At 35.0% G+C, this 57,671-nt stretch carries 44 protein-coding genes and 4 pseudogenes (2 of these 48 cut by a window edge); 28 read left to right on the forward strand and 20 right to left on the reverse strand.

The window, feature by feature from the left end:
- The 5 genes from OPR50_RS02695 to ubiA all read left to right on the forward strand — a co-directional run.
- Nucleotides 1-1,685, forward strand: the 3' portion of a protein-coding gene (locus OPR50_RS02695) for an efflux RND transporter permease subunit (RefSeq protein WP_265024233.1). The gene continues 1,381 nt to the left of window position 1, outside the view; only the last 1,685 of its 3,066 coding nucleotides appear in the window; its start codon lies beyond the left edge, outside the window; it ends in the stop codon at nt 1,683-1,685.
- Nucleotides 1,686-1,773: 88 nt separating this feature from the next.
- Nucleotides 1,774-3,336 (forward strand): transcription termination factor NusA, encoded by a 1,563-nt coding sequence (nusA, locus tag OPR50_RS02700; RefSeq protein ID WP_265024234.1) that lies wholly within the window; start codon nt 1,774-1,776, stop codon nt 3,334-3,336.
- Nucleotides 3,337-3,345: 9 nt separating this feature from the next.
- Nucleotides 3,346-5,670, forward strand: coding sequence for a translation initiation factor IF-2 (gene infB / locus OPR50_RS02705; RefSeq protein ID WP_265024235.1), 2,325 nt, complete (start codon nt 3,346-3,348; stop codon nt 5,668-5,670).
- Between the two features lie 9 nt (nt 5,671-5,679).
- Complete coding sequence (locus OPR50_RS02710; protein ID WP_006279769.1) at nt 5,680-6,078, forward strand: ribosome-binding factor A; 399 nt, start codon at nt 5,680-5,682, stop codon at nt 6,076-6,078.
- A 3-nt stretch (nt 6,079-6,081) separates the two neighbouring features.
- Complete coding sequence (ubiA, locus tag OPR50_RS02715; RefSeq protein WP_264339226.1) at nt 6,082-6,939, forward strand: 4-hydroxybenzoate octaprenyltransferase; 858 nt, start codon at nt 6,082-6,084, stop codon at nt 6,937-6,939.
- A 790-nt stretch (nt 6,940-7,729) separates the two neighbouring features.
- Here ubiA and OPR50_RS02720 read toward each other — a convergent pair.
- The 3 genes from OPR50_RS02720 to OPR50_RS02730 form a co-directional block, all read right to left on the reverse strand.
- Complete coding sequence (locus OPR50_RS02720; protein ID WP_265024236.1) at nt 7,730-9,208, reverse strand: UbiD family decarboxylase; 1,479 nt, start codon at nt 9,206-9,208, stop codon at nt 7,730-7,732.
- Between the two features lie 95 nt (nt 9,209-9,303).
- Entirely contained in the window at nt 9,304-10,383 is a 1,080-nt protein-coding gene (locus tag OPR50_RS02725; RefSeq protein ID WP_182319894.1) for a Fic family protein, read from the reverse strand.
- 10 nt (nt 10,384-10,393) lie between these two features.
- The gene (locus tag OPR50_RS02730) at nt 10,394-10,546 is read right to left on the reverse strand and encodes a hypothetical protein (protein ID WP_007548541.1); all 153 of its coding nucleotides are present in this window, start codon (nt 10,544-10,546) and stop codon (nt 10,394-10,396) included.
- A 324-nt stretch (nt 10,547-10,870) separates the two neighbouring features.
- Here OPR50_RS02730 and OPR50_RS02735 point away from each other — a divergent pair.
- The 5 genes and pseudogenes from OPR50_RS02735 to OPR50_RS02755 all read left to right on the forward strand — a co-directional run.
- Nucleotides 10,871-11,185: pseudogene (locus OPR50_RS02735) on the forward strand (DsbA family protein); the annotation flags it as partial.
- Between the two features lie 84 nt (nt 11,186-11,269).
- The gene (gene tnpA / locus OPR50_RS02740; protein WP_006279552.1) at nt 11,270-11,707 is read left to right on the forward strand and encodes an IS200/IS605 family transposase; all 438 of its coding nucleotides are present in this window, start codon (nt 11,270-11,272) and stop codon (nt 11,705-11,707) included.
- Nucleotides 11,708-11,771: 64 nt separating this feature from the next.
- Nucleotides 11,772-12,179, forward strand: a pseudogene (locus OPR50_RS02745) (DsbA family protein); the annotation flags it as partial.
- Nucleotides 12,180-12,252: 73 nt separating this feature from the next.
- On the forward strand, nt 12,253-13,578 hold the full coding sequence (locus tag OPR50_RS02750) for an IS4 family transposase (RefSeq protein ID WP_265023871.1): 1,326 nt from the start codon (nt 12,253-12,255) through the stop codon (nt 13,576-13,578).
- 273 nt (nt 13,579-13,851) lie between these two features.
- Nucleotides 13,852-14,448, forward strand: a complete 597-nt coding sequence (locus OPR50_RS02755) for a TIGR02217 family protein (RefSeq protein WP_264329612.1) — start codon at nt 13,852-13,854, stop codon at nt 14,446-14,448.
- A gap of 130 nt (nt 14,449-14,578) precedes the next feature.
- Here OPR50_RS02755 and OPR50_RS02760 read toward each other — a convergent pair whose 3' ends face one another.
- The 4 genes from OPR50_RS02760 to purE form a co-directional block, all read right to left on the reverse strand.
- Nucleotides 14,579-15,367, reverse strand: coding sequence for a hypothetical protein (locus OPR50_RS02760; RefSeq protein ID WP_264339224.1), 789 nt, complete (start codon nt 15,365-15,367; stop codon nt 14,579-14,581).
- Between the two features lie 244 nt (nt 15,368-15,611).
- Nucleotides 15,612-18,266 carry a 2-oxoglutarate dehydrogenase E1 component gene (locus OPR50_RS02765; RefSeq protein WP_265024238.1) on the reverse strand — a complete coding sequence of 885 codons (2,655 nt, stop codon included), beginning with the start codon at nt 18,264-18,266 and terminating at the stop codon, nt 15,612-15,614.
- Nucleotides 18,267-18,945: 679 nt separating this feature from the next.
- Entirely contained in the window at nt 18,946-20,763 is a 1,818-nt protein-coding gene (gene mutL, locus OPR50_RS02770; RefSeq protein WP_265024239.1) for a DNA mismatch repair endonuclease MutL, read from the reverse strand.
- A gap of 7 nt (nt 20,764-20,770) precedes the next feature.
- Nucleotides 20,771-21,262 (reverse strand): 5-(carboxyamino)imidazole ribonucleotide mutase, encoded by a 492-nt coding sequence (gene purE, locus OPR50_RS02775; protein ID WP_174515715.1) that lies wholly within the window; start codon nt 21,260-21,262, stop codon nt 20,771-20,773.
- A 436-nt stretch (nt 21,263-21,698) separates the two neighbouring features.
- On the opposite strand from purE, the gene OPR50_RS02780 reads away from it, so the two are divergent.
- The 9 genes from OPR50_RS02780 to OPR50_RS02820 all read left to right on the forward strand — a co-directional run bounded on the left by OPR50_RS02780 (nt 21,699) and on the right by OPR50_RS02820 (nt 27,492).
- Nucleotides 21,699-21,995, forward strand: a complete 297-nt coding sequence (locus OPR50_RS02780) for a helix-turn-helix domain-containing protein (RefSeq protein WP_010081926.1) — start codon at nt 21,699-21,701, stop codon at nt 21,993-21,995.
- A gap of 60 nt (nt 21,996-22,055) precedes the next feature.
- Nucleotides 22,056-22,463, forward strand: a complete 408-nt coding sequence (gene rpoZ, locus OPR50_RS02785; protein ID WP_007548528.1) for a DNA-directed RNA polymerase subunit omega — start codon at nt 22,056-22,058, stop codon at nt 22,461-22,463.
- Between the two features lie 28 nt (nt 22,464-22,491).
- On the forward strand, nt 22,492-22,737 hold the full coding sequence (locus OPR50_RS02790; RefSeq protein WP_007548527.1) for a monovalent cation/H+ antiporter complex subunit F: 246 nt from the start codon (nt 22,492-22,494) through the stop codon (nt 22,735-22,737).
- A gap of 6 nt (nt 22,738-22,743) precedes the next feature.
- The gene (gene mnhG, locus OPR50_RS02795) at nt 22,744-23,031 is read left to right on the forward strand and encodes a monovalent cation/H(+) antiporter subunit G (RefSeq protein WP_155969497.1); all 288 of its coding nucleotides are present in this window, start codon (nt 22,744-22,746) and stop codon (nt 23,029-23,031) included.
- A 1-nt stretch (nt 23,032) separates the two neighbouring features.
- Nucleotides 23,033-23,560, forward strand: coding sequence for a DUF4040 domain-containing protein (locus OPR50_RS02800; RefSeq protein ID WP_015589497.1), 528 nt, complete (start codon nt 23,033-23,035; stop codon nt 23,558-23,560).
- Nucleotides 23,553-23,972 carry a Na(+)/H(+) antiporter subunit B gene (locus OPR50_RS02805; protein ID WP_006279705.1) on the forward strand — a complete coding sequence of 140 codons (420 nt, stop codon included), beginning with the start codon at nt 23,553-23,555 and terminating at the stop codon, nt 23,970-23,972. Before OPR50_RS02800 ends, OPR50_RS02805 begins: the two co-directional genes overlap by 8 nt.
- A complete protein-coding gene (locus OPR50_RS02810; protein ID WP_006279706.1) occupies nt 23,969-24,280 on the forward strand; it encodes a cation:proton antiporter subunit C in 312 nt (103 codons plus the stop codon). Before OPR50_RS02805 ends, OPR50_RS02810 begins: the two co-directional genes overlap by 4 nt.
- Nucleotides 24,281-24,418: 138 nt before the next feature.
- Nucleotides 24,419-26,371, forward strand: a complete 1,953-nt coding sequence (gene rpoD / locus OPR50_RS02815; RefSeq protein ID WP_264339220.1) for an RNA polymerase sigma factor RpoD — start codon at nt 24,419-24,421, stop codon at nt 26,369-26,371.
- A gap of 140 nt (nt 26,372-26,511) precedes the next feature.
- Entirely contained in the window at nt 26,512-27,492 is a 981-nt protein-coding gene (locus OPR50_RS02820) for an SGNH/GDSL hydrolase family protein (protein WP_010082050.1), read from the forward strand.
- Between the two features lie 180 nt (nt 27,493-27,672).
- Here the strand turns inward: OPR50_RS02820 and OPR50_RS08750 are convergent.
- The 4 genes and pseudogenes from OPR50_RS08750 to OPR50_RS02845 form a co-directional block, all read right to left on the reverse strand.
- A pseudogene (locus tag OPR50_RS08750) lies at nt 27,673-28,261 on the reverse strand (IS110 family transposase); the annotation flags it as partial.
- A 376-nt stretch (nt 28,262-28,637) separates the two neighbouring features.
- The gene (gene carB, locus OPR50_RS02835) at nt 28,638-32,093 is read right to left on the reverse strand and encodes a carbamoyl-phosphate synthase large subunit (protein WP_264339218.1); all 3,456 of its coding nucleotides are present in this window, start codon (nt 32,091-32,093) and stop codon (nt 28,638-28,640) included.
- A gap of 780 nt (nt 32,094-32,873) precedes the next feature.
- A complete protein-coding gene (locus OPR50_RS02840) occupies nt 32,874-33,629 on the reverse strand; it encodes an SDR family oxidoreductase (RefSeq protein WP_012673418.1) in 756 nt (251 codons plus the stop codon).
- The gene (locus OPR50_RS02845) at nt 33,616-34,431 is read right to left on the reverse strand and encodes a YihY/virulence factor BrkB family protein (RefSeq protein ID WP_265024240.1); all 816 of its coding nucleotides are present in this window, start codon (nt 34,429-34,431) and stop codon (nt 33,616-33,618) included. Before OPR50_RS02845 ends, OPR50_RS02840 begins: the two co-directional genes overlap by 14 nt.
- A 136-nt stretch (nt 34,432-34,567) precedes the next feature.
- On the opposite strand from OPR50_RS02845, the gene OPR50_RS02850 reads away from it, so the two are divergent.
- Nucleotides 34,568-34,894 (forward strand): TrbC/VirB2 family protein, encoded by a 327-nt coding sequence (locus tag OPR50_RS02850; protein ID WP_265024241.1) that lies wholly within the window; start codon nt 34,568-34,570, stop codon nt 34,892-34,894.
- Nucleotides 34,895-35,560: 666 nt separating this feature from the next.
- Here OPR50_RS02850 and recF read toward each other — a convergent pair.
- The 3 genes from recF to OPR50_RS02865 all read right to left on the reverse strand — a co-directional run bounded on the left by recF (nt 35,561) and on the right by OPR50_RS02865 (nt 38,759).
- Entirely contained in the window at nt 35,561-36,658 is a 1,098-nt protein-coding gene (gene recF / locus OPR50_RS02855) for a DNA replication/repair protein RecF (RefSeq protein ID WP_182309709.1), read from the reverse strand.
- A gap of 16 nt (nt 36,659-36,674) precedes the next feature.
- Complete coding sequence (gene bcp, locus OPR50_RS02860) at nt 36,675-37,142, reverse strand: thioredoxin-dependent thiol peroxidase (protein ID WP_264339215.1); 468 nt, start codon at nt 37,140-37,142, stop codon at nt 36,675-36,677.
- A gap of 189 nt (nt 37,143-37,331) precedes the next feature.
- Entirely contained in the window at nt 37,332-38,759 is a 1,428-nt protein-coding gene (locus OPR50_RS02865; protein WP_264339214.1) for a sensor histidine kinase, read from the reverse strand.
- Between the two features lie 66 nt (nt 38,760-38,825).
- Between OPR50_RS02865 and OPR50_RS02870 the strand changes: the two genes are divergently transcribed.
- The 4 genes from OPR50_RS02870 to OPR50_RS02885 all read left to right on the forward strand — a co-directional run bounded on the left by OPR50_RS02870 (nt 38,826) and on the right by OPR50_RS02885 (nt 41,856).
- A complete protein-coding gene (locus OPR50_RS02870) occupies nt 38,826-40,001 on the forward strand; it encodes an aspartate aminotransferase family protein (protein WP_264339213.1) in 1,176 nt (391 codons plus the stop codon).
- A 15-nt stretch (nt 40,002-40,016) separates the two neighbouring features.
- A complete protein-coding gene (gene rimM / locus OPR50_RS02875; RefSeq protein ID WP_182309759.1) occupies nt 40,017-40,523 on the forward strand; it encodes a ribosome maturation factor RimM in 507 nt (168 codons plus the stop codon).
- Between the two features lie 62 nt (nt 40,524-40,585).
- Nucleotides 40,586-41,152 carry an elongation factor P gene (efp, locus tag OPR50_RS02880; RefSeq protein WP_012673415.1) on the forward strand — a complete coding sequence of 189 codons (567 nt, stop codon included), beginning with the start codon at nt 40,586-40,588 and terminating at the stop codon, nt 41,150-41,152.
- A gap of 8 nt (nt 41,153-41,160) precedes the next feature.
- Entirely contained in the window at nt 41,161-41,856 is a 696-nt protein-coding gene (locus tag OPR50_RS02885) for an inositol monophosphatase family protein (protein WP_265024242.1), read from the forward strand.
- Between the two features lie 118 nt (nt 41,857-41,974).
- On the opposite strand, the gene hemA is transcribed toward OPR50_RS02885, so the two are convergent.
- The 5 genes and pseudogenes from hemA to OPR50_RS02910 all read right to left on the reverse strand — a co-directional run.
- Entirely contained in the window at nt 41,975-43,183 is a 1,209-nt protein-coding gene (gene hemA / locus OPR50_RS02890) for a 5-aminolevulinate synthase (protein WP_264339582.1), read from the reverse strand.
- Nucleotides 43,184-43,254: 71 nt separating this feature from the next.
- Nucleotides 43,255-47,001: a host RNA manipulator TomO gene (locus tag OPR50_RS02895; protein WP_265024243.1), complete on the reverse strand. Its 3,747-nt coding sequence runs from the start codon at nt 46,999-47,001 to the stop codon at nt 43,255-43,257.
- A gap of 43 nt (nt 47,002-47,044) precedes the next feature.
- Nucleotides 47,045-48,940, reverse strand: a complete 1,896-nt coding sequence (gene htpG / locus OPR50_RS02900) for a molecular chaperone HtpG (protein ID WP_182309722.1) — start codon at nt 48,938-48,940, stop codon at nt 47,045-47,047.
- Nucleotides 48,941-49,050: 110 nt separating this feature from the next.
- A complete protein-coding gene (locus tag OPR50_RS02905) occupies nt 49,051-49,806 on the reverse strand; it encodes a recombinase zinc beta ribbon domain-containing protein (RefSeq protein ID WP_264339581.1) in 756 nt (251 codons plus the stop codon).
- 24 nt (nt 49,807-49,830) lie between these two features.
- Nucleotides 49,831-50,328: pseudogene (locus OPR50_RS02910) on the reverse strand (helix-turn-helix domain-containing protein); the annotation flags it as partial.
- A gap of 113 nt (nt 50,329-50,441) precedes the next feature.
- Between OPR50_RS02910 and OPR50_RS02915 the strand changes: the two are divergent.
- Both OPR50_RS02915 and OPR50_RS02920 read left to right on the forward strand, forming a co-directional pair.
- On the forward strand, nt 50,442-51,338 hold the full coding sequence (locus tag OPR50_RS02915; protein WP_265024244.1) for an Rpn family recombination-promoting nuclease/putative transposase: 897 nt from the start codon (nt 50,442-50,444) through the stop codon (nt 51,336-51,338).
- A gap of 20 nt (nt 51,339-51,358) precedes the next feature.
- Nucleotides 51,359-51,898 (forward strand): pyrimidine dimer DNA glycosylase/endonuclease V, encoded by a 540-nt coding sequence (locus OPR50_RS02920; protein WP_182309724.1) that lies wholly within the window; start codon nt 51,359-51,361, stop codon nt 51,896-51,898.
- Nucleotides 51,899-52,585: 687 nt separating this feature from the next.
- Here OPR50_RS02920 and OPR50_RS02925 read toward each other — a convergent pair.
- Nucleotides 52,586-54,874 carry a TomO hydrophobic C-terminal domain-containing protein gene (locus OPR50_RS02925; protein ID WP_265024245.1) on the reverse strand — a complete coding sequence of 763 codons (2,289 nt, stop codon included), beginning with the start codon at nt 54,872-54,874 and terminating at the stop codon, nt 52,586-52,588.
- Nucleotides 54,875-55,250: 376 nt separating this feature from the next.
- Between OPR50_RS02925 and OPR50_RS02930 the strand changes: the two genes are divergently transcribed.
- Together OPR50_RS02930 and OPR50_RS02935 are read left to right on the forward strand one after the other, a co-directional pair.
- Nucleotides 55,251-56,762, forward strand: coding sequence for a cytoplasmic incompatibility factor CifA (locus OPR50_RS02930; protein WP_265024246.1), 1,512 nt, complete (start codon nt 55,251-55,253; stop codon nt 56,760-56,762).
- A 62-nt stretch (nt 56,763-56,824) separates the two neighbouring features.
- Nucleotides 56,825-57,671 carry the 5' portion of a periplasmic heavy metal sensor gene (locus tag OPR50_RS02935; RefSeq protein ID WP_265024247.1) on the forward strand. Its footprint extends 206 nt past the window's final position, so only the first 847 of its 1,053 coding nucleotides appear in the window; it begins with the start codon at nt 56,825-56,827; its stop codon lies off the right edge, out of view.

Raw genomic sequence — 57,671 nt, forward strand, 5'->3', positions numbered from 1 at the left:
CTTTGACTGGATCGCTCATTATGGCTTTGGTTTTTATACCAACACTTGGTGCAATATTTGGTAAGCCTTCGATAACTTCAAAAAAAGAAATAAAAAAAATGAGTGCTATAGAAAGTGGTGAAATAAAAAATGCTGGGCCTATAATAAGAGCTTACGTACGCATGCTAGAGAAGGTTTTGGATCATCCTAAAAAATTCGTATGTGCTACTGTATTCGTTTTGTTTTCATTTAGTGTGCTGTACTTTACTTTTGCTCCTGGAGTAAAGTTTTTTCCGAAAGTGGATTCAGATAATATTTTAATCAGTGTTAAAGCAAAAGAAAGCTTATCAGCCAAAGAACGAGATCTGATACTCAAAGAAGTGGAAGAACGCATTTTGAGCATTGAAAAAGAAATTCATGTTTCTTATGCTAGATCAGGAGCATTTTCAGACAACGTTATCGCCAGAATACAACTAGAACTTATGGATTGGCGCTTCAGGCGCAAAGCTAAGCACATACTAAATGATATAAGGAGCAGTGTGCAAGACATGAAAGGAATAATAATTAATGTTCAAGAGGAAAAGCCAGGACCGTCGGCTGACAAGCCAATACAAATTAACCTCAGCGGGAGTGTATCCAGTTTGAATTTAGCAGCAGAGAAAATTCTAGAAATTATGAACCAACCTTCATCCGGGTTTATAAATATTCAAGATAGCAGATCAGCACCTGAAATAGAGTGGAATATGAGTGTTGATAAGAATAAGGCTACAAGCTCTGAAGTAAGTGTTGCAACCATTGGCGATTTTATAAAGATGGTTACAAATGGAGTGTTGATTGGAAAATATAGACCAAATAACACGGATGAAGAAATCGATATTGTACTCCGTTTCCCTGGAAAGGATCGCAACATGAAGACTATAGACAATCTTTTTATCAATACAGTTAATGGCCCGTATCCTATGAGCAATATAGTAAAATATGCTCCCGAAAAAAAGGTAAACAAACTAAACAGGATTGATGGATTACGCATAGTGACAATCTCTGCTGACGTTGATACTGGCTATCTTGTTGATGAAAGAGTAAAGTTCATTCAGAATTCTATTGCCCAGGATTGGGACAAGGGAGTAAAAATTGATTTTAAAGGCGACAAAGAAGATCAACAAAAATCAGGAGCATTTTTGTTAAAGGCTTTTATATTAGCGATTACACTAATGATATTGGTATTAGTGACACAGTTTAATAATGTATACCATACATTTATCGTAATGACAGCAGTGTTTTTATCCACAACATGTGTGTTTTTTGTTTTCTTTCTTATCCAACAAGTTTTCGTAGTTGTTATGTGTGGAGTGGGGATAATTGCTTTGGCGGGAATTATAGTGAATAATAACATACTATTACTTGATGCCTTTCATCACCAAATTAAGGTACACAAAAATGACATCAAGCGATGTGTAATAAACGCTGCAATTTCTCGCGTTAGGCCAATATTGCTTACCGTTGCAACCACAGTTCTTGGTTTAATACCGATGATTACCAGGTTAAATATCAATTTTTTTACGCTACAAATCACATATGATGCTCCATCAAGCCAGTGGTGGGTTGACATTTCAACAACCATAGCAAGTGGAATATTGGCTGCAACGGTTTTAACTTTATTCTTTACTCCTGCGTTGCTTGTTATACAAAGACATGAAAAAACTTGACTTAAATTAGCAATCATTTAACATTTAAGATAGTGTTCTTTGCCCGTTGGAGCTATAATTATAACTAATTACATTGGATTTATTTATTATGATTGCTAATCGTAAAAGCAGTGTTAAGCAGAAAAGTAACAAGAATAACATAGTTGGAAGCCTTGATGTAATAAAAACAGCAGGAGAGCTTTCACTTCAAAAAGGTTTAGATTTTGATGTTGTAATAAAGGCACTAGAAAGTGCTATAGAAGCAGTGGCTCATCAAAAATATGGTAGCAAAAGTAAAATTGTAGTTGATATAGATAGAAACACAGGCAAAGTTACTTCATATAGAAAACTAAAAGTTATTGATGATGAATCAAATGAAAAAGAGAATACCGAGTGTGAATCAATTACGCTTACACAAGCTAAATTAATAAAAGGAGATGCAAAAGTTGGAGATACTGTTAGTGAATTACTCTCTCTTAACACTGATCTTGCTTCAGCAAGAATTGCCCAGCAAAAGATTGCTCAAATAATTAAAGATGAAGAGTCAAAAAAGCAATATGAGGAATTTAAAGATAAGGTGGGAGAAATAAGGTATGGTATTGTTAAACAAGTAGAATATTCAGATCTTATTATAGACATAAATGGCACTAGGGCATATCTTCCATTGCGAAATTTAACTGGTGGTGAATCATTTCGTGAAGGTGATAAGGTTAAAGCTTACATACAGACTGTTAAGCGCTCTGATGATGGACGTCAAATTATTCTTTCTAGGACTCATGAAGGCTTTTTGGAGGCATTATTAAATCAAGAAATACCAGAAATTGCTGACGGATTAGTGACAATTAAAGGTATAGCTAGAGATGCTGGTTCAAGGTCTAAGGTTGCCGTTTTCTCTCCCGACAAGAACATTGATCCAGTAGGTGCTTGTGTTGGAGTTAAGGGAGATAGAATAAAAACTATTATACACGAATTAAATGGTGAAAAAATTGACGTTATAAATTACTCCTCAGATTTGGGTCAATTTGTTATTAAAGCCATTACTCCTGCAGAAGTATCGAAGGTTATTATTGATGAAAATGAAAATTGCATAGAGTTAATAGTTGCTGAAGATCAATTGAGTTTAGCGATAGGAAAAAAGGGCCAGAATGTAAGATTAGCTTCAGAGCTTGTTGGATGGAAAATTGAGATATTAAGCACTCACCAAGAATCAGAAAGGCGAAGTAAAGAACTTAGTCAATGTTCAGCTTTATTTGCTGAAGCTTTAAACTTAGAAGAGATTATGGGTCAGCTATTGGTAACAGAAGGTTTTTCAAGTGTAGAAGACATATCTAGCGCTTCAATTAAAGAGCTTGCTTCAATAGAGGGCTTTAATGAAGATATTGCAAACGAACTTCACAATAGAGCAAATAAGTACCTGAAAGCAGAAAATGATAGAAAAATAGAAGAGCTAAAAAGTTTAGGTATGGAGGATGATGTAATCAATTTAACTTTATCAATAGACAATAAAATTGCTCTTAGTAAGCATGATATTAAGACTTTAGAGGACATAGCAGATTTATCAAGTTATGAGTTTTGCAGCATACTCTCTTCCTCATCCGATAGCAAAGAAGATCTAAAAGATACAGTAGATTCAATAATCATAGAAGCACGTAAAAAGCTTGGATTAATATAATAAAATAATATGAATAATGAAGATATCAGTGATAAAAAATTAACGCTCCAAGGTTTAAGCAAGCTTAAATTAGACCTCAATTTAAACTCTTCAGCTAGCCCAAGTACTGGAGCTACAGTAGTAAAAAAAAGAAGAAAAAAATCTCATGATGCAGAAGAACATAATTTATTTGAAGAGAGTAAATTAGGTTCTTTAACAGAGAAAGAACAAATTTTTCGCATTAATGCTGTGCAGAATGCTGCTTTGCTGAAAGAAAGAAATCAGAGAGAGGAAAAAGAGAAAACAGCAAAAGAAGACAGCAATAAAGAGATTGACGAGAAAAATGAAGCGGACGCTTTATCTAAGGAAATAAATAAGCAAGTTTTAAGTAATACCCACTTAGTTGAACCAAAAGAAGATAGTATTGACCATGAGGACAACGATAAAAAGTCTTTTAAAGTCAACAAAGATATATATTCTAAGCATTCTAAACTGGTAATTGCACAGGCAATAGATGAAAAAACTGAACAACCCCCTGTATTTAAGCAAAGGTTTGGTATAAGAGGTAGAAAGTCAAAGTTTACTAAGGGTAAAAATATATCAAGAGAAGTTATTATACCAGACAAAATAACTATCAGGGAGTTATCTATTCGCATGGCAGAAGATAGCAAGAGTGTGCTAAAAATGTTCAAAGAAGAAGTCGGTGAGAGTTATAGAGTAGATGATCTGGTGGATCCAGATATAGCATGTGAAATAGTGGAAAAATTTAATCATACGGCTAAACGAGTGAGCGATACCAACAGAGAAAAAGATTTATTTTTTATAGAAGGCAGAGAAAGCCTGCCTAAAAAACCTAAACCACCAATCGTCACTTTTATGGGACACGTCGATCATGGTAAAACCTCATTGCTCGATGCATTTCGTGAATCTAATGTTGCAGAAAGAGAGTCAGGTGGCATAACTCAACACATAGGTGCTTATCAAATAACGACAAAAGATAAGCAAAAAATTACCTTTATTGATACACCAGGACATGAAGCGTTCACTGCGATGCGTGCACGTGGTGCCAATATTACTAATATAGTTGTAATAGTAGTTGCAGCTGACGATGGAATCATGAAACAAACAGTTGAAGCAATAAATCATGCAAAAGCAGCAAATGTTTCTATTATAGTTGCTATTAATAAAATTGATAAATCTGAGCCTGGTGATGTGGAGAAAGTAATGAGTAGCTTACCTCAATATGATCTCATTCCTGAAGAGCTTGGTGGTGATGTTATGATTGTGCCAGTATCAGCAAAAAAGAAAACTAATTTAGATAAACTAGAAGAGACGATTTTGTTAATCGCTGAATTAATGAAGCTAGAAGCAATAGAAGATTGTCGAGCACTTGGATGGGTAATAGAATCCAAAATAGATAAAGCGAAAGGAATATCAGCCACATTGATAGTTGAGGAAGGAACGTTAAAGGTTGGTGATATATTGGTAGTTGGTACAACATACAGTAAAGTACGTAGTATGGTTAATCACCTTGGTCAAAGAGAAAAAGCAGCACTACCCTCTGCTCCAATTGAAATTACTGGTCTAAATGGTGTGCCAAATGCTGGAGATAAATTTGTTGTTATAAATTCTGAAAAGCAGGCACGTGAAATTATTGAACATAGGTTAGAGTTAATCAAGAAAAAAGAAGAAAATTTAGATGAGGATGATTTAGATATATTCAGCCGTAATAACAGTGAAATAGAAGAACTATCTGTAGTTTTAAAGTGCGATGTAACTGGTTCTATTGAAGCAATATCAAGTTCAATTGATAAACTCGGTAAAGATCAAGTGAAATTAAATATCCTACACAAAGCAGTAGGAGGGATAACAGATTCAGATGTGCTGCTTGCAGAAGCATCAAGTGCAGTAATTTTAGCTTTTAATGTAAAAGTGGACTCAAAAATAAGGGACTTGGCAAAACAAAAAGGTATAGAAATACATACTTATAACATAATATACGAGCTCATTGACGACATGAGAATGTATTTAACTAAAATGTTAAAGCCTGTTACACGAGAGGTTCGTGTTGGTTCTGCATCTGTAAGGCAAATATTTAATGTATCTAAAGCTGGTAATATCATTGGATGTTATGTAAGTGATGGAGTCATAAAAAAAGATTCTTTAATTAAGGTAGTGCGCAATAGTAAATTGGTGCATGAAGGAAAGTTAAAAGCACTACGTAGATTTAAAGATGATGTTAAAGAAGTAGGTGTAAACTTTGAATGCGGACTATCACTAGAGGGTAATGTCGATATTAAAGTTGGAGATATTTTGGAAGCTTATCAATTAGTGCAAGAAGAAAGGGTGTTATAGTAGCTGGATATGAAAAAGGAAATTAGAAACCTAAAGATAGCATCGGTATTGCATAGAGCAATATCAAGAGTTCTAATGGAAGGTAAGGTGTTCAATAAAAATGTAGCGGTATCTGACGTAAAATTAAGTAAAGATTTGAAAAAAGCAGATGTATATATTGTGTTATCTTCATTGAATATTCAAGTAGCTGACTACTTAGATCCAGAAAAAAGACGCACTGGAGATCCTTCTGAGAATAATTGTGATATTAATACTGTTGTTAATGAAATGAACCAATCTGCATGGTCAATACGTAAATCTATATTGTGTTATGTTGATTTGCGATTTATACCTGAACTAGTTTTCAAGCCTGACTTAGCGTTCGATAATTTTGTTAATGTAAGCAAAATATTACATAATCACACTTAATTAATGCATTTCAATCGTTACTTTTCATTAATGAGGTTGCACAGTTTAACGGGTTTGTGGCTTGTGCTATTTCCCAGTTTGAGCGGTATTCTTTTAGCCTCAACTTCTCTATCGTATCAGGTTCTTTTTCTCCTTGTTTTGTTTACTATAGGTGCATTTTTAATGAGACCCGCAGGGTGCATAATCAATGATATCTTCGATAGAAAAATAGATGCGCACGTTGAACGAACAAAATATAGGCCACTTGCAAGTGGTGCATTAAACATAAAGCAGGCTTTAGCTTTACTTTCACTGCTACTGTTTATTGCCCTGGTAATCTTATTATTAACTAATAAAACTACACTCATACTTGGAATAATCTCAATGTGTATGATAGCTACTTACCCTTTATTAAAGCGGTATGTTTGGTGGCCACAATTGTTCTTAGGGTTTACCTTCAATATGGGATCGCTCATGGGCTCAGCAGCAATAACAAACCAGATCAGTATAGAATCCTTGCTGTTTTATATAGGATGCGTCTTTTGGACACTTAGCTATGACACCATATACGCCCATCAAGATAAAAAAGATGATGAAAAACTCGGGATGAAATCTACCGCATTATATTTTGGTGATACAACAAAATCTTGGTTGAAAAGATTTTATTTAATATCTCTTATGACGTGGCTATATGCTGGTATCTTATCATCATTAAATAACATTTTTTATATTGCTCTACTTGCTGTAGGGTTCATATTTCACCGCCAATACAAAAATTTCAATCCTGACGATCCCAGTCAATGCATGTCCATATTTAAAAATAATTCCTACGTAGGGTTGCTGCTCTTTTTCGGCATTCTTTTAGATAGAATTATCACCTAGGTCTCAAGAGTTTCGGCTCTAATGAAATCAATAGACTCAGGTAGCCCGCAGAAACAAAAAAACTTGCTTGACAAACTCCGCCAGCCCTCTTATCATGAAACTGAAGCTATTGTATTTGCTTTCGCCAATCTGCAGATTAAAAGGTAAGGATTACTTAATGTATCGGCGTCTTATGTTCAATTTTTTGCAGTATATAGATACTGTATGTCTTTACAAAACTTCATCTACATCTAGATTTTTATCTAAATAAGCTGAACGCGCTTATAAAGCGTTACAAGACATCAAAAAATGCCAATACTCGACAGAGATAGTAAAAGACTAGCTAACTCGGGGATTCTTTGTCTTTTTTTCTGCTTAGTAAATTTCTTAAACATTTGCAGCGTAAGTTAGTTGCAATTAAAAGCGGCTGAATCTCGCTTGTCAAGCGTTTAAAACATAAAAAACGCCAATATTTTAAAGCGGATAATAACCCCAGGGCTTCTTTTGCCTTTTTTTTCATTTGGTAAATTTCTTAATATTTACAGCTAAACAACAACCGTCATCCCTAAGTATCCCGCTGCTTGTTAGCGGCTGAGATACCGCGAATGAATCGCGGTATGACGGTTCGCGGCAGGATGACGATAAGCTCGTCATCCCACTACTTGTTAGCGGCTAAGAGATACCGCGGCGGTATAGCTATAGGATGACAAAAAAAAGGGCACTGTGACGGACTTAAATCACAATTATCAGTTAATGCCAATCGCGGCATTATAAAAAACGCCAAACTTTTTTCTGCTTTTATGCAAGAAGTCTAGTCCATATATTCCTCCCACTTCTCCGCGACTTTCCTTACTATTTCCTCACTCATCTCAATTTTCTTTCCCCACTCTCGTTTGGTTTCAGGCGGGATTTTATTTGTCGCATCAAATCCCATTTTACCTCCAAGTCCACTTTCAGGGGAAGCAAAGTCTAAATAATCAATAGGTACACTTTCTATCATGATTGTATCACGCACAGGGTCCATCCTCGTTGACATTGCCCACATTACTTCCTTCCAATCACGTACATTTATATCATTATCAACAACGATAATAAACTTCGTGTATAAAAACTGCTTTAGAAAAGAAAGTATGCCCATAACAATTCTTTTTGCCTGCCCTGGATAGGATTTTTTTATCGACACTATCGCTATTCTATATGAGCAACCTTCCGGTGGCAGATAAAAGTCCACTATCTCTGGAAATTGATTGATAAGAATGGGCACAAAAATTTCATTGAGTGCTTCACCAAGAATCGATGGTTCATCAGGTGGCTTGCCAGTGAAAGTGCTAAGATATATCGGGTTTTTACGCATAGTAATTGCAGTAATATTAAATTCAGGAAATTGCTCAACAGAATTATAGTAGCCGGTGTGATCTCCGTATGGCCCTTCGTCTTGATATCTATCCAAACTCACATAGCCTTCCAGAACGATTTCCGCGTGAGCTGGTACTTGAAGTGGAATAGTCTTACAATTTACCAGCTCAAGCGGCTTCTTTCGCAGTAGTCCAGCAAATTGGTATTCTGACAATGTTTCTGGCACTGGAGTTACCGCAGCAATAATCGTTGCAGGATCACTACCGATCACAGCAGCAGCAGGAAATTTCATATTTCTGCCTTCTTCCTTCCAACGCTTATGGTGAGTTGCGCCACCCCTGTGTGCAAGCCAACGCATTAGTGTTGTTTTTTTATCTATAACCTGCATACGATATATTCCAAGATTAAAATTATCTTGCTTTTCTTTCGTGGGTCCTTTCGTTACCACAATTGGCCAGGTGATAAGTGGTGCAGGTTCATTTGGCCAGCATGTTTGAATGGGCAGTAGACTTAGGTCCACTTCATCTCCGGTTAGCACTACCTCTTGACATGGAGCCTTGCTCACGACTTTACTTCGCATCGATAACACGACTTTCAACAAAGGAAACATTTTTATAGCATCCTTAAAGTTTTTTGGCGGCTCAGGTGATTGCAAAAATGCTAAAAGTTTACCAAGATCTCTTAGTTCATCAGGGTTTATGTTCAACCCCAATGCAATCCTCTTAATAGTACCAAATAAATTCACCAAAACTGGAATCGAATTTTTGCCATTTTCTGTGATAACATTTTCAAAAATGATCACTGGCCCTTTGCTTGACAAAACTCTGCGATGAATTTCTGTCATTTCAAGAACTGTTGAAACTTCCTCCTTAATCCTAATCAGATCTTTTTTTTCTTCTAAGGCTTTGATGAAGTCACGTAAGTTGTTGTACATATTCCAGTTTTTAAAATTTTAAGTTTACATTTAGTTTTCAAGCACTTTATTGAAATTTGACCTATGCACTACTTTCCTGCCTAGCGAGCTTTCAGTTAATTTGAGATCAAATCCTCATATTGCTTACTAAGTTTGTATTTCCTTCCTCTATTGGAAAAATCTACAATCTTGATAAACCCCATTTCCACCCACTTTTTACAAAGTTGCGCACTGGTACGAGGCTTAAAATTAAATAGTTCGCCAACCTGACTAGCTGTAATAGCGGAAAACTCCTGGAAGAGCTCAAGAGCTTTGCGTTGTTTAGGATCAAGCTTACGTATAAGATCAGTCTGATCAGCGTGGTATTCTTCTTTATTTATACGTTGTAAAACGTTCTCAAATGAATTTGCCATACCTTCTACGAAATACTCCACCCACTTAGTAATATCTGCTTCAGCTCGTCCCATGTAATAGTTGTGCGATGGACCTATACTGATTGCTTCATAATACGCTCCTAGATTCTTAGCATAATATTCTTCCAATGAATAAAGTCCTTTTAGGTCATACCCACCAAGGTGTAAAATTAATGTAGTCAACAATCTTGCAGTACGACCATTACCGTCATAGTAAGGGTGAATTGTTACAAATTGATAATGCGCAATACCTGCAATAATTGGGCAAGGCACTTGCTCACTGTTACGAATCCAATCAATCATACTGCTCATGAGCTTTGGTACATCCTTTGCTTCAGGTGGCATATAAATTATTGCACGTGTAAGACTATCGCGGATAACATTTTGACCATCACGATAAGGTGTTGATTTTATTTTAGATTTTCCACTTGCTATTACTAGAGCATGTAGTGTTTGAACAGCTTTCTCAGTAATGGGTATTCTCCTTGCTGCCCATTGTTCAACTTGAGTTAAAGCTGCATAATATCCTTTAACCTCATTTTCATCTCTCCTATATTTTGGAAAGTGGCTTTTACCACTTAAAACCTCTTCAATCTGTTTAGGTTCAAGTCGATTTCCTTCAATCATAGTAGAATAGTGTGTGGTATAAAGCCGTGCAGTTTCACGAAGAGACAAAAGCATTGATACAGTGAGCGGCAAATGTAACACTTTTTCTTTTGCTGCTTCAATCCTTATAAGACAACTAGCAATTTTAGAAGTAATCGTATAATTCGGCATCGGCATAATATCTGCATTACATTACTTCTATATTATGCTGATAAAATGCAGATAATACAACATTTACACGACGCCGACCATAAACAGCAATAAATTCGGCTGATTGAGAAAGAAGTTTGTCTTGTAGAATAGCTATTTCTTTTTCTCTGCCAATTATTGGTTCACTCATATGTTTATTCCGCGGAAAATTATACACAGCGGAATAAAATTATCAACTTTGTTTTACCGCCGTATTTACAGCGTGGCGGTAAAAGATAGAGCATCTCATAATTGGCTATTCTGGGGGTAGTTTGGTCACCTACATTATCAAGTCTTCTGATGAACTTTGTGACAATATACCTAATCATTGTACGTAAAGTTTGTATTCGAGGCAAAACTGACTATAAAATACACTTGATATAAATGTTTTTATATATTAACATTAGATGCTTCTTTTAATATACAGATAAATGTGTACTAAAAGTTTTATGTTGTAGGTTTTTAAATAAATTGTATGTCTAGAATATCGTTTTTATTAATTTTAATAATAGCAATAGCAAGCTTGCCGATAATAAACAATTGGCTTTCAAATCGCAGCCAAATGCTAAGCGATGATTATATAGGTGAGAAATTAGATAATTATATAAGCAGAAATTTTGATAAGATCGTAAAAACTCTCAAAGAGGAGTCGATTAAAAGTAGTTACGCTGCTCGAGATAATGTAACCAAAAGTAAAATTTCACAATACAAGGATCAAATATTTGACCTTACTTATCCTTACTCCGGAAATGAAAATAGTAGTGTTATAGCTGTAGGCTTCCTTGACTTTCCATAAGATGGTACAAGCCTCCACCTTCTAGGTGGAGAAACTTTAGTTTGTCAATGTCATAACTGTACTTTATAAAGTATAGTTATGACGGAATATGACAAAGGAAAACACACTGTATTTTATCATAGGTACCATATAGTCTGGATTACAAAATATCGGTACAGAGTATTAACTAAGGCTATGAAGGAGAGAATACGAACAATCATAGCAGAAGTATCTGAAGAAATGGGGATTAAGATAGAAAACGGAGTAATATCATCAGATCATTTACATTTATTCGTAGTAATACCTCCTCATATAGCTGTGAGTGATTTTGTTCAAAGAGCCAAAGGCAGGTCTTCACGCAAAGTTCAACAAGAATTTCCAGAGCTAAATAAAATGTACTGGGGAAAGCGTTTTTGGGGAAGAGGATACTTTAGTGCTACCAGCGGACATATCACAGATGAAGTCATTAATGAGTACATCAATAAACATACAGATGCACATCAGCCTCATTCTATATCTAGTATAAGATTGGAGTAGCTTTAGCTTCTCACCGCGCTTCCAGCGCTATATCCAACCTTTCGGCTCTCAGCCGATAGTGGTTGAGTATTCTTGTGGACATTGCAAAGCTATAAAGAATGATATAAAGCAGTTAATTAACGACGGCAAAATTAAGTATATCTTTAGGGATGCTCCAATACTTGGTAACGCTTCTTTAAAGGCAGCAAAAAGTGCTTTAGCTGTCTATTTTCTCGATAAAGAAAAATATTTCGATTTTCACCATGCTGCTTTAAGTCACAAAGGAGAATTTTCAGACGAAAGCATATTGGATATAGTGAAAAACATAGGGATTGATGAGGACGATTTTAATGATTCCATAAAAGATAACGCGGACAAAATTGAGCAAATGATAAACAACAGTAGGCTTCTAGTAAGAGATTTGGGAGTAGGTGGTACACCTTTTTTAATAATTGGAGATAGCCTGTTTGTAGGAGCATACGCGTCAAGTTAAGGAAATAAAGGTATGAAAGAGATAGAATAATAAGGTATAAGTTCTCCCAGATATACTTTTAGTGAGAGAACCAATGAATAAAATAACTTGCTTATCAAAAAAGCTCAAAGAAATTTTTAATGAAAAAGCAGAGAAAATCTCAATTACAACAAGGTTTATAAAAAGAAAGAGAAAGCTAAAAGGTTCATCATTCGTAAAAGCCATGGTCTTGGGTAATATAGGAGTTGATAATTGTAGCGTAGAAACAATGTGTCAATTACTAAACGAGGACTCGATAGATATAACAAAACAAGGTTTGGATTTTAGATTTACTGAAGAAGCAGTGGAATTTATGAAAAGGATGTATAATGAATCTGTGATTCTCTTTAAAAATATCTTGCAAGTTGATTGCAAAATCTTACAGCAATTTAATAGTGTTAAATTATTGGACAGTAGCTATATTACTCTACCTAACAGTATGGAAGAGATGTATAAAGGTTATGGTACTAGCTACAGTGGCTATGAAAGCAATACTAAGTCTGGAATAAAGTTACAATTAGTTTTCGACTACATGAATCAGATAATAGACCAACTTAATTTAACGGAGGGGGTAAGATCAGACCAGGGATATAGGAAACATTTAAGTAATATATTAAGCAATGATTTGCTAATATCTGATCTCGGTTATTTTGTGCCAAGTTCTTTTAAACAAATCAATGAAATAGGAGCTTATTTCATAAGTCGTTATAAATCCGATACCAACATATATGATGTAGAAACAAATCAAAAAATGGAGTTATTAGAATGTTTAGAGGATAAGTTATTTTTAGAAAACGAGGTATTGTTAGGAAAAGAAGCAAAAATTAGAGTAAGAATTATATGTCAGAAACTAACTGAAGAACAGTCTATGGCCAGAAGAAGGAAAGCTAATAGATTAGCAAGATCGCAGGGATATACATCCTCTAAAAGAAATCAAAAATTGTTGAACTGGTCAATATTTATAACTAATGTTCCAGAAAATAAAATTAGTGCTGAGCAAGTATTAACGATTTACAGAGTAAGGTGGCAAATTGAGTTATTATTTAAATTGTATAAAAGCCATATCAGGCTTGATAAGCTAAAAGGAAAGCCATGCAGAGTATTATGTGAACTATATGCTAAATTGTGCGCAATTCTTATATTTCACGGCATAGTTGGTTGCACAGAAGTGAAAAAGAATACAGAACTTAGCTTAACAAAGGCATTTATTGAGCTAAAAAGGCGGGTTAGAGAGTTATTTTTAGTATTAACCAAAATTAATAGTTTAAAAGCATTTCTTAAAAAACTCACTATAACTTGGTCGCGATTTTCATTAAAAGACAAACGTAGAAGGGCTAGAGTATCCACTTTAACCTCTCTAAATTTGCTCACAATCTCTTAACTTGACGCGTATGGTTTGTAGGAGCAACTGATTTGAATGTATTACGCAAAAAAGTAGATGAATTAAGTCACAAGCAAGGCTAGTTACAGTTTGCCATAAAATTTTATTTTTTTGCTTGACAACTCAAATGAACCTGAGTATAGTAACTGTGGGTGTGACAGCAGTTTAACTCAGTAGTCTCATCCACTTTCCATAGCGTCATTTACTATGTGAAACGCTTTCAAATTACAACATTTTCTTCAACCAAACTATTTTACTTTCACAGGAGGGTATATGTCATTCACAGAAATTAGATTTCCAGAAAATATATCTTATGGTTCCACTGGAGGACCGGAATTTTCCACTGACGTTGTAACAACTCACAATGGTTGTGAACAGCGCAACATCAATTGGTCTCATGCACGCACTAGATACAACATAGCTTACGGGGTCAGATCAAACGAGCAGCTACTAGAACTAATAACATTTTTTCATGCACGAAAAGGTAAAGCAATAGGGTTTCGTTTTAAGGATTGGTCGGATTTTATAGCCATTAATCAAGAGATTGGTATAGGAGATAACAAAAAAACGACTTTTCAGCTAATCAAAACTTATGTAAGTGGGGAAGATAAGCATATACGTATGATCAAAAAGCCAGTACATGGGACAGTAAAGATTTATTTAAATGGTAAAGAAGAGAGTGAATATTCAGTAAATTATTCAACTGGAGAAATAACATTTATGAAGCCACCAGTAAAAGATGTGATAATCACTGCGAGCTTTGAATTTGATGTGCCCGTGCGCTTTGATACAGATTACTTAAACGCTTCTATTGATGACTATGGAAGCAATAGCTGGAATAATATCCCCTTAGTGGAAGTGAAATTTTAGTTATAAGCGAGCATAGATCCACATCATAGTAGGGCTACTAGTCACCATCAATTGAAAAAATTAAGCACCACTGAGGCTCTATATTTAAATGAGCCTTAGTATATGCAATTATTTTAAACTTTATCACCAGCTATATACTACAATGTTGCTGAGCTTTGCTAACATTTACACTTGAAGCTTGGGGAGATTCTAACTCAGTGCTTTTTTCTTCCTGCAAAATAGAAAGCTTCAACAATTCCTTTAGAGTTAATTTTTCAAGTGTTGTATCATCTTTGTTTAAGATGTAGTCTAGCATGTTGTTTTTCTGTAAGCGATTAACAAAATATCTATCTTCCTCATTAAGAACCTCTATCTTGTTAATACAAGATAATACTAAATCCGAATTCTTTGTTGCTAAAATTCCATTCAAAAAGATATCTAATTTTGTTTTATCTTCAGTTAAGTCTTCAGCTAACCTATTTCTGATATTCTCATTGTCAAACACAATGTACTCGAGGTACGAGGAAGGCTCAATAAGTATAAAGTCCTCTAAAGGCACTAGTTCTGGATAGGTGCCAGCGTAATCAAGTATGCCACACTCAGTAATACACCCTCCTTTTCTTATAACACAGCAATTGAGACGACCATGATACATTGATAACAAAGAAAAAAGACGTATTATACTTGTACCTCTATCTTTCATTTCCTCGAAAAGCTTCCTATCATTTATTAATTTGTGCAAAATGTAATCCATAGCAGGACCTGGTTTGCGGAAATGAAACATATTATTCTCTTCAAAAATGGCCTCAGCTAATTCGATAGATTCTTTATCCTCATCTACAAAAGCTTTTTCATTTCTATTTAACTGTATGATCTCAGCTTTGCTATCTCTGCGTAGACCAGTTCTCCTTATTAACATCTCAAATATTTTTGTATTCATATATATCCTATATTAATTAAAGTAAATATTAATAATGTTTACTTTTTAAATAAAAATAAATGAAAATTTTAATAAAAATTAAATTTTTTTTAATAGAATAAAAATCTTTTATATTTGCTTGAGTACCAAAAGGGTTTGATTGGTGTGATACGTTTTCTATCGCGCCTGGCTGCAGTGCCCAGCGTCAAGATCTGATGAACAATGTTCGCTTGCCAGCTTTCGCTTCAATATTTGCACAATTGTGCTAGATCCCCTGCATAACCTGCTTTAAAATCTCCTCCTGCTGCTGAGTGTGAACACTAACATAACCACATGCAGGAGATGCAGCAGCAGGTCTTGCGATACACTTAGGTCTTTTTGCTTGGATATCGAGATTAGATAACACTTCTTCTATCAATGGGTTGACAAAAAACCATCCTCCCATATTTTTTGGTTCTTCTTGACACCATATAATTTCAGCGTTTTTGTACTTTTCAAGTTCATTACTTAGTTTATCTGCAGGAAAAGGATAGAATTGCTCCAAACGTATTACTGCTATATCGTTTATTTTTTGTGCTTCACATATGTCGTAATAAACTTTACCACTGCATATTACAACTTTACGTATTTTATCATTCGAAACTAAACCTGTTCTACATTCTGGAATTACTGTGAGGAATTTTCCTTCAAAATCAGATAGGTTAGATACTGCTCTTTTGTGGCGCAGTAGCGATTTAGGTGTAAACACTACCAGAGGCTTACGAAAGTCTCTATGCATTTGTCTGCGTAAGACATGGAAGTAATTCGCCGGAGTGGAACAATTAACTACCTGCATATTATCCTCTGCGCAGAGTTGCAAAAATCTCTCTATACGTGCGGAGCTATGCTCAGGTCCCTGTCCTTCATAACCATGAGGCAGCAATAAAACTAGACCGCTTGATCGCAACCACTTTGTTTCTGCAGATGCGATAAACTGGTCGATCATAATTTGCGCACCGTTTGCAAAATCACCAAATTGTCCTTCCCAGAGCACCAGTGAATACGGAGAATCAAGACTATATCCATATTCAAAGCCCATTACAGCATACTCAGATAGTGCGCTATCTATGACCTCAAAGTGAGCTTGCTTTTCATTTATATTGTTTAGCGGAATAAATGCTTCTTCTGTTACCTGATCAACAAGCCTTGAATGACGGTGCGAGAAAGTTCCACGACCAGAGTCTTGTCCTGATAAACGCACTCCTATTCTTTCTGTGAGCAGTGATGCAAACGCAAGACTTTCGGCAGTTGCCCAGTCTATATTACTACCAAAATTTATGCTGTCTATTCTGCCATCGAGTATTTTTCTAACCTTATTGTTAATGTTAAAGTTACTTGGGATATTGCTATTTATACGCACACCTAATTTTTTCAGCTCATCTGGCGGAACACCAGAATCCGTGTAGTATTCGCTCAAATCGTTCAGCTTTGCTCTTCTTAATTTTGACCACACTCCACCGAACCAGTCAGCTTTTTTTGGAGTGTAAGCCGCTGATTCAGCAAGACTTTTATCTAATTTTGCCCTGAATTCACTGCGCAATTTATTTACTTCATCGCCATCTAATACTTTCTCTGCAGTCAATTTTTCTTCATACAATGTTCCAGGAGTTTTATGCTTTGATATCGCCTTATACATAAGTGGCTGAGTGAAATTCGGTTCATCACCTTCATTATGGCCATATTTGCGGTAGCACATTATGTCAATTACTACGTCCTTTTTAAATTTCTGCCTATATTGCATCGCCAGACTTGTAGCAAAACTCACAGCTTCCGGGTTATCTCCATTGACGTGAAACACTGGAGCTTCTATTGATTTTGCTATATCAGTGCAATAAAAAGAGGATCGTGCGCAACATGGGTTAGCAGTAAAACCAACTTGGTTATTAATGACAATGTGCACAATGCCATCCACTTTATAGCCTTCAATATTGCTTAAGGTTAAAGTTTCAGCAACCACTCCTTGACCGATGAAAGCCGCATCACCATGAATTGATATGCCAAGCACAGATCTTATATTCTGTTTTGCTCTTATTCTTCCAGCCAAAACCGGATTTACCGCTTCAAGGTGAGATGGATTAGGGCATAAACTTAAATGTATTTTTTTGCCACCTGAAAGTGCTCGATCATAAGAGTAACCAAGGTGATATTTAACATCACCGGACACCTCAAGACCACTTGGGTATGCAAGATTGCCTTGAAATTCAGACAGCATTGCCGCATATTCTTTCCCCATCACTTTGGTTAGAACATTGAGTCGTCCGCGGTGAGCCATGCCAAGGACTATTTCTTCAATACCAAAAACCGTAGAATCACTAATGATTTTTTCAATTGCAACGATAGCTGACTCTCCACCTTCGATAGAGAAACGCTTATACCCAGGAAATTTCATATGGAGAAATTGTTCGAACATCTCAGATTCGATCAAGTGCCTCAGTATTTCTTTTTTGTCTTGTGAGCTCAGCGTATAGGTTTGATTTTCGATCTTTTCCTGCAGCCACATTTTCTCTTCATAAGAGGAGATATGCATAAATTCAAAGCCAATATTCTTGCAGTAAATATCTCTATAGATTCTAGTATCATCCGTAGGAGATAGATTCGAATATTTCTGATAATCTATTTCTTTATTTCCACTTGGCGATAATGGATCAAGGTCTGCAAAAAGATGACCATAAGATCTGAAGAAATTTGCCAAATCAGAAGCCGAATCATCCACCTTAGTTGCATGTTGTGCACCGCAAGTCTCTGCTTTATTAACTTCTAAATTGCTTGAAAAAACTCTGTGCCAATCCTTCCCGATTGATTTATCGCCCTGCAGATAACGGCTATACATTTCTTCCACAAATTCTGCATTATCACCATAAAGGCAGCTTAAACTCGACATAATTACTATAAAAAGTATCAAATACTTATAAGTATAACTTAAGTTTTTTAAAAAAGAACTTTTTTAGTTTCTATACTTCATACCGCGATTCATTCGCGGTATCTCTTAACATAGATCCCGCTAACACGTAGCGGGATGACGGTTGTCGTTTAGCTATAAACATTAAGAAATTTACTAAGCGAAAAAAAAGGCAAAAGAAGCCCCGTGGTGGTTGGCTATTTACCATGTACTAAAATATCGGCGTTTTTTTTATTCTAAAACGCTTGATTAAGAGCGATTTAGCTGCTTTTAACTTGCAACTAACCTACACCGCAAGTGTTTAAGAAATTTACCAAGCAGGAAAAAAGGCAAAGAAGCCCTAGGGTAGCTAGTATTCAAATTCTCCCTTGTCAATTTGACGTTTTTTGCTGTCTTAAACGCTTTGTAAGCGCGTTTCGGCTTATATAGGTAAAAACCCAGAAATTTTTAAAGACATGCGATGCACGTAGTGCGAAAAATTAAACATGAGACGCCAAATACCCTAAGTTTTTTGTCATTAACCTGCACAGATTGCGAAGATAAATAAATAGCTTCACTTTCATGATAAGGGGGCTGACGGAGTTTGTCAAGGAAGTTTTTTCGTTTCTATGAGCTACTTGGATGACGAGAAAGGAGCACTTACATATTTATGGCAACCTCATTACCTACGCTCAAAAAGTTTTTCAATATCACTGAGTTTCATTTCTATATAAGTTGGTCTTCCGTGGTTGCATTGCCCGGAATATGGGGTTTTTTCCATTTGTCTAAGCAGCACATTCATTTCTTCTAATCTCATTTTTCTACCCGCTCTAATTGATCCATAACAAGCGATAGTGGCCAATATTTTGTTCACTTTATCTTCTACTGGCAATGTATCTTCTATTTCCGTTAATCTATCAATTATGTTAATTAGCATCTCTTTCACATCTATTGCTCCCAAAATTGCAGGGATTTCTTTTACTATCACTTTATTTTCTGGTTTGATCTCAATATCAAAACCCATTTCAAATAACTTATCTTTATAGACTTCAATCATCTCCATTCCGGCTTGATTTTTGATTTCAACCGTTTCAGGAAGAAGTAGTTTTTGTCTTTTTACACTTGATTTTTGTTTTAAGCATTCATATACTAGCCTTTCGTGGGCTGCATGCTGGTCGACTATAATCAATTTGTCTCTTACCTCGGCAATAATGTAAGTATTATAGACCTGACAGCGTGCAAACCCGAGCGGGTGGCTCTCTATCAAATCAACTTGCTCTAACACCTTTTTTTCTAGAACCATAGCCTCCGCTTGTGCTGGAAATTTCTGTATGCCGGTATAATCAAACGATTTTGACTGTTCTGATAAGCCTTTTGCTTTTTCATTTGGAGAAGCAAATTCTTTTATTAGTTGATTTTCAAAAGGACTTGGCCTTCTTTCATTTTGAACATTAGGTTTATCAAAAGGATCTGGCAATGTTGAATCCATTTTCTGGTCATGCGCTGGAAAGGTGCCTATCCTTCTTGACAATGCTTTAATTAATCCTCTTGTCATTATCTCATATATGAGCTTCTTATTCTGAAACCTTACTTCTGACTTATTTGGATGCACGTTTACATCTACTTGATCATAAGGTATCTCTAAATGTAACGCTGCAAAAGGATACCTATCGCTTGGAATAAAATCATGATATGCATACCTAACTGCGCCAATAAGTAAATTATCTTTAATTGGCCTTCCATTAACAAACGTATAGATCTGAGTGGACTTACCACGATTGACGGTCGGCTTACAGATGTGTCCCGTAAGTTTAATGTCGTCTTCTTCTTCATTGACCTCCAAAGAATTGCCCTGAAATTCTTCTTCTAGTTCACACAATCTATGAAATAACGAAGTCTGCTTAGCGTATTTTAAGAGCTTTTTATTACCTGAAGTGAGAGTAAACCCTATATGATAGTTAATCATTGCTAGGTTGTTTACAATATCAACAATGCTTTGAGTTTCTGCTCTTTCGGTTTTTAGAAATTTTAGTCTATTTGGGGTAGCGAAAAACAAATCTCGTACTTCAATATGTGTCCCTTGTGATAAAGAGTAAGGAGTTTGCTCCCCTATTTTCTCTCCACCCTCATAACTTATAGACCATGCTTCACTTGCTTCTCTTGCCTTAGACGATAATTTTATCCTACTTACTGCTGCTATTGAAGGCAGAGCTTCTCCTCTAAAGCCAAGATGCTTGATTTCTATCAACTCATTGTCGCTCAATTTTGAAGTAGCATGGCGCATAAACGCAAGTTCTAAATCGTTTTTTTCTACTCCGTTACCATCATCTGTCACAATAATAAGGTTACGCCCACCACTTTCTATTTTAATCTCTATTTCTAAACTTCCAGCATCTATTGCATTTTCCACTAATTCCTTTACTACACTTGCTGGCCTTTCTATCACCTCCCCCGCTGCTATACGGTTTATGGTTTTTGTGTCTAAAAGAATTATTGCCATAGATTTATTATGAAACTGGTTTTTCTTTTACTTCTTTGGTCTGTTTCTCTCTCCACTTTTTTAACCTACCTGCAATTTCACTGTTGGAAATTGACAATATAGATACGGCAGTAATGGCAGCATTATATGCTCCATTTTCTCCTATAGACATGGTTGCAACTGGAACACCCTTTGGCATTTGAACTATAGAGAGTAGACTGTCCAGCCCATTTAATTGTTTACTATGCACAGGAACACCGATAACTGGTAAACAAGTTAGTGACGCAACCATACCAGGTAAATGAGCTGCACCTCCTGCACCAGCTATAATAACCTTAAAACCTTCTTCTTGTGCAGATTTAGCAAAATTGAAGAGCCTTTCTGGCGTTCTATGTGCAGATATTATGAATATGTCATGTGAAGCTTCTAATGCTTTTAACATATCAACGGTATGGACCATAGTGGTGTAATCTGACTCACTTCCCATAATAACAGCAATATCTTTTTTTATTTTTGTCATATTCAACACAATTTTACTTACTAACTAAATAATGTTCCAGCTAAAAAGCAACAAATATTTAAATTATATTATAAATATAATATATAGAATTCTCGTTAAAATAGAAATTTTAAAAATTTAAATAAATATTTATATTAAGATATAGAGATATAAACTTCTTATGTAAGATAAATTTATAAAATAATTATTTTTGTATTTCAAGCTTTGTAATCTTAGCTTGTTCTTTCTATAAATGGTTTTTTCAGATAGACTGATGGTAAAATGGTAATTTAAAATTACTAGAAATTTGATAAAAATATTAATATATAATCAACTTAAAGTTTTAAATATTGATATCATATAATTATTGACAAGTTACATGATATTAATATCTTGGTATATTAAATATTATGTTATAATATTTAATAAAGTTAATTGATATGTGAGTGTAAGAATTATGGAAATAATATCGTTAAATAACTTAGACAGTGCAGGAATAAAAACAAAGTTGCTTTATATAATAAATAAAATTATAGAAAAAAATGCTTGGACTCAGGCTTTTGCAGCTGAGAAACTTGGTATTGATCAGCCAAAGGTATCGCAAATTAAAAATGGTAAAATAGATGGTTTTTCTTTAGAGCGATTGTTAGGATTTCTAAAAAAACTTGATCATGAGATAACAATCACGATGACAGAAAGCCAAGAAATAAAATCTGAGGCAGAAAAAGTAAAACATGAAGTTGAATCGCAATAGATACAAAGTTGACAACTTGTTTTTTGTGATATAGTATAAAACTTATTAAGGTAGTATCTTATGGCTGAGTCTATTGTAGAAAAGTGTATAGAACGGGTAAGTAACCGTTTCAAATTGGTTCTGTTGGCAAGTCAAAGAACACATGATTTAAATACAGGGGCAAGTAATCCAATTCAAGCAGCTAAGTTTAAAGGTCATAAAAATACCATAGTTTCCTTACATGAAATAGCAGGAAAACAGGTGGATACTCATGAGCTGTTTAGCCTTTTGGTAGGTAGATGCAAGGAATACATGAAAGGAAATATGAATAATGTTTACAGCAGTAATACAAGTAAGCTAGCGAATTTATTAAATTTTTCTGATAACACAGATCTTGATGCAAGTCAAGAAAGCCAAGATTATGAAGTGGATGGTGAAATAGATGATGAAATAAATGATCAAGATGGCGATGAAGAAGTATCCGTTTAGAAATCTACTGAAGTCACATAGTCTTTAAATGATTTGCATTGCTATCTATACACTGTTGTTCTGTATGAGTGTAATGTTGTGTTGCATAGTGTCTAAGTCAAATGATGTGTACAATAAGGTTTTAGCGTTCAATAATTTCTCAACGCAAGTAGTTGTACTTATAACAGCAATATCAATCATTCTGAATAATTTTTTTTTAATTGATATAGCATTGTTGTATGCTAGCGTTAGCTTTATATCAACTATAGCACTAATGAGATTAATGTTGTTTTGATAATTTATGATAGGATCCATTTTCATATTTTTAGGTATTTGTTTGATAATTATTTCAAATATAGGGGTGATCAGATTTCCTGATTTCTATACTAGGTTAAATGCAGCAGGTATTACAGATTCTAGCGGTGCAACGTTATTGTTAATTGGTTTTGCTTTGCAGAATGGATTTTCAATCAATACTGTTAAAATAGTATTATTAATTTTTATAATATGGGTAGCTAACTCAACTAATAGCTATATTTTAGCGCGCACTCATTATAAAGTTAAGAAAAAAACTGTTAAAGAAGGCTAAGGTGTTAGAAATATTAAATGTAGTGTTACTTTTGTTGTTACTAACAGTTACGGTTTTTATAGTTTTCTCGCGACATTTAGTCGTAAGTGCTGTTCTAATGTGTGTATTTAGTTCACTGATTGCGCTTATATACTTAATTATGAATGCACCTGATGTTGCAATTACTGAAGCTTCTGTTGGTGCGGGGCTCAGTACAGTTTTTACGTTTGCAGCACTCTCCTTGATAAAGAATCATAAAGTAAATCTATCTCATAACCCTATAACGCTTTTTTTTATGTTATTTCTGGCTGTATGTTTGTCATATTTTATGATTCAATTGCCAGATTTTGGCAGCCACAATGCTCCGATCCACTTGCATGTTGCTCCTTATTATGTGGAAAATACCGAAAAAGCTACCGGTATTCCTAATATAGTGACAGCTATTTTGGCAAGCTTTCGTGGTTATGACACGTTTGGAGAAACTATAGTAGTTTTTACTGCTGCGCTTTGTATAACGTTGATATTAAAAGAAGAAAAAGAAAATGATTAAAGATCCGATATTAAATGCAGTAACATTTTTGATGATACCTTTTATCATTTTATTTGGTTTATACATACAATTTCACGGTGATTACACTCCGGGTGGAGGTTTTCAAGCAGGAATAATTATTGCCTCCGGGATAATATTATATTCAATGCTATTTGGTGTATCTACAACTCTAAAAGCAATACCTTATTCTGTGATTAGATTGACTAACGTGTTAGGTATTTTAATTTATGGAGGAACGGGCGTTGCAACAACTTTACTTGGCCAAAATTTTTTATCTTATGATATCTTGTTAACCAATAATAGAACCGGTCAAAAATTAGGTATTTTTTTGGTGGAATTAGGTGTAGCATTTACTGTCTGCTCCTCTATGTTAATTATATATATAAATTTTGCTCGTAGGAAAAAACAATGACTTTATATAATTATACGATTATTATTGTATTAATGGTGCTAGGTTTATATATTATTATAAACGATAAAAATTTAATCAAGAAAATGATAGGGGTAAGCGTCTTCCAAGCATCTGTTTTGTTATTTTACATATCTCTAGGATATATAAAAAGTTCCTTGCCTCCTATATTGGTTTCAAATTTTTATTCATATAGCAATCCTATACCCCATGTTTTAATGCTTACTGCTATAGTGGTTGGAATTGCAACATTTTCAGTTGGATTATCCATAGCAGTAAAAATGGAAGAAAAGTATGGAACAATCGATTAAGACAAGTGTACATAAATTAACAGTATCTTAAACTATATGAAGTAACAAATAGCCACAAGTTAAAAGTAAAATTATAGACTTGCTCGTTGTAAGTTTGTTTGTTAATAAGAAATAAAATTATAAACTATAAAGGTAATGATGTCAACTATTAATGATGCAGAAGATAAGAAAAAAATTATCAAAGATCTGGTAACTAAGAGTATAAAAAAGGGTGGTTTTATCACCTTTGATGATATAAATGATAAATTATCAGATGAAAATTTTTCGTCTGACTTTATAGATGATGCTATATCTTTATTGCAGGATTCCGGAATTAATGTGCTTGAAAGTAGCGAAGATGAAGAAGATATTCCTTCCAACAGTGATGATAGTAAACTTGATGATGATGACACATCGCCAAATGTTACTGCAACTTTAGTACAAAATGATGATCCAGTGAGGATTTATTTACAAGACATGAGCTCCGTAAAGCTTTTATCAAGGGCAGATGAAATCGAGATAGCAAAAAAAATTGAATCTGAAAAGCATAACATGTTACGTGCAATAATTGAAACATCAGTAACATTAAAGGTGATAAAAGTATGGCGTGATGATTTAAGTAATGGAGCTCTCTTACTGAGAGAAATTATAGATCTGGATGCAATTTATAACTCTGATTTTAATGTGGTACCCAAAGAAGAAAGTGAAGAGAGTGAAGAAAGTGCTGAAGATGTTGAGGATTCTGAGGATGTTTCTGAAGATGCTGAGTACTGTAGTGATGATGAGAAAGATAGTAAAAAAAGTGATGATGAGAAAGACGGTAATAATGAAGATATAAGTTCAGTCAATTTAAATGTTTCTATTCTTGAAATGGAAAGTGACTTATTGCCAAAGGTCATAGTTGCATTGGATGAGATAATTACTTTAACAAATGAAGCGTTGATATTAAGAAAAAATTCTAAAAATTTCTCTAATGAGCTAGAAAATTTGTATAATCAAATATGGTCTATAGCATTACAAATTAAGTTAAGTGATGCTGCTGTTGCCAGAATTACACAAGAACTTTATAAGATAAATAGATCCATTACGCTTGAAGAGGCTAATCTTATTGCTGAGGCTAGAAAATACGATATCGATAGAGAAAGTTTCTATAAAGTTTATGATGACGTGCTTTTAAAGCACGAATTGAAAAAGATAAGTCTTTTAAAGATCAATGAAAATCAGTCCTCTTTTACAGGTGAATTAAAAAACAAATTTTTAAGGTTTATAGACAATAACTCTGAACATATAGCTAGTACCTTGAACGGTATTAAGCAGCATATACAGGAAGATAACGTACAAGAATTTAAGGAGCTAATCAAGAGAATACAAAAACACGAACGAGAAGTCTCTGAAGCAAAGCAAGAAATGATTAAGGCTAACTTAAGGCTAGTAGTTTCCATTGCTAAGAAGTATTCAAAAAGAGGCCTTGATCTGCTTGATTTGATACAAGAAGGCAATATTGGTCTTATGAAGGCCGTGGATAAGTTTGATTACAAACGTGGATATAAATTTTCAACTTATGGCACTTGGTGGGTAAGACAATCAATCACTAGAGCAATACCTGAGCAGTCTAAAGTAGTTAGAATACCAGTTCATATGGTGGAAATTATCAGTAAAATCAACAGAGCATTAAGAAAGATGACTCATGAGATGGGAAGAGAGCCGACGTTAGAGGAATTGAGTGTAGAACTGACAATGCCACTGGAAAGAATACGCAAAGTTATGAAAATAGCAAGGGATCCAGTAAGTCTTGAAGCTCCAACAGGAAAAGATGATAGTAGTACCTTTGGTGATTGTATAGAAGACAAGCGAGTCTCCAGGCCAGAGGATGCTGCAATACTTGCTGACTTGCGTGGCATTACAACCAATGTTCTTGCAACTTTAACACCAAAGGAAGAAAGAATTTTAAGAATGCGTTTTGGCCTTGGTAAAGATGGGAAGGAACATACCTTAGAAGAAGTAGGAAAAATTTTTAATGTAACACGTGAGAGAATTAGGCAAATAGAGGCAAAAGCACTGCGCAAGTTGAAACATCCAAGCCGTGCTAGAAAACTTAGAGGGTTCTTTTAAGTATACGTGTCAAGTTAAGAAGAAGCTGATTTTGCCCGGAAAAAGTGGAGAGCAAGTTAGGCCAAAGTTGTATAATTTCACCGCTATTTTTCTTTTTCTATGAATCTAATGAAACAACATGCTAATCTACGGTAAATATTATGACAAACAAAAATGACAATTCTAATTCAAAGTATAGAAATTTTTATGTTCTGGGTGATAGCTTATCCGATAATGGCGCAATCATTGGAATTTTAAATAATTTATCCTTTGCAAAAAGCGTAAAATTTGATGATCCTTTTTATCAAGGAAGATCTTTTAGCAATGGCCCTACTGCTGTTGAATATATAGCAAAATATTTAGATTTAGATGAATTTAAACCTGGGTGGAGTTATTCATTTTTTGGGAGATGCCACGAACAGCAAGGTCAGAATTACGCAGTTTCATATGCAACAGCATCTGAAATTTTTGACCCTATTTTTTCTTATTTCTTCAATAAATTTCGTTTAGCTAACCAGCTAGATGCGGTAATTAAACATCATCCAGATATAGGTAAAGAAGATTTATTTTGCATCATAATCGGCGGAAATGATGTTATGGTTGCCACTGCTTATGACGATACTAAAGCGGAAGAAGTGTTGGAACAAGCAGTGAGTGAAATATGTAATGCACTTAAGGTTCTAAATGAACATGGTGTTAAGCATGTAGTTGTTGCAAATGCACCTGAAGTTGGCTCAATACCAGCTTTTAATAGAGATGAAGAAGCAAGGGAACTAGCTACAAAGCTCACGGAGAGTTTCAATGCAAAACTGGCTAAAGGCTTAGATTATATGAAGAAAAGTACAAATCTTGAAATAAAAGCATTTGATCTTAACTCTAAAATGAGAAGTATGTTTAGCGAATACAAGAGCAAAGGTTTAAATTGTCAAGATGCATGCACATCGAACATTGCAGACCAAGTTGGGAGATTTAAAGAAAATATAAAAATACTCTTAAAGTTGATATTTAAAGGGGAACTTGACGTTCACTATAACCCTGGGTGTAGCAAAGAAACACTAAAGGATTATTTCTTTTTTGATTATTTCCATCCAACTGCGGAACTTCATCATGAAGTTGGTAATGAAGTGTATGAGTTGATTTGACACAGTTTTTTGAACATATCCTTTTAAATAGTAACCAGACTGCATTCTGTGATTTTTAGCAAAACACGATCTTTCATTTGAGCTTTCTTCAATTTAAAATAAATACAGAAAATTGCTGCCTATAGCTAAACTGACTTAGATTTACCGATAATTTGAAAAACCGTCATCCCGCTACTATATAGTTATTGATATATATTTTCTTTTAAGCTCTTGGTTTTGATCGATAAATGTAATCATTTCATCTTCTAAAGTTTTAATTTGATTACGTAAAATTGCAAGAAGTTCCTCTATTTGTTTGATTATAGATGTATCAGTTACCTGTTGGATTTGGGTTTTTTGTATTTTTGCTATTTCTACAAGTTGGTTTCTACGAGATAATTTTTGTTTCAAGCAATCAATATTACCATTACTAACTGTTAAAGGAGTAACACGCATATCTGTATTATTAATATAACGTGAGATGATACTGCAGTCTATTTTATCAGTTTTTGTAGTAATACCAAGGCTTTTAGCATAGTCTCTCCCACCTTGGTTGAATGACGTACACCTCAAAACCATTGCTTAGTAAAGTATAGGCACATAATTTTTCGTATCCACCAGTTGCCTCAAGACCAATTTTGGTTACATTATGCAAACGTAAAAAGTCCAGCATTTCATCAATGGATTGTACATTGTTTTCAAATATTTTATAATGCTCAAGTGGGTGAATGTGGAGATCTAATTTACTTTTGCTAACATCAATGCCAGCAATAATGTTTGATGAATTCATAATTCCTCCGTAATAATAACATATACTGCATTTTCCAGCCTTATATACGAGCCTAAAAGCTCAATCAGTTGTTCGGAACTTTCAGTATAATAAACCAGAGAAGAGAACCTTGCTGAACAACGATTCTTATAATCAAGGGGCGTGACGGTTCCTCTTCTCTGTGTGTCTTTAATATCACTACTTTGATATTTATAAAGACTTGTTCTTAACATATAAGGGAAGTGTCCTCTAGGTAAGATTGTGGAGTATTCGTTGCAGCATTTGGCTGTTCAATTACGCTAGTTGATTCTTTAGGTATACTATTTCCTTCAAAATTTCCATCTTTTTATTATGTTCTCTTTAGCATTTTGAGAGTGAATTATTCTAGTTTTGATATTTAACCGTTTTGTATCTGCTGTAATGATTTCACTTCCAATTTGCTATTCTTTACATATTGAATTGCAAGCACTAACGCTTTACTCCCAGAAGCTGTGGTACTGTAAGCTATATTTTGCAAAATAGCAGTTCTCCTGATATCTTTGCTATCTGAAACTGATTTCACACCTTTTGAGGTATTGATCACTAGATTTATTTTTCCATCTTTGAGCATATCAACTATGTGGGGTCTGCCTTCTCTCACTTTATTTACAGTTTGTGCAGCAATGCCATTATTATTCAGATAAGAAGCTGTACCTTTGGTTGCATATATTTCAAAACTCAGTTCTTTCAACATTCGTACAACAGGCAATATATACTCTTTATCATCATCTTTTACTGAAACCAGAGCTGTTCCTTCTGTTGGTAACTTGTATCCTGCAGCCATGTGCGTTTTTGCAAGTGCAGCTTCAAATGATGAGTCAATTCCCATCACTTCTCCTGTTGATTTCATTTCAGGACCAAGTAGAGTATCAATTCCCGAAAAACGCGTGAATGGAAAAACAGCAGCTTTAACTGCAAAATGATTGAAAGGCTTGTTTTCCTGATTCAATTTTTTACCCAAAATAACCTGAGTGGCAAGCTTTGCAATAGGAATATTGATTACCTTGGAAATAAAAGGAACGGTTCGACTAGCCCTTAAATTCACTTCAAGTATGTATACATCACTAGACCTCTTGCATAACTCGATTTCTGAAGGCAATTTTGTCGTCAAAGCTTGTCTGCGCTCCTCAAATACATTCGAGTATTCTGTGGTGCTCATCTGCACTTTTCCTAAAGATTTCTCATCACAAACAGGTTCTGCAAGAGGTCTATTCTCTTGAACAGCAAACTGAATGTTTATCAGACCTTTCACTTTTAATGCTAATGCTATTCTCTCAGTTTGGAGCTCGATCTCTTTTATTACTTCGTCACTCAATGTATTTGTCGGTATTGAGCATGTTGAATCACCAGAGTGGATACCAGCTTCTTCAATATGCTCCATGACCGCTGCAATGAAAACTTTTTCCCCATCACATACAGCATCAACGTCAACCTCAACTGCATTGACTAAAAATTTATCAAGAAGCAGCGAACCATGCTCAAAGATTTTAGTTTGATCTAAGACGTACTCTTTAAAGCTCTGAGTATCGTGTCTAATCGACATAGACTGACCGCCGAGGACATATGATGGCCTGACTACTAGTGGAAACCCCACCTTTTCTGCGTTGGTTAACGCTTCTTCTACTGAATGGCAGATAGAACTTTCAGGTTGTTTTAAATTAAGTTGCAAAGCAAGGTTTTTAAATCTCATGCGATCTTCTGCAAGGTCAATAGAATCAAACGAAGTTCCCAGAATTTTGAAACCTCTCTCGTTAAGCACTTTGGCTAACTTTAAAGGTGTTTGACCACCTATTTGAACTATCACACCAACCAGTGTGCCATTTTCTTGCTCTTTACTTAGTATTTCAAGCACATCCTCTGCAATCAGTGGGGCGAAATATAAACGATCAGCGGTATCGTAGTCAGTTGAAACAGTTTCTGGATTACAGTTGATCATTATTGTTTCATACCCCATTTCTTTGGCGGCAGAAGCTGCATGTACGCATGCATAATCAAACTCAATACCTTGACCAATGCGGTTTGGACCACTTCCTAAAATGACAACCTTTTCTCGGTCAGAAATATTCGCCTCACATTCCGTTTTATTTTCAACATCACCCTCATAGCAGCCATACATATAAGCAGTGCTTGATTCAAATTCAGCTGCACAGGTGTCTACGCGTTTATAAACTTGTTTAATGCCAAATTTTTTTCTTATTTCTTCGATTTGTTTTACTCGATCTCCAGCGTGTAACGCTGGCTGGATCCCAGTGTCACGCACTGGGATGACATTAGAGGGTACTGGAATGACAGAGGTAGGTCTATTACTTAACTTTGCTAATCTTGCATCTGAAAATCCCATTTTTTTCAGCTCTAACATTTCGTACGCAGTTCCAGGAAATCCATTTTCCTTGATTTTTTGTTCAGTTAATATAATTTGCTGTATATTTTGCAGAAACCATAAGTCATATCCTGTAATCGAATTTATTTCTTCTATGCTAATTCCGTGGCGCATTGCGTCAGCAGCAATCAGTAATCTGTTTGGTAGCAATTTTGCTAATTGAGATTTTACGTGATCAATATCAATGTTCTCAGGAAACACTTCATCAAGTCCTGTAAGATCAGTTTCAAGTGAACGAAAAGCTTTCTGCAGTGACTCATTAAAAGTGCGGCCTATAGACATTACTTCTCCCACTGATTTCATGGAGGTTGATAGTTCACAATTCGTTCCTTTAAATTTCTCAAACTCAAATCGAGGAATTTTAGTGACGATATAATCAATCACTGGTTCGAATGCTGCTGGTATTATTGGAGCACAGTCGTTACGTATTTCGTCGAGCGAATAGCCAATAGCAAGTTTAGTTACAACTTTTGCAATAGGATAGCCTGTTGCTTTCGAAGCAAGTGCAGAAGAGCGAGAAACCCTTGGATTCATCTCAATCACAACGAGGCTTCCATCTTCTTTAGGATTCACTGCAAATTGAACATTTGCACCACCGGCACTAACATCAATTTCTCTCAGCACTGCTATAGATGCATTTCTCATCTGTTGGTATTCTACGTCACGCAGAGTCAAAGCAGGAGCAACAGTTATGCTATCCCCAGTGTGCACTCCCATCGGATCAACATTTTCTATCGAACAGACTATTATGCAGTTATCTTTACAATCGCGGATAACTTCCATTTCATATTCTTTCCAGCCAATAATTGATTCATCTATCTGAACTTCATTTATTGGCGAAATTTTGAGAGCACTTTCTGCGATATTGAAAAACTCCTCTTTATTATATGCTATACCACTACCTGCGCCACCAAGAGTGAATGATGAACGGATGATTGCTGGTAATCCAACGTAGTCCAAAGCCTTTTTTATTTGTTCTTGATTTTTTATAATGATACTTTTGGGGTATTTCAGTCCTATTCTATCCATGGACTGGCGGAATAACTCTCTATCCTCTGCTTTTTTTATTGCTTCTCTATTTACCCCTATTAATTCTACGTTGTATTTGTCTAACACTCCATCATCTGCAAGTTTTATTGCACAATTGAGCGCTGTTTGCCCGCCCATTGTTGGCAATATTGCGTCTGGCCTCTCCTTAATTATAATTTTCTCTATGATTTCAGGCAGTACCGGCTCAATATACGTCGCATCAGAAAACTCAGGATCTGTCATTATAGTTGCGGGGTTGGAGTTAACCAAAATGACTTTATAACCTTCGCTTTTTAATACTTTACAGCTTTGCGTTCCGGAATAATCAAACTCGCATGCCTGACCTATAACTATTGGGCCTGCTCCTATTACTAATATAGATTCTATATCTGTGCGTTTCGGCATAATTACAATAACGGTCTCTATTCAAGTAATGTTACCAATCTTTCCTGTATATGTGAATTTTTATTAAACCTATTAGCTAATTACTTTTAGGCTTGACGCATAACTGTACGAACATTGCAATTTGCGTGGCAGATTCCAGTGCTTGACACACAGCTGTACAAACATTCATTTTTGAAGGTAAATTGCACAGCAAATGATGTCATTCAAGTAGCTGACACTGGTTCCTTTATGACGGCAGTGCCCAGAGGTGTCATCCCAGTCTGGGATGGCTTTGTTGCATCGCTACTTATGAAAGGCTAACTATAATTAGGATTATAAGCAACTTATTGAAAATCTTGTTTTTTTTGCAATCAATCTGATCAAATTTAAGAATAGTAACTTGTTATTTATATTAATAAATTTAATTCTATTGAAAATAGCTAAAGCATTGAAATTCTTGAATTTTAGCCGGATTAGTGAGTGGTAGTGAAATTTCTTTTACTCAAATTTAGGTATTCACTGACCGTTCTTGTTATAAATACCAGAATAATAAGCTACTGATATTCTCCACCTTTTTTATCTTTAATCCATCATAGCTAGCGATGCAACAAAGCCATCTGGGATCCAGAAAACTTAACTTTAAATAAGTGGCTGCATAATAAAGACTAGATTCCAGTGTCAAGCACTGGAATGACACCATAGAGGCACTGGGATGACATCCTTGCTAGTGGAGATTACTCTCAAATCACAATGTTCATACAGTTGTGGGCTTAACGGTATCTTTGCAGATACTATGGTAATTTATTCGGGAGATTTGCTGAGCGGTAAGATTTTTCCTGATATGCTGCAGTCTTCAGAAGCTAATTCCACAAATTTATCTGTCAGTTTATCAGGTGACACCAATTCAGATCCAGGAAATGCCTGCTCACTACCCACAGGTCCTTCCGTGTATACAGCATTTACACATAATTTTGTATGTTTTGTCTCAGATGCATATATCTGCACCATTATTTCTAGTGCAACTTTACTTGCAGCATACGGCATCCAATATGGATAAGAGGAAGGAGAAAGTGTCACTTCTGAGGTCATGAATATCGCTCTTCCAGCATTAGACTTTTTTAGCATTGGATCTAAGTTTTTTAGTAAGTACCAATTGGCAGTAAAATTTGTATTCATTACGTTCTGTAGCTCTTCAATCTCACAGTCATGAATGGGGTTCAGTTTGCCTAAAATTCCAGCACACGCAACTAATATATCAAGTGCTCCAGATTCTGATAATTTCAGGCTTTCTATCATGTTTGTCAGTATCTTTACATTCTCAAAGTCTAAAAGATCAAGCTGAATTAGTTTCACAGAGCCTTCTTTAAATTCTTCAAGCTCTTCAATTTCATTATATAGTGGCTTGAGATTATCAAGAGATCTTGAAATCAGAATCACACATGCACCTTCTCTTATAAACCTTTTTGCAACAGCAGAGCCTACTCCACCTGAAGCTCCGGTGATTAAAGCTACTTTACCTTCTAACTTACCCATTTCTTTCTCCTTAGCGAGATCCATTGAAATATTTTAGCTGAAAATTGAATTTTGCTCCATATATAAAAATCAAACTTAGCATATAAAAAAATAGTAATGACACGACCATACCACCTAAACTTCCATATATCAAATCCAGTTGGTCAAAGGAAGCTTTTAAATATTGCTTAAAAGCTGAAGCAGAAATCGTCCAAAGAATAACAGCTACACAAGATCCAGGAAATACGTCTGATAAATTTTGTTTTATGTTTGGTAACATAAAATATAGCCAAGAGACTACTGTGAAAAGTACAAATTCAATAAGTAAATACCTAGTATAACTTAGCCCCTGATAGGAAAAATCAATTAGCATTGGTACTAGTGTAGAAAACACTATAGTTAGAGTTATAATAAGCGTGATTACTAAAAATTGTAATATACTTAGTACTCTTCTTAATATATAAGGCGGCGAAACCGGAACTTTATAGGCCTTATTGAGTATTGTTCTAAGCCCTTCAATTGTCGATGAAGCGGTCCAAACAGCACCTACAATTGCTAAAGTTAGTAAGCTTTGCGGCGGGCCTGATATTATCTCCCTAATACGCGGCATCAAAGATGATAAAATATCCTGTGGCATGTTATCAATGATAAATACCCAGCCAATGTTGTACTGGTCTAAAAAATTTGCGAATGTTGACGCCACAGCCATTAAAACGATGAGAAAAGGAAATATTGATAACAGAATTAAAAATGATAAATACCCTGCATGCTCCACTCCATCATTATAAATTGTGTCAATCAAAGCACGATAAAGACAATAAACGATGCTGTAAAATTTCTGTAGCACTGTAATATAAACGAACCAAGAAAAGTATTCTAAATGAAATAAAGGATACTTTTAAGCAAAAAAATCCTCACCATTTACTTAAATTTAATCAAAATGGTAGATAATTCAGCATTAAATAGAAATTATCGGAGGCATAATGAAAAATTTTCTTCTACTTGTGGCATTAATTCTCTCCTTTGCATTTGATGCAAATGCTCCTCCTACTACTTTTGTTGATACAAATGATACAACATCATCGGTGATATGCAAGATAATAGGCTATACTCACGGCATAGGTGGCCCAATGATCACAATAGTGATAATTGGTGCAGCGTTGCTTGCAATATTCGGCAGAATGCCGTGGCCAGCGCTTTTTGCACTCGGTGCATTTACTGCTGTGTTTTTTGGCGCTCCTGTAGTCGTTTCAAAAATAACACCAGGAGGTGTGATTTGTGAAGACGGTGCAGTAAAGAATCATCCATAGAAATTATTGGAGGCATAAACGTAGTTTTCTTTACTTGAAAGTGGTCAAGCTGACCACTTTCAGTGTCTATGAATACCTAATAAATTCTCTTTCTGTAATCATATCAGTTAAAGTCTGGATTCCAGCGCCACGCGCTAGAATGACAAGGCTTATCGTCATGTCACCGCGAACCGTCATACCGCGATTCATTCGCGGTATCTCAGCCGCTAACAAGTAGCGGAATAACGGTTGTCGTTTAGCTATGAATATTAAGAAATTTACCAAATGAAAAAAAAGGCAAAAGAAGCCCTGGTCATTGTCTATTTTCAGTATTGGCGTTTTTTAAGTCTTAAACACTGCAATTTAGCTGCTTTTGAATGCAACTCACCTTAGTTTGAATGTTTAAGAAATTTACTAAGCAGAAAAAAATGCAAAAGAAACCCCGTGTTAGCTAGTTGTCACTCTCTAATCCTGCAAAATCGGCGTACTATACTGTCTTAAACGACTTATAAGCGCGTTTCAGCTTATATAGGTAAAAACCCAGAAATGTTGTGAAGACATAAGGTGCACATAGTGTAAAAAATTAAAAATAAGACGCCAACTACGTTGTTTTCTTGCTGTTTAATCTGCACAGATGAAGATAACTGAATACCTTCAGTATCATGATAAGGGGGCTGGCGAGGTTTGTCAAGGAAGTTTTGCATTTAATTCATTTGATAATTCAAAAAACTTGAAAGAATAAAGATAGTTATTAAAATTATCTTGATTTACATCAGTTATCCAAGTTTGACATTGAATACTTAACATTTCCTCTATTAACGCCTTTCTGTAATGTTTATCCAGATGAGACATTATATCGTCAAGCAGAAGAAGTGGTGCCTTATTGTAATGAATACACCTTGCTTTTACACTGGATAAAATAATAGAAAGCAGTAATAACTTTTGTTCTCCAGTGGAGCACAGATTTATTGGTACGTTTCTTTTTTGACAAAAAACCCGAAAATTATCGTTATGCACACCAAAGGTTACTCTACCAGTCAATGAATCTTTTTCTCTGTTTTCCTTTAGACGATTCTGAAAATATTCTGCAGTATCGTCCAAAGTTAGCTGGCTGCTGAATTTCAAACTTGCCTTCGGAAAAAACTCACTGGAATGGTTATCAATTGTGTCTTGTAGTGTCTTTAAAACAGACGATCGCATACGTAAAATACTAACTGCATTAACGGCCATTATGTTTTCAAGACTAGAGAGCCAATTTTCGTCCAAGGTGTTCTCTCTCAACAGTTTACTTCGCTCACGTTTAGCTTTTCTGTGTTTCATGTAGCAGCAAGTGTAATTTTCCTCAAACAGTGAGACTATACGGTCTAAAAATTTTAATCTGTCACTTGGAGAATTAAGAAGAACATAGTCCATTTGTGGAATCAGCCATATTACATTGGATATCTTATACAGAGATGAATAACTTGATTGCGTTTTTCCATCAATTTGTATTAGTTTCTTATCAAAACTCTTTGCGATACCAATTGAATTAAAATCCATTCCATTAAAAAAATCATAGTGCACTGCCCAATCTTCATTACTGAATCTATTTTGTATCTCACTGGCTTTTGCTTTTTTCATTCCATTGCTTTTAGCAAGCAACGAGATTGCTTCAAGTATATTAGTTTTACCAATACCGTTTTTGCCAGTTATTACAACTGAGCTATCATCTGAATCCAGTTCAAAGTTTGAGTGGCTACGAAAATTATGTAATTTCAGCTTTTTTATGTAGCAATGGGTAGCCATTAACCTATTCTTTAGTTTATATTCTCTTTACTTCTTCCAGAACCTCATCAACATGTCCACTAACTTTTACATTTTTCCAGATCTTCACTATTTTACCTTTTTTATCTATTAAAAAAGTAGTGCGTTCTATTCCCATATACTTTTTGCCAAACATACTTTTCTCTACCCAAACACCATATTTTCCCAACATTTCAGCATTCTCATCAGAAACTAAAGAAAACGGCAGAGAATATTTTGCTTTGAAGTTAGTGTGACATCTAACACTATCTTTTGATACACCAATTATCACTGTGTCAAGGAAAGAAAAATCATCTATTTTATCTCTAAAGCCTTTTGCCTCCATTGTACAACCCGGAGTATCGTCTTTAGGATAAAAATAAAGAACTACATTTTTTTTATCAAAAAATTCACTCAGTGATAAATTTTCACCAGAATCTGTTAGTAAGCTAAAATCGGGTGCATTATTTCCTACTGCTAATTCCATACCTTGCTCCATTAATAACACTTCTATCTATAGTAGTATATTGTAGTCAGAGTATCAAATTTTATATATAGCTAACAGATAAGATTCTTGATGGGGGCTTATTGATGAATTTCTGCCTACCTTCTCGGCTTGCCGCTTTTGATAAAGTGTGGTTTTCGTCTGATGTAAGGCCATATCAAATAGATCCTATTAAAAATCAATCGAATCTTCACATGTTTGTTCTTCATAAAAGAAGTTCAATGTTATCGTAGTACCAAGTTTTGCTTCACTTTTAATGTCAAAAGTTCCACCCATTAACTCTACTAATTTCTTGCTTAGCGGCAATCCGATGCCCGTACCTTCGTTTCTATACCCCGAATCTGCTTGGCCAAAAACAGACATAACTTTATATATGTCCTGCTGCATTATTCCTATTCCATTGTCATGAAACTCAATAGTTAATAAGTTTTTTTCTATATTTTCTTTTATCACCATTCTTATTAAACCATCTTTGGGAGTAAACTTGATTGAGTTTGATAATAAATTTATTATAACTTGTTTCATTCTCTTGGGATCTGCAATGACTAATAATTGTTTACTAGTCATCTCTTTTTTTAAATTAATCCCGGCTTCTTTTAATTTAGGTAATAGCATATTTACGCATGAATCCATTATTTTGTTCAGTTTAAACTTCACTTTTTCTACTGTTAAACTACTTGATTCAGCTTTAGAAAAATCGAGCACATCATTAATTAAGGTAAGTAAGTGTGTTCCTGCATTATATATATCGTCTGCATACTCCTTGTATTGAGAATTATCCATTGAACCTAAAGTTTTATTTTTGATCAACTCCGCAAATCCAATAATAGCATTAAGAGGTGTGCGTAATTCATGTGTAACGCTTGCAAAAAACTTTAGCTTGTTTGCATTTTCTTGCTCTAATGTCTCTTTTATCTGCTGTAATTCAATGTTAGTTTTATGTTGCTTGGCTAGCATTTGGGTATTAGAAAAGTGCAAATAGAACATTATTAATATTAAGATTATTAATAATAGGCCCAAAAATGTTAAAAACAGGCCATATGCTATAACATAAGAATTATTGTAGTTTCGAAGAATCTTCAAAAAAAACGACGGTTTAACGCTATTTTCATGGAATATAGGGAAAATAGAAGTTAATGTATTTCCTGTAGTATAAAATATTTCTTGGTTACTTAATAGTTTATCAATTTCATCGTTTGTAAGTAACTGTTCATAATCATAATCTTGAGTGTTAAAATTACTGAATATTATTCTGCCGTTTTGATCATACAGTATTAAGCTGAAATCCTTTACTTTGCTCACTGATTGTAATAATTCAGCACGTAGTTTTACTAGTTGGTTTATGTAGTCAAAATTTTTGTATTTAATGTGATGCTTTTCTATTAGTAAATAATGGTATTTTTTTATTATGCCATTTTCCAGTACGCTTTTTAAGTTTACACTTGAATCACGGTAAGAAGAAAGGAAATTACTCCTTAGTAAATAATTACAATATATCACACTGAATAAAATCATAAAAATTGATGAGAATAATGCGATAACTTTTGTGTATTTGTTTTTCCCCAGTGCAGAAAACATTAATTTACCTATCTTATACATATCCTTACTCATTGCGAAACAACGGCTTTTATGTTATTAATAATAAAATTTAGCATATAATATTTTATGACAATTTCTCCTATTTTGCCAGTTTATTCTCCTGTTAATATAAATTTTTCTCATGGCAAAGGTATCTACCTATATGATGTTGATGGTGAGCGCTACGTAGATTTTCACTCCGGAATAGCCGTTAGTAGCTTAGGTCACACCAATTCAAGATTAATTAGTGCTCTTAAATTGCAAGGAGAAAAATTATGGCATATATCAAATACCTATAATATACCTGCTGCCAATAATTTTGCAGAAAAATTAATAAACAATAGTTTCGCTGACACTGTATTTTTCTCAAATTCTGGATCAGAGGCAGTAGAATGTGGACTTAAGATTGCTAGGATCTATCAAAATGGAAAAGGCAATAAAAATCGTCACAGAATTTTAACATTTCATGGTGCATTTCATGGAAGAACCTTTTTAACTTGTGCTACAAACGATAAACAGAAATTTTCTGAATTACTAAATCCCTACATTGATTGGTGTGATAACATCGAGCCCAATATTGAGAGCGTAAAGAAAGCAATTTCAAGTGGTATAGGCGTTATATTAATAGAACCAATACAAGGGCAAGGTGGTATCAAAGTAATGAATGAAGTCTTTATGAAAGAACTAAGAAGGCTGTGTGATGAAAATGACATATTGTTATTTTTTGATTGCGTACAATGCGGTGCTGGTAGGACAGGAAAATTATTCGCATACGAACATATAGGAGTGGAACCTGATATATGTGCTCTTGCAAAGGGAATAGGCGGGGGGTTTCCGCTGGGGGCTTGTCTTGCAACTGAAAAGGCTGCTAAATATATGGCAGTTGGTATGCACGGTTCCACTTTTGGTGGCAATCCGCTTGCAACCTCAGTAGGTAATGCTGTGCTCGAAGAATTGCTCAGCCCCGGCTTTTTGAAAAATGTTGAAATTAGAGGTAAATACTTAAAAAATAAACTAGAAAACTTAGCAAGTAAATTTTCAATAATAGAAGAAGTGAGAGGGAAAGGGTTAATGCTTGGAATAAAAGTGAAAGCAGACAATCAAAAGTTTGCAGAAGAGTTAAGTCATCGTGGTTTACTCACTGTTGGAGTAACATCAGATAACGTTGTGAGAATTTTACCTCCACTAATTATCACTGAAAAAGAGATTGATGAAGGAATTGAGATTCTGGCTCAATATTTATCTGAGAAATCTTCTGATTAGATGCTTGATATTAATATGAACGACAATCTGGTATGCTTAGGAATTATTACCTCTCCTCACGGAATTAAAGGAGCTGTTAAATTAAAAACTTTTACCGAAAAACCTGAAAATATATCCTTATATGGTGAGCTAATAAATGGTGATGAGAATTATAAAATAGACTCAGTATCTGTCATAGGTGATAATTTAGTAATAGCTACAATGAGCGGAGTAAATTCCCGTAATGAAGCAGAGCTTTTAAGGAATAAGAAGCTATATATAGAAAGAAGCAAGTTACCAGAGCTAAATGATGAGGATGAATTTTATCAAAGTGACCTTGTAGATATGGAAGTAAGGCTGAAAAGTAATGAATTATATGGCTATGTAAAATCTGTGTATAATTTCGGCTCAGGGGATATATTAGAAATTTTAGTTATCAGCACAAAAAAACGTATTATGCTATCTTTCACTAAAGAGATATTTTCACATATAAATATAAAGGGGAAGTATATAGTATTAAATATGCCAGAATTTATTGACTAATAAAGACTTTGATATTTATATAAAGCTATTTATAATTGTAAGATCAAACTGAAAATGTAATTATGGCAGAAAGAGCTAACGATATCAGACCAGGTCAGGTGTTGGAACATAACGGCGGATTATTTTTGGTTGTAGGTATTATGCATACTCAACCTGGTAAAGGTGGTGCATACATACAAGCTGAAATGAAAAATATCAAGACCGGAGCAAAACACTATGAAAGATTTCGCTCTGATGCAACAATCAGAAGGGCAATTTTAGATGAAGAGGAGTATGTTTACCTTTTCACTGAAGGAAACATTGTAAATCTTATGCATCCAAGTAATTACGAGCAAATCACTATAAATTTGGATTTATTGGGAGAAAAAAAGATTTATCTACAGGATAACATGAAAATTAAAGTTGTAGCTTATCAAGACAAAATAATTTCTGCGCATGTGCCTGATTATGTTACACTTGCTGTGAAAGAAACAGAGTCTGTTATTAAAGGACAAACTGCTACTGCTTCTTATAAGCCTGCAATTTTGGAAAACGGAATGCGCGTTAACGTGCCTCAGTTTATAAAAGAAGAGGATAAAATTGTAGTATATACTCCAGATGACAGCTATTATGAAAGAGTGAAAGAGTAAAAAGAAGAATGTCCATCTCATCACCACGAATTAATGTGATGCTTGATTCTGTGCGTAGTGCTTCCAGGCAGCTTATGCGCGATTTTAATGAATTACAAATCTCTAATGTTAAATCAGCAGACTTTATCAATAAAACTTATTCAAAATCCAAGCAAACCATATACGATTGCTTGCACGATTACAAACGAGACTATGATTTTATTTTTGAAGATGATACTGATCAAGAAGTAAAAGATGACACTTATACCTGGTTTATTATGCCTATAGAGGGCAGGGAGAATTTTTCTAGTTGCATGGTTTATTTTGCAGTATCAGTCTGTCTCATTCATAAAAATAAAGTTGTGGCAGCTGTAATTGATGCTCCGGCTCTTAGAGAAACTTTTTGGGCAGAAGAAAAGAAAGGTGCTTTTCTTGAGGATTTTAGATCTCGTCATATAAAAATGCGGGTGAAAAGACGTGAAGGGGGTCTAATAGATGTAAGTGGTAATTTGTTAAATAAATTGCTGCCTGGCAATAGTAGTGTACGCTCCATCGGTTCAACAATTTTAGGCTTTGCATACCTTGCGGCAGGAAGGCACAGAGGAACAGTTTATTCTGGAGTTAACAAATATAAAACCTTGCTCGGTAGACTTTTTCTGCAAGAAAGCGGTGGAAGGCTAACAGAAGACAACGGATTGATTATTGCTGGAGATATAAAACTATAGCTAAAGTAATTTATGTTTACCTACAATTTGATAAGCGTAAAACTCGTCATTCCGCTACTTGTTAGCGGAATCCATGCTGAAATACCGCGAATAAATCGCGGTATGACGTAGGGCTGTACTAGCTATAGCATAAACAGGCTAAAGAGATAGACAACTTCTCAAAAACTTTTACAAGAGATTCTGTTAAATGCTCTATCATTTCATCTGTATGATAAGGTGTAGGGGTAATACGGAAACGCTCAGTTCCTCTTGGAACTGTCGGGTAATTTATATGTTGAACGTATATTCCATACTCATCAAATAATAATTTTGATGCTTTTTTGGATAACTCTGGGTCGCCAATTATTATTGGAATTATATGAGTTTCTGTTAAAATGAAGTTAATTCCTGCATTTCTCAGTGAGTTTTTTACTTTTTCAACGACTTGCTTTTGCTTTTCCCTTTCAATGTTGCTTGATTTTAGGTGTTCAACGCTTGCCTTTGCTGCCGCTGCTAAAACAGGCGACATAGCAGTGGTAAAAATAAATCCTGGAGCGGAACTTCTTATTACATCTACCAAGCTCTTTGAAGACGCTATATACCCACCCATCACTCCAAAAGCCTTTGATAGTGTACCTTGAATAACGGTTATTCTATCCATCAGGCCTTCTCTTTCTGCAATTCCGCCACCATGTGAACCATACATGCCAACTGCGTGCACCTCATCCAAATAGGTAATTGCATTATGTTGATCTGCAAGATCGCATATTGCTTTAAGCGGCGCTATATCGCCATCCATTGAATATACGGATTCAAGTGCTATTATCTTTGGTGTTTTTGTGTCTACGGACTTTAACAACTGCTCTAAGCGATCAACATCATTATGTCTAAATATATGTTTTGGCCTTTTTCCTGATTTTATGCCTTCTATCATCGAAGAATGGTTCTTCTCGTCTGAAAAAATTACTACGCCAGGAATAACAGACGATAAAGTGCTAAGTGTTGTCTGGTTAGCGAGGTAGCCACAAGCAAAAGTTAAAGCAGCCTCTTTTTTATGCAAACAAGCTAAGGATTTTTCCAGTTCGACAACCTCTTTTGTTGTACCAGATATATTTCTTGTTCCCCCCGCACCAATTGATGAATTTTGAATAGCAGCAATAACTTTCTCGTTCTGCGACATTCCCAGATAATTATTACTGCACCAGACGATTACTTCCCTATTTCTTTCATAGTCCATAATGTGGGGGAGCCTACCTGGCAATGACGCAAAGTGCGTAAATTCACGGTAGCGCCCCTCATCTTTTATATCTTTGATTTTGTTTAAGAATATTTCTTCGTAGTTTACCAAGTTTTTATTCACTAATAATTAATACAATTATAATAAATTATTAAACGATAGACTACTATATTTATTCATCGTCAGCTACAGCAAGGTGTAATTTTTTGCATATCATCATTAACCCTTTCGACCTTATCGTTTTCAATTAAGGTTTTAGGCCTATAGCAGTAGGTAACTATAGCTACAATAAGACAACAAGCTCCAACTGCTATCCCCACTGCTAACATTTCTAAGTAAACAGAGATAGCTATCGAAGCTACTGCAGCCACGACTAGTGTTGAAACAACTATAGTAGACAATGTGCTTTTTTTGATATTCTGTGGAGAATCATTATCTTCTTCACTTGGATCATTATCATTTTCTATATCTTTCATGAGAGGCTTGTGATCATCCAGAGTTATAGTGGAAGCACTATTAGATTGACTTATCACCATACCTATAGACTGCACAGATACACTACTATCATCCACCCCTTTGCTATTCTGCTCTAGATTATCGGCAGGTAGTTGATCACTACCATTCTTTGACACTACACCTACACTACTATCACCTGCACTTTGCAAATTAGTATTACCTTTTTCACTTGAATCATAACTCTGTACCATAGGTTGAGCTTCCAGCAAAAGTACACCATTTTGATTACTTGCAACTTCATCAATATCTTCACTAATAGTTTCAACCAGACAACTCACATCCCCTGAAACCTGCGCATCAACATGAATAACACGCTCTCTATCCACAAAGGATAATACTGTGCTATTGTCCACATAGCCGCTGCTTTGTAAACTCACACCACTTTTTTCCACTTTATTGTTTTCAGTATCACTACCCACAGGAGTTACCTGATCACTTATAGTAGCGCTAACATCTTGTATATCTTTATTGTTTTGATTATCAGACTGTCTACCATTACTTTGAACATTATTCACTTGTCCAGAATTTTCTTTAGCTACTAAAGGTGTTGGCACTGATTTTGGTTGTGGCTCTTGTTTATCACTATCACCTTCAAGCGTAGAACCATCCTTACTATTTGTTGTACCTAACATAGATTCTTCTGCATCATAAAAAACTTCATCACTTAGAGAAGCTTGTTTTTCCTCATCGCTATCAACTGATAACACGGTAGCACTTTTACTTTGAGGAACAAGAGCGTCCTGTGTACTTAAACTTTCAATATCATCCGTTTGTTCTGGAACTGGAGTCTCAGAAACTTCTTGTTGCTCTTGAGTATTAGAAGGCTGTGCCTTAAGTTTTGCACTTTCTTCTGGTACATGTTCAGCAGGTTGAGCATGAGCTTGTTTTTTCTCATCATCAATATTAACAGGAGCTTCGTGACTACTTGTAGTAGCGCTAACATCAGTTACTGATGATACAGCAGCCTTAGCATCAGTTCCAATGCTTTTGATCTTTTTTTCAAGAAAATCTCTAGTTTTTAAGAGTGTGTTTCTCTGATCAATGCATCTTTGCTTCTTAGTAGGACCTGGATTGATAATGTTCTTCTCCTCCTCCTTCTTCTTTTGAATTTCAGCATTTACTTTGTCTATGATACTCTTCAAAATAGGTTCATCTTTTATATTATTCCTTTTTAAGTAACTCTCCATCGTCTTAGGAATGTAGATAGCATTCAACAATTTCTGCTCTGTGCTGTTTTTATTTCTAGACATTTTCTGCTTTGTACTTTTTTTATCTCTAGACATTTTACCCCCCCTATAATCATTATCTATAGCTTCTTCTATTGAAGCCTCTTCATTGTTCATAATATTTTCTCGTCTGTCCACATTTTCTTGTGGTTGTTGACTGCCAGTACTTTCAAGTCCTGGATTTTCTGATAGAATGTCACTTGTTATAACTGGAATTTCTAATTCATCTGCAACGTTATTACTTCTTTTTCGTATTATAAAAGTTCCAGGAGTTTGGCACATTTCATCCCACAAATCTTGACGTTCATGACAGGAATATTTTTGCACATCAATAGAAAATTGCAGAATATTTCTAATTTGCATTAAACTGAATATTAGATCAATATTCTTTTGACGTTTATTGTCTTTTGGATCTTTAGTGTATTCATCATACACTATGCAAGCAGTCTGAACTAATCCATTTACAATACCTGGAAGACGGCTGTTATATTCACGTAAAGCTTCAGATTGCAATAATTTGTTTTCCTTTTCCAGATCTTCTATGCGCTTTTCTATGCTAGATTTAAAAATCTTACACTCCTCTTGAAAAATTACGTTAATTGCACCCTCTTCTGTGTATAAGTAACATACTTCCTTGACTAAGGAGTAATCTTCTTGGCCTATTGAGTAGTGTGTTGCATTTTTCAGTATATTCTGTATGACCGGCCTAATCACTTGCTCATTATGTGATACGTTTTGATGGATTTCTTTAGTGTAAAAAAGCACCTCGACTATAACGTCTGTGTTTGTGTATTCAACATTAGACAATGCAATGAGGATTGATTCGTGTATGTTATCAAATTCGTTATTTTTAAATTTTTGATTGAGATAGCCGATAACATCATTGCTGCATTTAGCACATTTTTCACACAAGTGCTCGATAAATGCAATATTACCAGCATCCAATGCAGTTTTCAGAATTAAATCATAAATTTCTTTTCTGCCACGAGCTCCTATGTTTTTCAGGATTTGTTGCCCTAGTATTGTAATAACTTTATCATCCGCAAATGCTTGTTCATATACATCGTAAATGGCATGATCTGCACTATTAGTGTATCGTTTGCACAGGTATTCAATGACAGATGTGTGTTCCTGGCTTATCGCAGTTTCTAATAAAGTAACAAAACTCTTTTTTAATAACTCTTCTGTTGAGGCTTTTTTAGTTAGCTTATTAATATATCTTTCAAATGCACCCAGCACTATCGTGATGAATTCTTCATTTTTGATCAGAGACGCTGTTTCAAGCACACCATACAAAGAATCAGGATTACTTGTTTTTAACACCTGTCCAAAATCTCTTAAAACGTATTCGACAAAAACTGCATTTAATAATTCTTGCTCTTTTCTTAATGCTATAACTGAGAAAAAACCAATCTTATTAGGTTCGACAAGTTGTATAGTTTGATCTTTTAATCTTCCATAAACTCCATCGGTACCATGGAATTTTTCTATAAAAGCTTCAATATATTTTTGACCACCAACAAGGAGAGGTAAAAGACTTAAATTTCCTTCAGCAAAAAGAAAATCCTGATATTGCTCTACTAGCTTGTCATTAGCTGCAATTGCCAATAGTACCAATTCTTTTACTGAATAATCATACTTGAAACCCTCTTGATCAAATTTATATTGTGATAGTACATTTGAATATATATGTTGATGGTTGCTTCCGTTTTGTAACTCCAAATTAAGTTGATTTGAACAGAAATCTTTGAGATTTTCATTATCCAGCGTAATAGACCTGCCTTCATAATCTTCAATATTTTGTACAACCTTGTCTAATTCTTCACAATTATCTTCTTGTATAGCTTGATTTAAGATATTTATAATCTCAGCAAAAGTTAAGTTTTTAGGAATGATACCATATGAATCTTCATCTTTTAACTCTACAGTAAACGACCTATCACAACCATCAGGAAAGTTTGCAAGTATTGCATTCTCTAAACTTAGATCTTCAGGGGGTGTGCTACATGGAGTAGCTGGTATCTCTTGACTTTCGCTATCTAAAACTTCAAACTCTTCTTCAATACCTGAATCTTCAGAATCTGGTTTTTCAAAACCATGCCAACTTTTGATTAATCTTTCAGAATTTGATTGGCCCTGTGAAGTTGTATCTTGTGATACAAAGTCTCTAAAATTGGAACCAAACATGTTTTACCTCCTAACTAGCAGCTAAGCTAAGCTAAGTATAGCATTAAACAGAAATCTTGCCAAGCAAATTATTCAGTCTCTTAGCAAAGCTGCTCGCGTCATCCATCTCTTCGCCTTCCACGATGCAAGCTTGGTAAAACAATAAGTGAACCATGTCCTCCAATGTTGGGTTTTCACCACTTTCAGCATAAGATTTCATTATACTCTTTATTACAGGATGCTTAGTGTTAATTTCAAGCACCTTTGGCGTGCGGTAATTTAGCTGCTTTTGTTCACGCAAAAAACGCTCCATGCGAAGATCCATAGCACCTTCATCAACCGCTAGGCATACGGGACTATCAGTCAATTTTTTGGAAATTTTTACGCTTTTTACTGAATCTCCAAGCACTGTGGTAAAATATTGCAATATAGTTTCCTCAGTTTTTTCTTCATTCGATTTGTTTTCTTCATTTTTCTTATCTTCTTCTGAAGAGAATTTTTCCAAATCAACATCAGCGCGAGTCACAGACTTAAACTTTTGATCTTTATATTCATGAATTACACTAGTCCAGAAATCATCCACTGGATCAACGAACAGAAGAACCTCCAGCCCTTTACTGACGAACCCCTCAAGTTGCGGACTGTTTTTCACTGAATCGAGGCTATTTCCGGTGAGATAATAGATATGTTCCTGCTCAGGCTTCATTCTGCTTATATAGTCATCAATGCTGACTAATTTCTCATCACCAGTACTATGAAATCTGCAAATTGAGAGTAGTGCTTCTCTCTCATCAGTTGGCATAGCTTCACAAAGACCTTCCTTTAAAACTGCACCAAAATTGGTCCAGAATTTTGTATATTCCTCTAAATTCTCTTTTGCTTTTTTACCGAGCTCTGATATCACACGCTTAGTGAGAGATTTTCTGATCTGCTCAACAACACGATTATTCTGCAGCGTTTCTCTGCTGATATTAAGAGGCAAGTCCGGTGAATCAACCACGCCTTTCAGAAAACGCAAGTATTGTGGTATAATCTGTACGTTATCTTCAGTGATAAATACTTTATTTACATATAACTTCACAGAGCAACGTCTATCTGGATGGAATAAATCAAAAGGTTTTATAGAAGGAACATAAAGCAAATTTGTATATTCTATTGCACCTTCATTTTTATTATGCAATATCATCCAGGGCTCCCCGCCAACGTGAGCAACACTGCGGAAAAAATCGTTGTGCTCCTCTTGAGTAACGTCATTTTTTGGCTTAGTCCAAATTGCAGCCTTACTGTTTAACTTTTCACTTTTTCCTTCTTCGTCTATAAACTCAACAGGAAAATTTATGTGATCAGAGTAAGTAGTGACAATATTTTCAACACGAAATTTATCTAAAAACTCGTTTTCTTCAGGATGCATAATGAGCGTAATTTTGGTTCCGCGAGGGACTTGATTATCTGACTTGCTGATTGAATATTCCCCATCTCCTTTGGATTGCCAGATCCAAGACTCCTCTTCTCCAGCTTTTCTCGATTCTACTATTACTTCTGATGCAACCATAAAGCTTGAGTAAAAACCAACACCAAACTTCCCAATCAGCTCCACAGTTTGGCTTGAATCCTTGCTATTCTTAATCGCATCCAAGAACTTTTGCGTACCAGAGCTTGCAATTGTACCAAGATTGTCTATTAAATCCTGTCTATTCATTCCAATGCCATTATCAGTGATATATAGCTCGTTCTTATCTTTATTGGAGCTGATAGTGATTTTTAATTCGTCACTCAAATCTAGCAAATTAGGGTTTAGTTGAGATTCATAGCGCAACTTATCACATGCATCTGATGCATTTGATATTAATTCACGCAGAAAAATGTCTTTATTGGTGTAAAGTGAATGAATCACTATATTCAGTACTTTCCCTACCTCAGCGTCAAATTTTAAATTTTCAGTTTCTTGTACATTATGCATTTTGAGCTCCATTATTTGCCTACTACCCTAATAATTTAAGTATTGAATCACGATCTTTCAAGGTCACGTACACCAAAATTAATGTGGGTGTAGTTATTATGACACCCAATTTATGGGATCTCTTGCATAACAAACTTTTGGCAGCGCATTGGATGAAACGAAAAACTTCCTTGACACCCTTCGCCAGCCCCCTTATCATGACGTCCAGTACAATGTTGCAAATTAAAAATCTCTCCATCCTGTGCTGGTTCTTCGATTCTAAACGCCACTTCTACCTGGTCATAACCAATCTGAATTCGTTCTACTAATGCTTTAATGATGCCACGCTTAGTTTGCCAATCTAGCTGTTCCAAATTAGATTTTACACTGGAATAAAGACTCTTTATACTGTTGATGATAAGGTTCATTCCCTTCTCTATTGCTTTTTGATCAACTACCTTTTTCTTCTCTTCTTCTATCCCTCTTAAGCGTTCCCTCATTCCTTTCATCGTCTGTTTAAATTCTTCCTCACTTATATATCCTTTATCTCCTACATTTTCTTGACTATAATAGTCTTCCATTAACTTTTCGATGCCTTGTTTTATTTGATTTTCCCTTCTTGCAAACTTCTTATCTGATGATTCATCATTTTTATTTTCTGCAATTCTACGGTGATACTCATTTTTTATTATCTCTGGGTTTTTTAGTAAATTTTTCACCTTTTCCCATATAGCTGTTTCTAACATATCTGTACGGACCAATTTATTAGTACACTTCTCCCTACCATCAGTAATACGTATAGTACTACTACAGCGATAATAGCTAAACTTTTTTCCTTCAACTCCACATTGTGCACCACTATACGCATATCCACAGTTTTGACACACAACTAGACCTTGTAATAGATATTTCTTTTTTCCTATTTGGCAGTAGATAGAACCAACTTTTTCTTCAACACATTCATCAGCAGAGAGACCTATTGTTTTTGCAACAATATCAACAGAAATTCCTTCTTTAACCAAACCCTTTGCAATTTTTATTCTCTCCGTTTTTTTACTACTTTTCTCACTAATTTGAACAAACTTGGTTAGTAAACAAAATATCTTACGTAACTCTTGATCATTAATCTTTTTATATTCTCTTACTAAATTTAATATTTCTTCCCCCTCATCTTCAAGACAGATTTTTTCATTTGATACAGGAATAAGATCCTTAATATTAATTGATAATATCTCTGCCATAGCGTATAACTTCTCAATCGAAATTTTACGTGTTCCTTTTTCATATTGTAGTACTATTTGATACGTTACACCGATTTTCTCCGCTAAATCTTTTTGAGTATAACCTCGCTTTAACCTCCAGCTCCTTACTTTTTGCGCTATTTGGTACCTTATCGAGATATTTGCCATAAATATTATATAGGTTAATACTACAAAATAAAGATATACAAAATGTTTGCATTTTAGTTGAATATTTCTTCATAATTGTGTATAATTATCAATGCTTTTTAACTTACTTTCTCATGGCTCTTTCTAAGTTTCTTGATCCAAAATTCGACCTGTCCTTTAAACGAGTGTTTGGCACTGAGAAAAATAAGAATATCCTTATTCACTTCTTAAATGACATCTTAGGTTTTACTGGGGTTAACGCTATTCAAGATGTTGAGTTCCTTAGCACTATTATGGATCCTGAGATTGCTTCTGATAAACAAAGCATTGTTGATGTTCTTTGTAAGGATTCATATGGAAATAGGTATATTGCGGAAATGCAACTCGCTCGTGATAAAGGCTTTGAAAAACAGGCTCAATTATATGCTGCTAAGGCTTACTCAAGGCAGGCTGATAAAGGTGGTAAGTACATTGATTTAAAGAAGGTTTTCTTTATTGCTATTTCCAATTGTAATTTATTTCCTGATAAGCTTGATTATATATCTAGCCATACCATAAGAGATGAAAAAACTAACGAGCATGACTTAAAAGATTTTCAATTTATCTTTATTGAGCTGCCAAAGTTTCCTAAGAGTAAAGAAGAGCAGCTAGAAAATGTAGTAGATCGTTGGCTATTTTTCTTTAAATATGCAGAAGAAACAACTGATGAAGATTTAAGGAAAATAGCAGAAAAATCACCAATAATAAAGCTAGCATATGATGAGTTAGGTAAGTTCCATTGGAATGAGAAGGACCTATTAGCTTATGAAGAAAGGGTAATGGATCTACAGAAAGAAGCTGCTATCTTGGAACAAAAACTCGATGATGCTACTGAAAAAGGTAGAGAAGAAGGCATCCTTATCGGACATAAAAAAGGCAGAAAAGCAGAGAAAATTGAGGTCGCAAAGAATCTACTAAAAGCAGTTGTTTCCATTGATATTATAGCTCAAACTACTGGTCTTACAGTTAACGAAGTCAAAGACTTAATTTGATTTTATCTTTTGACACCTAGATGAACATCTTTGTACTAGATGAAAACCCAGTAATTGCAGCACGAATGTTATGCGATAAGCATATAGTGAAAATGCCATTAGAAACTGCTCAATTACTCAGTAATGTTTTTTCAACAGCGTTAAAAGCACCAAACCCTTTTGTCAGTATCACAAACCAAAATATAGAAGTTCCATATAAACTTACTCACAAAAACCATCCTTGCTCTTTATGGGCTAGACAGTCAAAAGGGAACTTTTTCTGGTTAATAAAATACGGAAGGGAGCTGTGCAAAGAGTATACTTGGCGATATAAAAGAAAACATAAATCAGAAGAAGTTATAGATTGGTGTGATAGTAATAAGAATTTGCTTGTTTTTCAATCAACCGATATAAAGCCTTTTGTACAGGCGTTACCAGATCAATATAAGTCTAGTCATTCAGTAAAAGCTTACAGAGAGTACTACCTAAAAGAAAAGATGAGGTTTGCTAAGTGGGAAAAGGGTAGAGAAGTACCGGATTGGTTGCTAAGAAGAATAGTACGGCTGAAAAGCCGCAAATAAAAAGAACGCCTTAATTAGTAGAGAGGAAGGTGCATAAAAACTAAAACATCTTCTCACTTTAACTCTTAATTAGATTTGAGGTAAATTATTAAAATCCCCACTCTTTCAACTAAGCTTGATCAAATTTAAAGATGGGAGTTTATTGAATACCTTACATGGCCAAGCCATTTAAAACTCTCCAATTTTACCCAATTGATAGTAATTTCAAGTTTATGTCTGCTGCTCAAATCTAGGCACATGCTGATTGCTCTTTTTTTATCCTAGTCCATAATTCTGGTTATCAGTACTGCGACCCAGAGGTACTCCAACATCACTAACTTCAGAAGAGCAAAGTACTCTGATAATCTGGAACTTCAAAGGAAGGTCTCGATATTACCTCTTTTATAACCTACCGAAAAGCTTAGTTCAGAACATAAACTAATCCCTTGATACGACTACTTTGCTGTTCTCTCACTATCATGCACAAAGAAATCTTGCTAATTTTTCTACTAAATTTGGTCTTTTCTTCATCTATATCTCCTTCTACACCTAGAATTTATTCACTAATCCCCTATTCTCTAGAGAAATAAGTAATGTTCTATATCACCGTCAGAGATTAATCTGCCGCACCGATAACTGATAGACCTTTTTATCTTCCCCCTTATCTCTTTTCTTGAGGTGAGTAAAACAATATATTTTTCCACATAGTTATAAGCTGGGAAACATAAAAACAGCTTCATGATCAGCCATTTTAAAAGTTTGATCAAGTTGAATATTCCTAAGCGTCGTACTTGCCTTATACGAACAATAACATCCCAATGTAAGGAGAGTCAATGCAGTAAAAGCAAGTGTAATAGATACTCCTAAATGAGACGTTGTTAAACTTATACCAACAGCAAATGCTCCAGATAATATAAAAGAAGAAGCAGCATAAATTATTTGCTTTCTACTCTGAGCTCTTGCTTCTGAGAATTGAGATTTTACTGCTGAACTTTGTTCAGAGACTCGAGATAGGTTACTAGTCCTTTTACTATAACCTTGTTTTACATTAACACCCACAGACTCAGTGACAACTTTTGAATCCATCTCATCCCGGATTAATATATCAGGATTTTCCTGCTGTTCATTAGTTAGAATAAGCTCATTATACAAATTTTCTCCAGAGCAAAAATGTGAGGGATCGATACTCAAGCATTCTTCAATGACTTCTAATCGTTCTATATTTCTTCGTAATATACTATTTGCTAATAGCAATCTCTTACATTGTGTCCCTTTTGCATCTATCTCTTGTTGCAGCTTTAATATTTTAATTTCATAGTCTTCACGTAACTCAGCTTTTCCTTCCGGTATATCTGCATTCTCCACTTCTATACACGAATCTTTGGTTTCTCCTTTTGTCTTTTCCGCTCTGAGCACATACTCATAATCATCTTCTAACCCATTTATTTTTTGCCTTAATCGTTGATTGTTCTCATTCAGACCATTTATAACTTCCTGCATCTTTTCTTTTTCATCAAATAGCAATTGCTTTTCTTCTTTCGCTGTAGCAAGTTTTTCCTTAAGTTTATCATTTTTGTCTAGAAAACCCTTATTCTCCTCTTCAAGCTCATCTACTTTTTTCTGTAACTCTTGAACCTTTTCATCTAAAGATTCATTCATCTGCTCCAATACCTTCAATCCTGATTCAATAGGCATGTTTTTAGGATAATTTTGTGCTGATCCGTTATTACAATCTCTGAAAACTCCTTCTACAACATCTATCAAAACTCGCATATTTATTTCAAGATCTATTGCTTCTTTACTCAGTGAAGTATTACTCTGCTGTTCTGCGATTTCTTTGATTTTTACCAAATTACTTACTACTACCTCCATAGGCGCAACAATTTTACTCATGCCACTTACGCCGAACTCATTACTCAGATCTGCATTACTAGTATAATCCTCACCAGTGGTAACTAGGTTAGATGGATTGGCAGGGGGTTTAATCGGGGTACTCGTATCAACAGAAGCTCCAAATGGCATGAACAGGCGACTTCGGCTGCTCTCAATCGATCTACCTAGTGAAGGTATATCACTATTATAAAGTGTTCTATCATCACTAGAGGCAACTTGCTCTTGTCTATAATTTGTAGAAGTTTCTGTTGAACTAGTACCATTTTTCTGATCTTTTCTACTGCTTTCATTCATAAAGCGATTCACCTCCATTACTGTTCTAACGTTCTTTCCAAGTTCTTCCCTTTCGGTTATAACATGAGATTCATTTTTTGCATAGTTCGTTTCGTCATATATTTGTTTATATCCTCCGTAAGATAATATCGGTTGTAGCACCTTATTCTCTACTGCCTCATCGTAGAAAATCCTCAGCTTATCACTTGATAGTATTGCCGTAGCTTCTTCTACCCCAGAATGCAATTGAGAACTTTTATTCTTGCATGAATTAACATGGTTCAGTAGAAAAATCTTAACAGAGTTTTGTTTGTATTCACTAAGCTCCTCTAATGTAATCCCCATAACTTCTTCTTTTGATTTTATGTACCCTAGAGCGTTTTCAAAGTCTTGCCTGTTAGAGGTGAGAGGTTGAGCTTTTTTTAACTTTTTAATCTTACTCCATTTTGGATTTATACCATTAACTTCAACAACTGGGGCAACACTTACAGAGTCAATCTCATTAAACACAATACCGTGATTATCTTGATCCTTCAGGAAAGCTTCTAGCTGTTTTTTAAATTCCAGTAAATTACTTAATTTACTTTCAGTAGTTTTAGACTTTGTGATTTGATCATTAACGTTCTTAGCTGCCTGGTTGTTCTTTTCATCAGTCATTATTTTCTTTTTTAATTTACCAAAGAGTTTGTCCCGTAGTTTTTTAAGTTCCTTATTATCATTACTAAATATATTGTTCATCTTGTCTTGAAAATCTCCTTTTCCTTTAAACCCCAAAACAGTATATAGATCTTCTTCACCACTCTGCTGATCGGATTTTGTATTTACAACCATAACCTTACCTAACATTAACGTAACAGAGCAGATACTGCTGAACAGAACTTAAGAGCGAGGTTAAAACCCACTTAGTTAAAGCCACCAGCACTTCTCCGGTTAATTGTATCAATATACTTCTGAAAACAACATATCTATTGACCTTATTCTTGGGAATATAAATAGCGCAATGTCAAAAAGTGCATCACCTATGGTCTCCAAAAAAAACTTAGTGGTAGCTGTTAAATCAAGATTTCCAGAAGATACCCAATAATTCCAGACATATCTCTCCAGGCCTATTTGTATATAAAATAGGTCTTTTTGGAGTAGTTAGGTATTGTAACTTAGTTACAAATTTAGTACCATAGCGTTGTTTTCATGATATAGGGAGGTTTAAATGCCAATAGAAACAGAGCGTCACGCTGCGGTACTTAAAAAACTACAAGATGTGATAAAACACGAAAATCCTGACATTGTGGCTGGAAGGAAGTTAGCTATTAAAAGGTGGGTCGAGACCTATGTAGATCACATAAAATGCTTTAAGGATGATAAGCTGGAGTTTTTGTGCCTCATATTCAAAGATGAAGGTTGCTGGGTAAAGTTAGATAAAGACAAGCCAGGTACAAGGTTAAATAATACTTTTTTGCGTGAAAGGGTTACTGAAGAAAAAATAGATGAAAGAGATAATTCGCTTCGCATAAGAATAGATAATCCACTCCGCAGATACGAGATGGCTTGTAGTTACTGTGTGGTAGATAAAATCCATCAGCTCTTTGAAGAAAGATTTAAAGCTTATAAAAAAAGGGTTCCTTCTGGTGCATTTAAAGGCAAAACTGAAACTGAAATTAACGAATACGTACGAAAATCCCTGTTAGGTAGTATGAAGAGAAATGGTGATGTATTTAACTTCTGGATCGATAAAGAATCTGGGGAATTAAAGCAACCTAGTAATGCAGAAGAGGGTTTTGACAGTGCTGTAAAACTTAAGTGGAGTGAAGGAGTAGAGTATTTTTATAATCTGTTGAAAGAAGAAGATAAAGAAAAGAAGCTCACAGAAGCTATTCTTGCTCTGTCCCGCGTTCAATCTGTTGAGAAAGATGCTCCTATTTTAGATTTTTGTGTAAATAACATAACTGATAAAGGCGTTCTTTTACAAAGATTGCTACGAAAAGATAAGGGAGTGTATGCTCTTCTTGCTGAATTAATAGACTCATGTTTTTTTGATACAGTTCATGATTTGATGCAGTGCTGGTGTTATAGAGGACTTTTAGAACAAGGAGATCATTCGGACAAGATATTCTCACAGCGAGAATATGAAGTTCTTCTTTCATCAATTTCAAATGTAATGTTGAAAAATCCTGAGTCAAGTGTTCAAGCAAGATCTCTTATTATGAAGATTTGGGAGTGTGATAGACTGAGTGAATACAAAAAGGCTGCTGTTAATACTTCTAATTATACAGTTCACATAAGTGGTATGCTTGCAGGATTAATAGTCAATTGGAAACGAGAAGATGTTTGTAAGCCTGATGGGAAAGAAGAAATAGAGAAAGAAGAAATAAAAAATATAATCTTATTTGCTCGAGATTCCTTTCCTGAAAAGTTTTCACTTTTTAAAGAAGTCATGATAGAAAATCTTAGATTATGTGGCAGAGAAGGAAAGAAGGAAGGTATGGACTACGTCAAGTTAGCAGAAGAGTTATTGTTTTCTAAGTTAGAGAGAGAACCCTTACCTGCTAGGAATGGTGGTTCCAGAGTAATAGTAGAAGCTGAAGATCCCAGTTTTTCTCGTTCTCCCATAAGACATGATGCTTCTGGTGATGGGCCAGGGTCCGAGCTTGAATCTCCTGATGTGAGTCCTTCTGGTTCTCCTGAGAGGAAAAAGCCCTTTACGCCTAGTGGTAATAAGTAGTCTTTCATCAATGTAAGTGGTTTTTCTGGTCCTAGTAAATAGAGAGGTGTTTTGCGTCTTTAGTGAGAAGTTTAGTAGATAGAGATCTTGAGGGTTTTAGACGAGAATTTGAGTCTTTTCTAGATCGTTGTCCATTTTTCTTGCATCATGTGGGTGTAGGTCATTTCCTTCTTATATTCTTTTTTAGTATGTTTGCTACTGCACATGATGCTGGAATTTTAAGAACAGATGAAAAAGTATATTTTCGTTTTGATAATCATGGTGTTAATCCGCGTACAGGCAGAAATAGAAATACAGGAAACCTAAAAGTTGCTGTTTTGACTCGTAATCTTGACGGACAGCAGGTTGTAAGATGTTACAGCATTTCTGACGTCCCTAATAGTGATGGGTTAAGGTTCAGTACAAGGGAAAGAGATGCTCTAGTGCGAGAGATTAGACGGCAAAATCCAAATTTAATGGAAGAACACCTAAGCTTTGAGCAATACAAAGTATGCATGCATGGAAAGGGCAAGGGTCAGGGAGAGAGAATTTCAACAGTATTTGAAGTGATTCGTGAAGAAGATCATGAAGGTAGAAGTGAATTTGGCGAATATTCAGCATCTGAGGTTAATTATATTAGACGAGAAATTTTACATGATCATAGAGTGAACATTCGTCACTTAAGACGAGAAATAAGAAGACTTGATAGACATGACAGAGTTGCGGCAGGACTTAGACGCGCCAGAATAAGGCAAGGACTTGATAGAATCATTACTTTTGCACAAGTAGCACCAGGTCAACAACGAATTGACAATTTTATAGAGATGATAGCAGGAAACGAAAGGCAAGATGTAAGAGATAGAATGTACGAAGAAATTTTGCCATACATAACTCGAATCTATCGTCGTTACGCAGACAGACTAGAAAGTG

The organism is Wolbachia endosymbiont (group A) of Epagoge grotiana (assembly GCF_947251775.1).
In the GTDB taxonomy this organism is placed as follows: domain Bacteria; phylum Pseudomonadota; class Alphaproteobacteria; order Rickettsiales; family Anaplasmataceae; genus Wolbachia; species Wolbachia pipientis.

Coding starts and splice junctions, on each gene's coding strand:
- nusA (WP_265024234.1), top strand. CDS start 1,774: ATGATTGCTAATCGTAAAAGCAGTGTTAAGCAGAAAAGTAACAAGAAT.
- infB (WP_265024235.1), top strand. CDS start 3,346: ATGAATAATGAAGATATCAGTGATAAAAAATTAACGCTCCAAGGTTTA.
- OPR50_RS02710 (WP_006279769.1), top strand. CDS start 5,680: ATGAAAAAGGAAATTAGAAACCTAAAGATAGCATCGGTATTGCATAGA.
- ubiA (WP_264339226.1), top strand. CDS start 6,082: ATGCATTTCAATCGTTACTTTTCATTAATGAGGTTGCACAGTTTAACG.
- OPR50_RS02720 (WP_265024236.1), bottom strand. CDS start 9,208: ATGTACAACAACTTACGTGACTTCATCAAAGCCTTAGAAGAAAAAAAA.
- OPR50_RS02725 (WP_182319894.1), bottom strand. CDS start 10,383: ATGCCGATGCCGAATTATACGATTACTTCTAAAATTGCTAGTTGTCTT.
- OPR50_RS02730 (WP_007548541.1), bottom strand. CDS start 10,546: ATGAGTGAACCAATAATTGGCAGAGAAAAAGAAATAGCTATTCTACAA.
- tnpA (WP_006279552.1), top strand. CDS start 11,270: ATGACGGAATATGACAAAGGAAAACACACTGTATTTTATCATAGGTAC.
- OPR50_RS02750 (WP_265023871.1), top strand. CDS start 12,253: ATGAATAAAATAACTTGCTTATCAAAAAAGCTCAAAGAAATTTTTAAT.
- OPR50_RS02755 (WP_264329612.1), top strand. CDS start 13,852: ATGTCATTCACAGAAATTAGATTTCCAGAAAATATATCTTATGGTTCC.
- OPR50_RS02760 (WP_264339224.1), bottom strand. CDS start 15,367: ATGAATACAAAAATATTTGAGATGTTAATAAGGAGAACTGGTCTACGC.
- OPR50_RS02765 (WP_265024238.1), bottom strand. CDS start 18,266: ATGTCGAGTTTAAGCTGCCTTTATGGTGATAATGCAGAATTTGTGGAA.
- mutL (WP_265024239.1), bottom strand. CDS start 20,763: ATGGCAATAATTCTTTTAGACACAAAAACCATAAACCGTATAGCAGCG.
- purE (WP_174515715.1), bottom strand. CDS start 21,262: ATGACAAAAATAAAAAAAGATATTGCTGTTATTATGGGAAGTGAGTCA.
- OPR50_RS02780 (WP_010081926.1), top strand. CDS start 21,699: ATGGAAATAATATCGTTAAATAACTTAGACAGTGCAGGAATAAAAACA.
- rpoZ (WP_007548528.1), top strand. CDS start 22,056: ATGGCTGAGTCTATTGTAGAAAAGTGTATAGAACGGGTAAGTAACCGT.
- OPR50_RS02790 (WP_007548527.1), top strand. CDS start 22,492: ATGATTTGCATTGCTATCTATACACTGTTGTTCTGTATGAGTGTAATG.
- mnhG (WP_155969497.1), top strand. CDS start 22,744: ATGATAGGATCCATTTTCATATTTTTAGGTATTTGTTTGATAATTATT.
- OPR50_RS02805 (WP_006279705.1), top strand. CDS start 23,553: ATGATTAAAGATCCGATATTAAATGCAGTAACATTTTTGATGATACCT.
- OPR50_RS02810 (WP_006279706.1), top strand. CDS start 23,969: ATGACTTTATATAATTATACGATTATTATTGTATTAATGGTGCTAGGT.
- rpoD (WP_264339220.1), top strand. CDS start 24,419: ATGTCAACTATTAATGATGCAGAAGATAAGAAAAAAATTATCAAAGAT.
- OPR50_RS02820 (WP_010082050.1), top strand. CDS start 26,512: ATGACAAACAAAAATGACAATTCTAATTCAAAGTATAGAAATTTTTAT.
- carB (WP_264339218.1), bottom strand. CDS start 32,093: ATGCCGAAACGCACAGATATAGAATCTATATTAGTAATAGGAGCAGGC.
- OPR50_RS02840 (WP_012673418.1), bottom strand. CDS start 33,629: ATGGATCTCGCTAAGGAGAAAGAAATGGGTAAGTTAGAAGGTAAAGTA.
- OPR50_RS02850 (WP_265024241.1), top strand. CDS start 34,568: ATGAAAAATTTTCTTCTACTTGTGGCATTAATTCTCTCCTTTGCATTT.
- recF (WP_182309709.1), bottom strand. CDS start 36,658: ATGGCTACCCATTGCTACATAAAAAAGCTGAAATTACATAATTTTCGT.
- bcp (WP_264339215.1), bottom strand. CDS start 37,142: ATGGAATTAGCAGTAGGAAATAATGCACCCGATTTTAGCTTACTAACA.
- OPR50_RS02865 (WP_264339214.1), bottom strand. CDS start 38,759: ATGTATAAGATAGGTAAATTAATGTTTTCTGCACTGGGGAAAAACAAA.
- OPR50_RS02870 (WP_264339213.1), top strand. CDS start 38,826: ATGACAATTTCTCCTATTTTGCCAGTTTATTCTCCTGTTAATATAAAT.
- rimM (WP_182309759.1), top strand. CDS start 40,017: ATGAACGACAATCTGGTATGCTTAGGAATTATTACCTCTCCTCACGGA.
- efp (WP_012673415.1), top strand. CDS start 40,586: ATGGCAGAAAGAGCTAACGATATCAGACCAGGTCAGGTGTTGGAACAT.
- OPR50_RS02885 (WP_265024242.1), top strand. CDS start 41,161: ATGTCCATCTCATCACCACGAATTAATGTGATGCTTGATTCTGTGCGT.
- OPR50_RS02895 (WP_265024243.1), bottom strand. CDS start 47,001: ATGTTTGGTTCCAATTTTAGAGACTTTGTATCACAAGATACAACTTCA.
- htpG (WP_182309722.1), bottom strand. CDS start 48,940: ATGCATAATGTACAAGAAACTGAAAATTTAAAATTTGACGCTGAGGTA.
- OPR50_RS02915 (WP_265024244.1), top strand. CDS start 50,442: ATGGCTCTTTCTAAGTTTCTTGATCCAAAATTCGACCTGTCCTTTAAA.
- OPR50_RS02920 (WP_182309724.1), top strand. CDS start 51,359: ATGAACATCTTTGTACTAGATGAAAACCCAGTAATTGCAGCACGAATG.
- OPR50_RS02925 (WP_265024245.1), bottom strand. CDS start 54,874: ATGGTTGTAAATACAAAATCCGATCAGCAGAGTGGTGAAGAAGATCTA.
- OPR50_RS02930 (WP_265024246.1), top strand. CDS start 55,251: ATGCCAATAGAAACAGAGCGTCACGCTGCGGTACTTAAAAAACTACAA.